This window comes from Rhodococcus sp. D-46, from assembly GCF_011290655.1.
GTDB classification, from domain to species: domain Bacteria; phylum Actinomycetota; class Actinomycetes; order Mycobacteriales; family Mycobacteriaceae; genus Rhodococcus_F; species Rhodococcus_F qingshengii.
Window position 1 is genome coordinate 57,672 of the sequence record NZ_JAANTF010000003.1, and the last position, 57,671, is coordinate 115,342.

A 57,671-nucleotide genomic window follows, 5' to 3' on the forward strand; every position below is an offset into this window, starting at 1 on the left:
GCGAACGTGGACGACACGAATGTTGCCGTGCGTGTCGCTTGCCTCGTCCAAGTACGACGGCACACTGTCTTCGGGGATTCGGCCGTCGAGTAAGAGCCCGAAAGCCATGGCGTTGAGTCGAGTTCGCTCGGCCCGTAGTCGAACCGGTTTCTCGAGTTCGAGAGTGAGCAGCGAGACCGCATGCCCGAGCAACACTCTGTCGATATTGCTCAGGGGCCCGGCGCCCGCCATGGCGAGGTAGCCGTGCCAACTGTCGGTGACGCCGACGGGGGACAGTGTCAGCGTCCGTTCGGGTGTGCTCTGCGAGATCGACGCCGGAGCGTTGGGATCGCGGGTGGTGGCCGCGACCGCGCGAACCTCGGTGATCAACGACTTCTGGTTTGCCGGATGCACCGCGGTGATCCGATCACCGACAAACGCCACCGAAGTTTTTGTGGCCGTGGCCAGTTCACGCACGATCGCCGACACGCCACCGCGCAGTGCAACGCGGGTGATGCGCGTCTGTACTTCTGCCGCGCGGAGTACCGATTCGTATTCCTGCTGGCTCAGACGGGTCATCACCGCGCGCGTGACCGCCGCGAACGGGGTCGTGAACGGCACTTCCAGCAGAGGGAGCCCGCGACTGCGGGCGGCGGCAATCAGGTCTGCGGGCACACTCTCGTGGGAAAGGCCGGTCCCGAAACCCAGAGCCGATACTTCTGCGGCGGCCAGACGGTCGATGTACTCGCTGTAGTCGGTGGCGTCCGCGCCCACCAGTGCCAGCCCGGTGGTGAGCACCAATTCGCCGCCGGAAAGCCACGGGGTGGGGTCCGTCAGCTCTGTGGCCTGCGCAAACGTGACGGGGTGGGTGGCAGCTGCTCGGTCGGTGAGCAGAGCCAGCGAGAGGTGTTTCTGGCGCAAGAGCCACGAGATCGGAACCGTCACCTGATCAAGGCTAGCTGTCGTTGCCGATATGGAGTAGCCCTGGAGCTCCGGGTATCCATTTCGGCAGTGCTTGCGATGCTTCGCGCGTCGCATACTCGAATGCAATACACAACCGAGAGGGTGGTCACATGAGTGCAATCGAATACCGGCTTCCGCAGGAGCGTCGCATCGTCACGGAGTTCCCGGGCCCGCGCTCGGCTGCGCTCGCCGAACGCCGTAAGAAGGTCGTCGGCGCCGGCGTCGCATCCACCCTCCCGGTCTACGTCGCCGACGCAGACGGCGGAGTCATCGTCGACGTCGACGGCAACTCGCTGATCGACCTCGGTGCCGGTATCGCGGTGACCAGCGTCGGCGCCTCCAACCCGGCCGTCGTGTCCGCGGTTCAGGATCAGGTCGCGCACTTCACCCACACCTGTTTCATGGTCGCTCCGTACGAGGGCTACGTCGAGGTCGCCGAGCGTCTCGCCGAACTCACCCCCGGTGACCACGAGAAGCGTTCCGTGCTGTTCAACTCCGGCGCAGAAGCTGTCGAGAACGCAGTCAAGATCGCCCGTCACGCGACCGGTCGCGACGCAGTCGTCGTCTTCGACCACGCGTACCACGGCCGCACCAACCTCACGATGGCACTGACCTCGAAGTCCATGCCGTACAAGAGCGGCTTCGGTCCGTTCGCCCCCGAGGTCTACCGCGTCCCGATGTCCTACCCGTACCGCGAGGGCCTCAATGTCGACGGCTCCAAGATCACCGGTGAGCAGGCCGCACAGCGCGCCATCACGATGATCGAGAAGCAGGTCGGCGCTGCCAACACGGCCGCCATCCTCATCGAGCCCATTCAGGGTGAGGGTGGATTCATCGTTCCCGCAGAAGGATTCCTCCCGACGCTCGTCGCGTGGGCCAAGGAGAACGGCGTCGTCTTCATCGCCGACGAGGTTCAGGCAGGCTTCGCTCGTACCGGCGCCTGGTTCGCCAGCGATCACGAGGGCATCGTGCCCGACCTGGTCACGCTCGCCAAGGGCATCGCAGGCGGCATGCCGCTCGCCGCTGTCACGGGCCGCGCCGAGCTCATCGACGCTGTCCACCCCGGCGGCCTCGGTGGCACCTACGGCGGTAACCCCGTCGCCTGCGCCGCTGCATTGGCGTCCATCGACCAGATGCGTGAGCTCGACCTCTGTGGCCGCGCACGCACCATCGAGTCGACCGTCGTCGGCCGAATGAACGCACTGGCAAAGGAACTCGACGTCATCGGCGACGTTCGCGGTCGCGGCGCCATGCTCGCCATCGAGCTGGTCAAGCCCGGTGGGCAGGAGCCGGACGCCGACATCACCAAGAAGATCGCCGCCGAATGCCTCGCTGCCGGCGTCGTGATCCTCACCTGCGGTACCTACGGCAACGTCATCCGTCTGCTCCCGCCGCTGGTCATCTCCGAAGAGCTGCTCGACGACGCGTTGACCGTCCTCGAGACCGCCATCCGCACTGCAGCACAGGGGAACTGACATGTCCAACGTCTCGGATCTTCTCGACTCGGTACCCAAGGGTCTCTGGCTCGGCGGCAAGCTCGTTCCGGCCGAGAAGACCTTCGCGGTCTACAACCCGGCAACGGGTGAGGAACTCGCCCAGGTAGCCGACGCCACCGCTGCCGACGGTATCCGTGCGCTCGACCTCGCCGCTGCGGCGCAGGAAGACTGGGCGGCCACTCCGGCACGTGTACGCGGCGAGATTCTGCGCACCGCCTTCGAATTGCTGCACGCCCGCGCCGAGGACTTCGCGCTGATGATGACCCTGGAAATGGGTAAGTCGTTGGCAGAGAGCCGCGGTGAGGTCAACTACGGCGGCGAATTCCTGCGCTGGTTCAGCGAGGAAGCAGTACGCATCGGCGGACGTTACACGCAGGCTCCGGCCGGCAACGGTCGCATCCTGGTCACCAAGGAAGCCGTCGGACCGGTCCTCGCGATCACCCCGTGGAACTTCCCGCTCGCCATGGGCACACGCAAGATCGGACCGGCGCTGGCTGCCGGTTGCACCATCATCGTCAAGCCCGCCGAGGACACGCCGCTGACCATGCAGCTCCTCGGTCAGGTGTTCGCCGATGCCGGTCTGCCCGACGGTGTGCTCTCGATCCTCCCGACGTCCGACGCGGCCTCCATCAGTGGACCGCTGATGGAAGATGCGCGTCTGCGCAAGGTCACCTTCACCGGCTCCACTGGCGTCGGAAAGTTGTTGGTGCGCAATGCTGCTGACAAGCTGCTCCGCACGTCGATGGAACTCGGTGGCAATGCGCCGTTCATCGTCTTCGACGACGCCGACATCGACGCAGCTGTCGACGGCGCAATGCTCGCGAAGATGCGCAACGGCGGCGAGGCCTGCACCGCGGCCAACCGCATCTACGTCGCCAACTCGGTGCGCGAGGAGTTCACCGACAAGTTCACCGCCAAGGTTGCGGCCTTGAAGGTGGGCGCCGGTGACGCCGAGGGCACCAACATCGGACCGCTGATCAACACCAAGCAGCTCGCAACCGTCACCGGACTCGTCGACGACGCCGTGTCCAAGGGTGCTCGCGTTCGCACCGGTGGATCGGCACCCGAAGGCCCCGGATTCTTCTTCACCCCGACGGTCCTCGACCAGGTGCCCGCCGACGCGCGCCTGCTGAAGGAAGAGATCTTCGGACCCGTTGCGGCAGTGGTCGGTTTCGACACCGAAGACGAAGCGATCGCGGCTGCGAACAACACCGAATACGGCCTCGTGGCGTACTTCTACACCCGCGACATCGACCGGGCGATGCGCGTCTCGGCCAAGCTGGACACCGGCATGGTCGGCGTCAATCGCGGCGCGATCTCCGATGCTGCCGCGCCGTTCGGTGGGGTGAAGGAATCGGGCTTCGGCCGTGAAGGCGGAACCGAGGGTATCGACGAGTATCTCGATACCAAGTACGTAGCGCTCTAACTTGCTGTGCGCCTTTATTAACCGCGGGCGGTTAATAAAGGCGCACAGTTGTCTATTGACCCAACGGAGTCGGGCGGTAGTACTTGCCCTCGTGGTAGAGCAGCGGTGCGGCAGCGGATTCGTCGTCTTCTTCGGCGTGAACCCGCGTGACGAGTCCGATGACCAGCGTGTGGTCGCCGACAGGGATCAACTGGTCGACCTTGACGCGCATCCAGCTGGGGGTGCCGTGCAGCACCGGTTCCCCGGTGTCGAGCACTGCCCACAGTGACTCGTCTGCAAAACGCTGATCGGCACTACGCGCAAAGCGCTGGGCCAGATGCTGCTGATGTTCGCCGAGAAGGTGGATCACCAAGGACTCGGCTGCCTTGAGTGCATTGATGCTCGACGACGTCTCCGCGATGTTGAACGAGACGAGCGGCGGCTCGAGGGAGACGGACGAGAACGAGGTGGCGGTGAAACCCACCGGGCCGGTACCCGAATCGAGGGTCACGACGGTGACACCGGCGGGGTGGCGGCGAAGCGCAGCGCGGTAGTCACCGGCGCAGATGCCGGTGGACAACTCGGGCGTCGCTGCTACTTCGGGGACGTCGGGGGTGGTGTGGCTGGAAACGGCATTCGGCTTGTCAGACAACGGGAACTCTCCGGCTGGAACTCGAGGTGTGCGGTGTGGTCGAGGTGACTGCGCTCGGCATACACAGACAGGCGTCGGTGCGGCACAGATCTACGTGCCGTCGACGCCAGTGGTTGCCGGCCGGGGTCCTGGTTGCATTGCACATGGTGCGTCCAACTATAGGTGGACGCACGTCTGAGTGGTTTCGGACCGGGTTGGCTGAAGTGCTTCAGTCCATGTCGACGGCGAGGCCGGCGGTGATTCGGAGGAGTTCGGAGTACGTCGTGCGAAAGACCGTGTTGGGGTGCCCGGCGGCTGCCCACAACTCGGGGTACTGCTCGAGGGCGGTATCGACGTACGTCGGCAGGTTGGTGGGATGCCCGAGCGGAGCGACCCCACCGATCGGCTGGCCCGTCGCGGACTTCGCCATCTCCAGCGGCGCCCGCGTGAGCTTGCCTTCGAGGCGTTCGCCGGTGGCCTTCAGATTCACCTGATGCGCGCCGGAGACCAGCAGCAGGACCGGATCGTCGTCGAGAAGGAACACCAGTGACTTGGTGATCGCGCCTACCTCCACCCCGACGGCCGCCGCTGCCTCGGCCGCGGTGTGCGTGGCGTCGGGCTGCGTGACGATGACGCCGTGGTGACCCCGCGAGATCAGTGTTTCGGCGACGTGCGAGGCGTTGGGGTGGAGGAGGCTCGTCATGAGTTCAGACTAGGACTAGTCGGCGTTCGCCACAGCTGGAGTCGGCGTCGTGTCGGTGGACTTTCGGTTGCGACGGATCGTAAAGCCGAACAGCATGACCGCACCGATCAGTGCGTACAGGAAAAGCGTCAGAGCAGGCTGGCCGACGCCGACGTTGTTGAAGTAGACGATGCTCCGCACGCCTTCGGTGCCGGCGCCAGGTGTGATCCATCGGCCGATGGCGGCATAGAACGAGGGAATCACGTTGGAGCCGAATGCGCCTCCCGCACTGGGATTGCCGAGAATCACGAAGACGGCGATAGCCAGCGGGACTGCCAGAACGCCGATGGCAGCGCGCAATCCGAGTGTGAACATGGCGGTGCCGAACACCACGGCTGTTCCCAGGATCCACAGCGGGAACCAGTGGCCCGCGAAAGTTCCGAGTACGTGTGAGGTAATGAGGGCGCCGAGAGCTCCCGAGATGATCGAGTAGATCGCGATCACGCCCGTGTGTGCGCTTGCCTGGCGGAGAGTCTTCGGCGCACCGATGAACAGTCCGATGGCTGCCGCGAGGAGATAGCCGCCGACGACCCAGCCGACCGAGAGGTAGAAGCCCGAGAGGCCGCGGTTGTCGTGGGCTCCGACGGGGATCTCGTCGCGGACGACGAACTGTCGGTCCTGTGTCGCCTCGACCTTCGTGAACACCGCTTCGAGTGACGTCGCGATGGAGCTGCCGCCCGCGCTCGCGGTGATCAGGGTGTCCGGTCCGGCCGGGTTGATGACAAACGCGCCCTGGATCTCGCGGTCGTTGATCATGCGGCGAGCGGTCGCCGTGCTGTCGACCACCTGAGCGTCGAGCGGGCTGCCGTCGATGGCGTTGAGTTTGTCGGCGATCTGCTGATCCATGCCGTCGGGTGTGCCCTGATCAGCGATGACCGCGATTTCGATGTCTCGCGGAGTCGGCTGATGGAAGGCGGCGACGTAGCTGAGGATGAAGCCCATCTGCAGCAGGAGCACGCCGACGAACAGCGCGGCCATCACCTTGGGTGCGCCGTATTTCACCAGCAGATTGTCGTGGTGGTGTTCGTCGTGGGTGGAGCTGTTGTCTGGTGCGGCGTGTGCCGGATGCGTAGTGGTCACGAAAGAGTCCTGATCTTGTCGAAAGTAAAGAGCTTGTCAATACCCGAAGTATTGAATACTCTAGGTATCGTGACTGAATCTCGTCAACCGGACTGGACGCCGGTAACCCGCCCCGGACGTGACGTGGTGCGGCAAAGACTGCTCGACGCTGCGGCGGAAGAGTTTGCGGAGCGCGGATTCAGTGCTGCACGTCTCACTGAAGTTGCCCGCCGCGCGGGCTTCACCAAGGGGGCTGTCTACTCCAACTTCGAGTCGAAACAAGATCTGTTCGCCGAACTGTTCGCGCAACGGTCTCTCGAACTGGCCGGCCGGGTGCTCGCCGAGATTGCCGGGATGAACCCGTCCGACGCGGCGGGCAAAGGTGGCGAGGCCATTGCCACGTGGATGGTCGACGACCCGGGGTGGTCGCTTCTCGTCCTCGAATTCGGAGTGCTCGCCGGGCGTGATCCGCAGATCGCTCAGGCGTACTTACGTGAGCGTCGCCACTTGCGCAGCCAACTCGTGGAGTTGATCGGCGAACGTGCCCGTGAATGGGGAGTGGACGATTCCTTTGACGTGCGGACAACCGCAATCTCGTTGATGGCGTTGATATCCGGGCTCGTTCTCGAACACTCCGTGGATCCGGAAGAGGTTGATCAGAGTGTCATGGGTGCCGCCGTGACGGCACTCTTCGCCGGCGCCGTCGCACGGGCAGGATTGTCCGCCGTCTGAGTTGCTCGGTTGACAGGCAACAGATTTGAGAACTACCCTCTGGGTGCAGTACCTCGTTAGGTGAGGCTTCTGCACGAACACAGGCCACTGATCTCACGACGTCGAGAGACGCCCAAGGTTAGGACAGATCTCCCCGGCTTAAGGGGTGATCCAAAGTGGCTTCCCGGTCTTGATCGGGACACGTCGTGCAGTGCCAAAACTCGGACGTGGAGGTGTTTTCGCAGCTTGATGCCGGTTTCTTCCGGCGAAGGCGAGAGTACGTCGATATTCGGTTCTCCTGGCGTGTGCTGTGCGCATGTACTTTGTGTGGCGTCATCGGACGCCCCGAACTTTCAGGAGGTGACTATCGTGGACGACCCGCCGAGTCGATATTCGACCCATCCTTCTGTTCTTGCCAACGATGCTCACCCCGGTCTTTTGCTCTTCAGTCACTGACTCTTTGCATCCTCGGCTTCATCTGCGCGGCTTTGCCGCGTCCGCTGACGACTTCCATTGTCGCTCAGCGCATTCTGCTGCCCTCATGCACTGGCATGGTCCGGCGTGTTCGGGCAGCCGAGGAGATTCGTCATGTCATTTTCCGTTCTCGCATTGCGGCCACGGCCCACGAGAAACATTGCACAACAAACACATTCAACAGTCCTGGCAAAGGAAAGCGCACAGGAATTGGTCGACTACTCGGCCTCGGACACGCGCACCGTCCTCGCCGATCTGACCACGACGGCCAACGGCCTTCGCGACGATCAGATCGACGATCTTCGTCGGCAATACGGGCGCAACGATGTCCGCCACGACCGCCCGGCGCCGGCAATCGTGCAGTTCGCGGGGGCCTTCAAGAACCCGTTCATCCTGATCCTGGTATTCCTCGCCCTGATCATGGTCGGGACCGACGTGGTCTGGGCGGACCCCGAGGACGGTCCTTCCTACGAGGGCATCATCACTCTCGGGTTGATGATCTTTGTCAGTGTCTCACTGAGGTTCTGGCAGGAATACCGTTCGAGCCGCGCCGCCGAGGCGCTCAAGGCGATGGTTACGACGACCGTCGCGGCCACCCGCAAGATCAACAACACCGTGGTCACGGCTGAGATTCCGATCGAGCAGTTACTGCCAGGTGATGTAGTCCAGCTTGCCGCCGGCGACATGATCCCGGCCGATGTCCGCATCATCCGGGCCAAGGATCTACAGGTCAATCAGTCCATGCTCAGCGGTGAATCGATGCCGGCCGAGAAGTCGGCGGACCCGTCGTCGGGGATCGACGTCGATCGCCTGCTCGAAGCCGAGAACATCGGGTTCATGGGTACTTCCGTCGTGTCGGGCAGCGGCACCGCCGTTGCGGTACACACCGGCAAGCGGACCTACTTCGGTGCCATGACAGCACAATTGGCGTCCAAGCGACCCGAAACCAGCTTCGACGTCGGGGTGCGCAGTGTCAGCTACCTGCTGATCAAGTTCATGCTGATCATGGTTCCCGCGGTGTTCATCATCAACGGACTGACCAAGGACTGGAGCCAAGCACTACTCTTCGGCGTCGCCACCGCGGTGGGGTTGACTCCGGAAATGTTGCCGCTCATCGTGACGGCGAACCTGGCCAAGGGTGCGCTCCACATGTCGCGCAAGAAGGTGATCGTCAAGCAGATCAACGCGATTCAGAACTTCGGTGCCATGGACGTTCTGTGCACGGACAAGACCGGAACTCTCACCGAGGACCGCATCGTTCTCGGTGAGCATCTCGATACTGCCGGACGTAAGTCCGAGGACGTATTGCGGCTAGCGGCGGTCAATTCCGTGAATCAGACCGGATTGCGCAGTCTTCTCGACGACGCGGTGATCGAGGCCGCCGGTCCCGAAGTGGTCGAGGAGATCTCGCGTCGCCACGGGTTGGTGGACGAGATTCCCTTCGACTTCAAGCGCCGTCGACTCTCCGTGGTGGTCGACCACGGAGACGCCGATCTGATCGTAACCAAAGGTGCAGTGGAAGAGCTCCTTTCGGTCTGTGAATCGGTGGAACTGGACGGGGTGACCCACCAATTGACACCGGGATGGCTGGCCCGAGTCGACCGTCTGGTCGCGGAGCTGAACGGTCAAGGTAAGCGAGTGCTTGCGGTGGCAACCAAGACAGTCGTCGAAGAGCAGCGCCGCGAGTACTCGACGGCCGACGAAGAGGGCATGACCCTGGTTGGACTGCTGGCCTTCCTCGACCCGCCGAAGGAATCTGCGGCCGGGGCGATCGAAGCCCTCGCGAGCCACGGAGTCGCGGTCAAGGTAGTGACGGGTGACAACGAACTGGTCGCCGAAACCGTCTGCGGCAAAGTCGGTATCGACGTGGGAGCTGTTGTATCCGGCGCCGAGATCGAAGCGTTGAGCGACGACGCCCTCGACGAGTTGGTGCAGCGGACAACCGTATTCGCGAAGACGGATCCGATGCAGAAGGCGCGCATTGTCGAATCGCTGCGCCGGGTCGGCCACACGGTTGGTTTCCTCGGTGACGGTGTCAACGACGCACCCGCACTGCGGGCTGCGGACGTCGGCATCTCCGTTGACACAGCGGCGGACATCGCCCGCGAATCCGCGGACATCATCTTGCTGGAGAAGGACCTCGGTGTACTCGAACAAGGAGTCATCGAAGGGCGTCGTACTTTCGGAAACATCCAGAAGTACATCAAGATGACTGCGTCGTCGAACTTCGGGAACGTCTTCTCGGTGCTCGTCGCCAGCGCCCTGCTGCCGTTCATCCCTATGATTCCCGTAGTTCTGTTGTTGCAGAACCTGATCTACGATCTCTCGATGCTCACGATCCCGTGGGACCGTGTCGACGACGACTTCCTCGCGAAGCCCCGCAAGTGGGAGACCAAGAGCCTTCGCCGGTTCATGGTGTTCATCGGCCCGATCAGTTCGATCTTCGATATCTCGACGTTCGCGCTGATGTGGTTCGTGTTCGCCGCCAACTCTCCCGAGCATGCAGCGCTGTTCCAATCGGGTTGGTTCATCGAGTCATTGATCTCGCAGACGCTGATCGTTCACATGATCCGCACCCGCAAGATCCCGTTCATCCAGTCGCGTGCATCGCTGCCGGTACTGCTCAGCACGGGCGCTGCCTGCGTCTTCGCGCTGGTGTTCCCGTTCACGTCCTGGGGTCATTCCCTCGGGTTGGTTTCACTGCCGTGGAACTACTTCCCGTGGCTGGTCCTCACCCTCGGGGCATACTGCGTCGTCACGCAGGTGGCCAAGGGAATGTTCATTCGTCGATTCGCGACCTGGCTCTAGGAGTTCACCGTGGAAATCCACGTCATCCTTGTGCGGATAGCGCTCGGGCTCGTCCTCGGCGCTGCAGTCGGGATCGAAAGGCAATGGCGCGCAAGGATGGCGGGTCTGCGAACCAACGCGTTGGTGAGCTTGGGTGCGACGCTCTTCGTCATCATGGGCGCGTACGGGTTTCAGGGCCCGGACGCCGATCCGACGCGCGTCGCAGCGCAGATCGTCTCGGGGATCGGTTTCCTCGGTGCTGGAGTGATCATGAAGCAGGGTGCGTCGGTCACCGGCCTGAACACTGCCGCCACTCTGTGGGCCACGGCCGCCGTCGGCGCACTGGCCGGAGGCGGAATGTACTGGGTCGCGGTGTTCGGGGCCGGCGCAATCATGTTGGCGAACACGCTGTTGAGGCCGTTGGGCCGGATGATGGATCACCAGCCTGCCCGAACCGGACGCGAAGAACCGCCCGCGGACTACACCTTCGAGGTGACCTGTCACGGCGACGCCGAAGCTCACATCAGAGGTCTTACCGTGCAGTCCATTTCGAGGCCCGAGTTTCAGCTCCGGTCAGTGCAGTCCTTCGACATCCCGGACAGCGACCGCGTGCGGGTGGTGGCCGAACTGGCTGCCGCGGAGCGTGACGACGGACTCCTGGAATCCGCCGTCAGCCGGCTTAGCCTTGAACCGTTGGTGACTCACGTTCGGTGGGAGGTGGAGCCGTCGAAGTAGATTCGGGGTCGCTGTCAGTCAGCGCGCATGTTCTTGCGGCGCAAGTGAGTTCCCCGGTGCAATGTTCGCGCAGTTGGACGGTGCAGGCTTGCCGTTCAAGCGGTCGTCGACCCAGGCGAGCGCACCGGGGAGCCAGAGCATGGCGCCGAGGAAGTGGCTGATGGTGTCGTACTGGTCGTACTGAATCGCCAGGCCGGCGTCGCAGTACCTGCGTGCGAGGGTGCGGACGTCGCCCGTGATCATCACGCCGTCTCCCGCTCCGACACCGGGGCCGCCGGGTTGGGTGCCCTCGATGGTGCCGTTGGCCGCCTGCGCGATGAACATCGGAGTGGTCGGTGTCGCCGCGGTGCCCATGTTGATCTTGTTCACGACATCGACGTACTCGGGAACCGTATTGGGATCGGCGTACTCGGGTTTGACCAGATCCTGCCAGGTCAGTCCGGGATACTGTGCCAGCACATTGCCGATGGACGCGTCTTCGAGTCGAGCCATGACGTCGCGTCCACGGTCACTGAGATACTTTCCGAAATCGATGTCGTACGAACGCGCAACGCCGACGATGGCCATGCCGACGACGCCGCCCCACCCGATGCTTCCGCTCGCGTAGCGAAGGTTGTTGGCCGGATTGACCAGCACGCCGCCTTGCGCGGCACCGATCAAGTTATCGTTGATCTCCGGTGCATATGCGGGAGCGAGTATCGAAGCCCAGTTGGTGGCGATCGCTCCGCCTGAGTAACCCATCAGCGCGATCTCTGCGTCGTCGGTGATTCCGGTTTCCGGGACATCGCGGGCGGCACGCAGAGCGTCGAGCGTCATCATCCCGTATTCGGGTCCGGCAGCGAAGTTTGCATCCGGGCCCTCGGTGTCCGGGACGACGATCGTGTAGCCCAATGCGAAGAGCGGCCCGAACAAGGCTGCCTCGATGGACGTGAAGGTACCGCCGATGTTGAAGTTGCGTCCGCTGGGAGTCCAGTCGCCGATCGGGGTGTTACCCGCGATGGCTCGCGACGGGCTGTCGTCGGGGTTCAGCGAATCGTAAAAGGACTGGTACGAAACAACTTTGTTCGGTTGGGCGTTGGCCGGGCGCAGGATCGAGGTGACGTTGGCGGACGGCTGTCCCAGGGCGTCGGTTGATCGGTAGAGAACCTGGACTGCCTGTATCGGGGTCGGGATGTTGAGCACGGTGTACGGCACGGTGCGAGTCTCGAGTACCGCACCCGGGGCGTACGACGAGAGGGGTGCCGCGCCGTCGTAGCTGTAGAAACCGTCATCGGGGGACTTGGCAAGGACTGGCTGCGCGAGCGCTACCGGTGCGCCGACGCCTGTCAGTGCAAGCGCGAGTACTCCGACAACTGCGCGAGATAAGACCCTTGACGACATACTCGTCCTCCACATTGGTGTGCCACGCCCCACCCTGAGATCGTGGTGTGACGACCACCATATATTACTCGTGGGTAATGTGGGGATCGGTCAGATCGGTCGTCGTATCGAGGTCTCGACGTAGGAAGATTTCGGAGGACTCGCCTGGGAGTAAAAGAACTCCCGCGTCGGTGTATCCCATTGCGCGATAGAAGTTCTGGGCTGATTCGTCGGCGAGTGTGGAGGTGAGGACCTGCGAGTGTCCCGCGCGGCTCATGCGTTTTTCCCAATCTGTGACCAAAGCGCGCCCGATGCCTTGGCCGCGGTTCGAAGACAGGACGGTCAGCATGTTCATGAACGGAATCTCGTCCCAGAACAAGCCCCAGCGCAGCCATCCGATTGGATTACCGTTGTCCTCGGCGATGAGTATCCGGCCGCGTTGGACCACTGACGCGAGTTCCTCGGCAGCGACGTGCGAGTCGTGCTCACGTAAGAACGGCAAGTCTGTCTGCGCTGCGACGCGAATGTTCACCACAGAAGTCAGTATCGCCGTTCAGTCGGAGTTGATGGCGTTCGGCTTGGACAGGTAGACGACTCCGGGGATGTGGCTGGGGTCCGGCGGCAATTGGGAGTAGCCCGCTCGGGTGTACAGGCGAATGTTCCGCAGGCTCCTGCTTCCGGTGAACAGCTCGAAACGTGTGATGTGCTCCGGAGCGTTCTGTTCCACGTGCTGCAAGAGGCGTCGGCCGAGGCCGTTGCCCGCCAAGTCCGGTGCCACCATGAGGCGACCGATCTGCCATGCGGTTCCGTCCGCGGTTCCTCGCACGGCCCCGACGAGCCGGCCGCCGCGTCGTGCGGTCCAGACAGTCGACTCCTGAACCCAGGCTCGGACCGTGGGTAGGTCCTCGTGGAGCGGGGGTATGTCCATGCTGTTGTTGGAGATTGCTTCCGAAACCCAGCAACAGCGTTGTAGAACAAGGATTTCCGCGGCGTCCTCGTCCGTTGCGCGCTCTATGACTATCTCGTTCATTGTCAGTCTTCGTTGTCGACTTGTTCTTCACGAGGGAGATCGGACGCCTTCGGGGCGGCGGGGACCCATTCACGGAGCGGTTGAACGACTTCGGAGTAGAAGATTTCGGCCGAACTGGTCACACTGTTGATGAAACTCGCAGCAGTACCCGAACGCTTGCTGCCGAGTGTGAAGGACTGTGTCAGTACGAATGAACTGAGTTGGCCGCCTTGACTGTCTGTCAACAGACGTGGCGTTGTGCGCGCGGATGCAACGGTCTCGCAAGTCGACGAGGCCGGGCCGGTGAACAACGCTTCGACCAACAGTTCGGCAGGAGCATTCTTCAACTGACGCAAAACCCAGGTGACTCGTTTTCCCGAAGTGCCTTCGTCTGGTGCAGAAACCGTTGTACTGCAGCTCACTTTGTTGGTTCTCAAATCAGCAGTAACCCGTAGCTCTCCGGCTGCGTCGGGGATTCGGAGGGTGGCGCTGAAGGTGCCGTCGTTCGCCAATTCGTTGACCGTCAGCGCGGTACGCGCATCCGCATCGTTGACCACCCGACGGGGCAACACGTGTTTGACGACGACACCGAGATCTGCGGTGAACCGCAGCGCAAGGTTCCGCGCGAGCGCGATCCACGACTGAGCGACCGCCGCTGCCTTCGGATCTCCAGGACGTAGAGTTCCGGCGCTCACGGAATCGCGTATCGATACCCAGTGCCGACCCATGTCGACGAACTCCGCGGCCCCGGACTTGGGATGTTCGATGTACCGGAGAAACTCGCTGAGAATCCAACCTTGCAGCGGATTGTCGATTCCGCCGTGCGAGAGCACCATCCGAGCCTCGTGGATGACTTCTGCCCAAGAGAGATGCCGCAGCGCAACTTTGGTGAGCTTGCGCTTGTCCACCTCGACGGGTAATTCGCCGGCGCCGGCAGGCAAGTCGTTGGACAGGCTGATCACGACGTCGTACTTGTTCTTCTTGGCGACGTCGAGATAGTTTTCGAGCTGCTCTCGGGTATGGGTGCCTGCTCCAGTCTTTGCCTCGAGCAAGCCGGTCCAGAGCCGGCTTCCGCGGGCGATGCGCCACACCGCATCCGGGATCACCCGAGATTCACCTTTGACGTAGGGAACTTCGACATAGCCCTCGAACGAGCCGGCCGGCGCGCCCACGCGGGACGAAACCGCCCGCGCAAACAATGGAACCGCTTGCATCGTGGAAACCAATGCCGACGTTGTGCGTCGTTCTTGTTCCTCACCGGTTCCGACGCCGATCACCGAGAAGAGTCGTGCAGGTTGCCAGGCCTCGGACTCTGCGTGCTTGAATTCGGGTAGTGGGGCTTTCTTGGGCACCGGCTTCGCTGTACGAACACCACGCTGTCGGACGGGCTTCGCGGGCGTTGAGGGCTCTGTGACTGACGGTTCCTGTTCCGATATCGGTTGGATTGCCTCGAGCTCAGGTGACCCAGGCTCCTCGGCGGGGGCATCCTCACTCACGTCGACTCCGAAGTCTTCGGCGAGCCCGGCGAGGCCTGAAGCCCAACCTTGGCCGATGGCGCGAAGTTTCCACTTCCCGCTACGTCGATAGACCTGGCCGAAGACGAATGCGGTTTCGGTGGACGCGTCGGCGGTGACGTATTCGGCGATAGGAGAGCCACCGGAATCAACCAGTTGGAGCGCAAGTTTGCCGAGGTCGCCGAAAGAGCCGGTGTCGACGCTGCCTATCAAAGCGATCGCGTCGACCTGATCGGGTACAGCAGCGAGGTGGACGAGGAGGCGCTCGTGTGGACCGGATTCGGCTTCGCGGCGGCCGAGATAGCGAACCGAGCCGTCAGCAGATTCCTGTTGGTTGTAGAAGACGAAGTCTGCGTCGGACCTGACTTTTCCGTCGGCACCCAGAAGCAATGCCGAGGCATCGACACCGAATTCCGTATTGTCCCAGGTGATCACGATGTCGATCTGATCGAGTTCGTCGGGGAGCTCGATGTTCTGGCCTTTGGACAGAAATTGGTCTTCCACGAATTTCCCCTCATCGCTGTGCACAGTCGGATTTCGCATCTTGATTGTCCAGGGGCAGATCGAATTTTGTGTGGTTTCGAATCCGCAGGGCAATTGTTCAGCCGCAGGCTGAATTTGGCGCGCGGCTGAACAATTGGCGCGCGGCTGGGAATGCAGAGAGTTTCAATTCAGGCATAACAAACAAAACGCCCGCAACCAATTGGTCGCGGGCGTTTCGAAAAAGAACGTCAGACAGTTGCCGGAGTGTTCTCGTCCAACTTCGGATCTGCATTCGCGATTCGCTTGTTGCGAATGAGGCTGCTGATGAAAGCAGCGCCGATCAAGAAGACACCGACCAGGCCGGTGATGATCTCGTTGATGTGAACGCCGATGGACACCATCAAGATCACGGCCAGAGCGCCGATGGCCCAGTGCGCACCGTGCTCGAGGTAGACGTAATCGGAGAGCGTGCCCTTGCGGACCAGGAAGACCGTGATGGAACGGACGAACATCGCGCCGACGAAGCCGAGGCCGAGGGCGATGATGATCGGGTCTGCTGTGATGGCGAATGCGCCGATGACGCCGTCGAAGGAGAAGGACGCGTCGAGGACCTCGAGGTAGAGGAACAGGAAGAAGCCGGCCTTACCGGTCGCTTTCGCGAGCTGCGTGGGGCCGCCGGACTTGGCGGTTTCTTCCTCTTCGCCTTCTTCCGGCAGATTGAACAGTTCACCCAATCCGTTGACCGCGATGTAGGTGATCATGCCCAGAACGCCCGAGATCATGACGGTGGAGACCTTGTCGTCAGCAGCGAGGAAAGAACCACTGAGAACCAGGACGATGCCGGCCACGACGACGGAGAGCTGATCGAGCTTGCCGATGCGAGCGAGCGGCTTCTCCAGCCAGGACAGCCAGGTGATCTCACGCTCTTCGAAGATGAATCCGAGGAAGAGCATCAGCAGGAACATGCCACCGAAGGCAGCGATCTGCGGGTGAGCGTCGGTGAGGATGGTTTCGTAGCTCGGCTCGCCGTTGGCGAAGTACGCGGCGTCGTCCGCAGGCGGGTTCAGTGCGAGGTCGAGTGCAGCTACGGGTCCGAGACCGGATGCAGCCCAGACGATCACGAGCGGGAACACCAGACGCATACCGAAGACGGCGATGATGACGCCGATGGTGAGGAAGATCTTCTGCCAGAATTCACTCATTCTTTGCAGAACAGTGGCGTTGATGACGGCGTTGTCGAAGGAAAGCGAGATTTCCAGAATCGACAGGATGATGACGAGGAACAGTGCCTCGGGTCCGCCGTAGATGAACGCAACGATCATCGCGAGGATCGAAATTGCGATGGATAAACCGAATATTCGCAGTACCACGGAGCGTGGCCCTTTCTAGTTGGTCAATGCAGAGTGGTTACTGCAAGCGGTCTCTCACCGCATCCGAACGTGAAAACGGGGAGGGTTCCACAGACTACTGCGGAACCTTCCCCGAGTCAGCTCGTCGAGAGCGAAGATCAGACGTTGACGCCGTAATCGCGCGCGATGCCCGCGAGGCCGGACGCGTAGCCCTGGCCGATTGCGCGGAACTTCCACTCTGCACCGTTGCGGTACAGCTCACCGAAGACCATGGCGGTCTCGGTGGAAGCGTCCTCGGAGAGGTCGTAGCGAGCGAGCTCGTTGCCGTTCGACTTGTCGACGACGCGGATGTACGCGTTGCGGACCTGGCCGAAGGACTGCGAGCGAGCTTCTGCGTCGTAGATCGAGACGGGGAAGACAACGCTCTCGACCTCGGCGGGAACCGCTGCGAGGTTCACGTCGATCTGCTCGTCGTCGCCTTCGCCTTCGCCGTCCGTGTTGTCACCCTTGTGCTCGATCGAGCCGTCGGGCGAACGGAGGTTGTTGAAGAAGATGAAGTGCTGGTCGGAGAGGACCTTCTTGTTCGAGCCTGCGCCGATTGCGCTGGCGTCGAGGTCGAAAGCAGCTCCGGTGGTGGAACGTGCGTCCCAGCCCAGGCCGACGACCACTGCAGTCAGGTTGGGGGCCTCCTTCGTGAGAGAGACATTGCCGCCTTTGGTCAAGCTGACGCCCATTCAGGGGTCCTTTCAAGAGGAGAGACAAGGCCCACTACGACGCGAAGTCGTCTTGGGAGTGTGTTTACCTCCACCACCCTAACCGCAGTTCCGGTGTGTTCGCCGTAACAGCAGAATTACGAACCGAGAAGCGAAGTGCTGGACCCGTAGGATTCAATCGTGGTGGGAAGATGGTCGGAGCGCTTCAATCGGGGGGCAAGAGTGGGGGAGTCGGTCAGTCGTGCGCGGGAGGCGCAGACGGCCATGGTTTCGGCGTTCCTCGACATGGACAAGCGGCAGACCATCGCGTCGGCAGCAGTCGACGCTTCCGCCGAGCTGTACCCCGAGCGAGGGCTGCGCGCTGCGTGGGAACCCGTTCGGGATCGGTGCTTCCAGGCTGCGTCGGATTACCTCGACACATCCGAGCGCTATGGCAACGATCAGGTACTCCACCAGAACCCGAACGGTGCTCGGGCGGCGTTCGAAAAGTCGGTAGCCGAACTCGTCGAGGCGGCAAAGGGCGTCGACGCCTTCTACAACGGGCATCGTGCGCACCTCGAGCAGGCGACGGTCACGATGTCCGCCATTCCCGTCCTCGGCCAACAGGCCCGAACCCTGGCGAACGCCGTCCGGGAAAAACTGGCTGCCACCGATCAGCGCTATCGCGAGTACCCGTCGGTGGTGACGGCCTCCGAACACCTCGACGACGCGGTTGCAGCGCTCGACAACGCGCGCTCATCCGGTCGCGCCGACGCAGTCCGCACGCGGGCCGAGAGTGTCCGCGAAGCGGTATCGGCGCTCGAGGAAGCATTGGCAGAAGCCCCGTCGACCCAGCACCGTGCCGAGATGACGATTTCCTCGGTCTCGACCAGGTTGTCGGCAGTGCGCACTCGAGTGGACCGCCTGGATCCGGCGTACTCCGCATTGCTGCGCGAGTTCAACGCCGCGAGTTCCGCTGACCTCGTCGACAACAGCAGTCGCAGTCGAGCGCATATCGATCAGGCCGACATCGATCTCAAGGAAGCGAAGCAGTCGCTGGCTGCGGGAAACCCCGAACACGCACTGGCTTTGATGGCCGAAGCCCGCGTGCACCTCGCCGACGCCGAAGCGTGTGCCGACGCCGTGACGGACCGTCTCGCTACTCTGCGTGCAGTCCGGGCAGATCCGAGCCAAAAGGAACGTGAGGTTCGTTTCCGGCTGAAAGACGCCCAGATGTTCGCTGTTAACCAAGGGTTGGTGGCGGAGTGGGGCTCCGTACTCGATGCTCAACTAGCAAGGATCGAGCGAGCGAGTGAGTCACTGTCGGGAACTCATCCGGACTACTGGTCGTATGTATTACAGCTGGACTCGGTATCGACGTTCATCACCGAAGTTGTCGAGAAGATGCGGGCGCGAGCCGGCAAAAACTGAATGGTCGGGCCGATCGGGGGATCGGAGTTGCCCGACGCGTTGTCACAGGGGGTCGTTTCATGGACTTGATTGCGGTTACAGAGAGAAGAGAAATGCAGCACTTTCAACATCTCGAGGATGACGTGCGGGAGCAACTGTTCCTGCATGCGCCTCGATCGTTCGCGGATTCCGACGAGAGGGATCTGCTCGCGATTGCTCTGGGTGCAACTCTCTACGTTCCTGCCACCCGGGCCGGGTTGGCCGACATCGTGTCCAAGCGTGCGTCCGAGGGCGTCAGCTCGATGGTGCTCGATCTCGAGGATGCCGTCGCCGATCACGAGGTCGAATCGGCGCGGGCGAACGCGGTCGAAGCTCTCGACAAGATCGCGTCCACCGACGCCGTCGGCATGCTGCTGTTCGTGCGGGTTCGTGAAGTCGCGGACATCCACAAGGTCGCCGCGTCGTTGACCGAGGGGCGCGCCGCGCTCACCGGGTTCGTAATCCCTAAGTTCGGCAGCGAGTCCGGCCCTGTGTTCCTCGACGCCGTCGCGGACGCATCCGAGTTGCTGGGCAAGCATCTCTACGCGATGCCGGTACTCGAATCACCCGCGCTTGTGCACCGCGATACTCGCGATCTCGAATTGCGCACCATCAGTGGGATTCTCGCGCAACACCGCGATCGAATCCTTGCCGTCCGCATCGGCGCCACCGACATGTGCAGCACCTTCGGCATCCGTCGTGACCGCGATCTGACCATCTACGACGTGCGCGTGGTGGTCGACGTCATCGCCGACATCGTCAACTATCTCGGGCGCGCGGACGGTTCGGGTTTTGTCATCACCGGGCCCGTGTGGGAGTACTTCGCCGATCACGAACGCATGTTCCGGCCGATGCTGCGCGCCACTCCGTTCGAGGAACACGACGCCGTCCGGTTCCGTCAGCATCTCGTCAGCCGCGACCTCGACGGTCTGCTCCGTGAGATCGCGCTGGACCGAGCCAACGGAATCCAGGGCAAGACGGTCATCCACCCGTCGCACGTCGCAGCGGTCAATGCACTGTCCGCTGTCACGCACGAGGAATATCACGATGCCCTCGACATTCTCGGTGCCGACGCCGGGGGAGTTCAGGCGTCCGGCTACCGGAACAAGATGAACGAGATGAAGCCGCACCGCAATTGGGCCCATCAGACTGCGCTCCGAGCTCACGTGTTCGGTGTGACCAACAAGGGAATCACGTTCGTCGAGTTGCTGACGGCGTTGGTCGATCGATGACAGAGCTTGTCCAGTCCAAGGACGTTCCCTGGGCTACAGCAGAATTCGGCTTGGACCTCGTTCACGGTGATTCGTCACTCGGGCATTCGGTGCCCGATCTGGTGATCCCGGGACTTCGGCGGAATCCGCGTCGCGCTCATCTGCTGGTGTCCACTGTGCTGGGAAAGCACGTGCCCACCGAGCCGTCCGTGGTCATCGGTGCTGCCGACGACCTCGGCGATCTGGTGCGGACAACGCTCGGTGAGGGTGTCGACGTCGTCGTGCTCGGGTTTGCCGAAACCGCAACAGGTTTGGGTCATTGCGTTGCGGCCCGTCTGCGCGCTCACTGCTACCTGCACTCGACTCGTCGCGACGTACCAGGTGCTACGACGCTCGCCGGGTTCGAGGAGGGGCACTCGCACGCCACGAGCCATCTGATGCAGCCGACGTCCGCCGAACTGTTCGAGAACGACCTGCCTCTGGTCCTCGTCGACGACGAGATCTCCACCGGCGCCACCGCGATCGATGCCATCCGGGCGCTGCACGGGCAATGCCCGCGAAGCCGCTACGTCGTGGCCTCGCTGGTGGACATGAGAACCGAGGAACACCGAGTCGCCGGCGAAGCCGCGGCGGCAGAGTTGAATGTACGAATCGACTACGTCTCTCTCGCTTCGGGTTCGACGGTCCTGCCCGACGGCCTGACCCAGCGCGTCACGGCGCTGGATGCTCCGGATCTGAATCCGATCGGTGATCGCCGCGGCACGCTGTCTCAGATGGATCTGCCGTGGCCGGCACATGTCCCCGACGGTGGCAGGCACGGCTTTCTCGACGGCGACACCGCGGCATTCGAGTCAGCCGTCGAGGCAGCGGTGTTCATTCTCAAATCGTCGATCGACGCGTCGCGTGCTGTGATCGTGATCGGTCACGAGGAGTTGATGTACCTGCCACTGCGCATCGCTGCGGGCTTGGAAAGCTCTGGGCGAGCAGTTCGTTACCAGACCACGACGCGTTCACCCGCCTACGTCGTTGACGTGCCGGGATACCCGCTGCGTCGCGGGTTCACCTTTCCGGCGCCCGAACTGGGCGAGAACGAACCCCGATACGTCTACAACGCGCAGTGGCCTGATGCGGCGGTCGACGCCCTTGCGTTGCTGGTCATCGACGAGCCCGCCGACACCGATCGGTTGACGGCGATGGACGGAGTGGTCGAGGTGTTGCGGAACTCCGGCACCGACGTCCTGATCGCCACCGTTCGCGGGGCCGATCCGTCGGCGCTGCGAGATTCCAGAGCAGGGAGCTCGTCATGAACGAACCATTGGTCGGGCCCGAATTCGGTTCGTACGCGCCGGGCGAAGTGAAGTGGCTGCTCAAGGATCTCTCGCACGTGGATCTCGAAGCGGATGTATCCGTGCGCGAGAAGCGTATTCAGTCGGGTGAGGCGCACTATGCCGAGTCTCTCCCCATCGAGTACCAACCCGATCAGGCATACCGGGATCTTTTCGAGACGGTGCTCGCCGAGAGCGCTCCACGGTTGGCGCGCGCTGTCGGGACCGTGATGGACCTGGTCTTGGCCGAGCGGGGGAGTGACATCACGCTGGTCTCACTCGCCCGGGCCGGAACACCGATCGGGATTCTGATGCGGCGCTGGGCCCAGCAGACCCGCGGGTTGACGTTGCCGCACTATGCGGTGTCCATCGTCCGTGGCAAAGGAATCGATTCCGTCGCACTCGATTATCTTGCGCACCATCACGACTCGGAGAACGTCGTCTTCGTCGACGGCTGGACGGGCAAGGGCGCCATCGCCCGCGAACTCGACGCAGCGTTGACGGAGTACCACGAGGCAGGCGGAGCGAAGTTCGACTCCGATCTGGCTGTTCTCGCCGACCCCGGACACTGCGTGCGAACGTACGGGACCCGTGACGACTTCCTGATCGCGTCGGCGTGCCTCAATTCGACGGTGTCCGGCTTGGTCTCACGAACTGTCCTCAACGACACCCTCATCGGGCCCGGCGATTTCCACGGCGCCAAGTTCTACGCCGACCTCGCCGACGTCGACGTTTCCAACAGGTTGCTCGACGTGGTCTCGGCCGAGTTCGATTCGGTTCGCGGCGACGCAGCGGATTCTCTTGCTGCAGTGCTCGATTCCGATCGGACGCCGACCTGGGCCGGTTGGGAGTCGGTGGAGAAGGTGCAGGCCGAGTACGGGATCTCGACGGTCAACTTCGTCAAACCCGGTGTCGGAGAAACAACCAGGGTGCTGCTGCGCCGGCTTCCCTGGAAGGTTCTGGTGCGCGAACTCGAAGCCCCGGAGCACGCACACATCCGGTTGTTGGCACAGGCCCGTGGGGTCCCGGTCGAGGTCGTCCCGGATCTCGCCTACTCGTGTGTCGGCCTGATCAAGGACATCACGTGAGCCGTGTGGACACCGCTGCGTCCCAGGTCCTGATCGCCACGGATCTGGACCGCACGATGATCTATTCGCAGGCCGCGATCGGCGGCGATCCCAGTGGCTCCGACCTGGATTCGGCACCGAGCCCGCTGTGCGTCGAGTACTACAACGGCGGTCCGCTCTCGCACATGAGCGTCGAATCGATCGAACTGCTGACCGCGCTCAGCTCGCGGGTTCCGGTGATTCCGACGACGACCAGGACCATTGCGCAGTTCCAGCGGATCGATCTTCCCGGCGGACCGTGGAAGTACGCGATCACGAGCAACGGCGGAAACATCCTGGTGGACGGCGAGGCCGATCGCGACTGGCGAAACGAGATCGACCGTTCGACCCGTAAGTCCGGCGCCGAGTTGCCGCAGGTTCAGGCGGAACTGGAATCGCGGATCGACTCGAGTTGGGTCAGCTCCATTCGTGTTGCCGACGACCTGTTTCCATACCTGGTCGTCGATCTGGCCGTGATGCCGAGTGATTTCGAAACCGAATGGAATGGGTGGTGCGTGACGCGGGGCTGGAATGTCTCGCGTCAAGGCCGCAAGATCTACACGATGCCCGACGCCGTGTCGAAGTCACGAGCGCTGGCAGAGGTGCGCCGCAGACTGGTCGAGTCGGGTGATCTGGATCAGTCCGCCGTCGTGATCTCGGCTGGTGACGGCGCATTGGATGCGGACATGCTCGAATACTCCGATTTCGCGATCCGGCCCAGGCACGGTGAGCTGGAAGAACTGAATTGGCAACGGCCGACCGTTACTGTGACAGAAAGGTCCGGTATCGCAGCGAGCGCGGAGATCTTGCGGTGGTTCTCTTCCGCGCTCGGGTAATACACGCTCTCTATGAAGGGGATTTAGTTGTCTGTATCGCTTGCCAAAGGGCAGAACGGCCCGCTGGACGTCTCGGATGTAGTTGTCTCGGTTCAGCTGGCTGCGGCCGCTGACCTGTCTGCACTCCTCGTGACGAGCAACGGAAAAGTTCGTTCCGACGCCGACTTCGTCTTCTTCAACCAGCCGACCGGACCCGGCGTGCAATTGGTACCCAACCCGGGTGGCATTGCCTCACTCCGAGTCTCACTCGCCGGCGTACCCGCCGATATCGAGCAGGTTCGCGCCGTCATCACGCTCGACGACGCTTCGTCGAACTTCGGGCGCACTGCTGCACCGACCGCTCGGGTCTCCGATGCGGCCGGGAACGTGTTGTACGAGTACGTGATCGACGGCCTCACCACCGAGTCCATCGTCATCGCGCTCGAGGTGTACCGACGCCAGGGTGCATGGAAGGTGCGCGCCGTCGGCCAGGGGTACGCGGGTGGATTTGCCGCGCTGGTCACCGATCATGGTGTGTCCGTCGACGATGCACCACCGCCGCCTCCCACTCCGGTCGCGGCTCCGGCGCCGATCACCCCGCCCTCGTCCGTCGCTCCTACACCGCCGGCGTACAACCAGCCGCCGCAGCAGCAGCCTTCGTACAACGCGCCGCCGGTTCCGCCGGCCCCGCCCGCGTACAACCAGCCGCCGGCCTACAACCAGGGACCGACGCCGCCGGCCTACCCGCCGGCGCAGCAGCCTGCCTACAACCAACAGCCTGCGTACAACCAGCAGCCGACGTACAACCAGGCGCCCCCGGCGCCTCCCGTGCAGAACCAGCCGCCGGCCCAGCAGCCCGAGGTGAGCCTGGTCAAGGGACGCCCCGTCAGCCTGACCAAGGGACAGAAGGTCACACTCCGCAAGGAGGGCGGCGTCGCGCTCACCATGATCCAGATGGGTCTGGGTTGGGATCCGATCAAGAAGAGCGGCCTGTTCGGAAGCCGTACCGCCGATGTCGACCTCGACGCTTCGGCACTCCTGTACGCCGACGGCAACCTCGTCGACGTCTGCTACTACGGTCAGTTGACGTCCAAGGACGGCTCGGTCCGTCACATGGGTGACAACCTGACCGGCGACGGAGACGGCGACGACGAGGTCATGCTCGTCGATCTTCAGCGGGTCCCGGCTCACGTGACCACCGTGATCTTCACCGTGACCTCGTACCGCGGACACACGTTCGAGCAGGTCTCCAACGCTTTCTGCCGTCTCGTGGACAGCACCACCAACTCCGAGCTCGCTCGATACACGCTCCAGGGCGGCATGGCTTTCACCGGAATGGTGATGGCAAAGGTGTACCGCGTGAACGGTGAATGGAAGCTGCAGGCCATCGGTGAAGGTATCCAGGCCAAGCACGCAGGAGAAGCTGCGCCGCAGCTGGGCCGTTTCCTCACTGCTTGAGTCGAGACTGCATACTCGAGATGAATCCGGTTCGGCGGTAGGTGATTTTGATCGCCGTCCGTCGAACCGGACATCGTTTCCCCCTCTGTGCGTTAACCTCATGCGGCATGTCGAGCCGTCAGTCGAGCGGCCGTGCGCGAGAGGACTTGGCACAGTAGATGATCATTCGAGGGAAACTTCTCGGTCGGGCGGCGGCCGTCGCAGGCGTTGTGCTGGCGCTCGTGAGCACCGGAATCGCGCAGGCTTCGGTGCCCCAGTCGGAAACTCGGTCAGGAGTATCCGGCACCGGGATCAAGTACGTCGCCCTCGGTGACTCCCGTGCCTCCGGTCCAAGGCTGGAACCGATGTACCCCGACGCCTGTTCGCGTTCGTACGAGAACTTCGCGGGCAAGATCTCTCGGGCACTCGAGGTCGCGGAGTTCACCGACGTCTCTTGCAGCGCGGCACGCGCCGAGAACATCATCGACACTCCACAGCTGATTCCGAACTACTGGCCTGTCCAACTCGATGCCGTTCACCCGGACACCGACCTGATCACCATCTCGATCGGCGGCAACGACTCCAACAGCATCTTCCTCGGCCCCCTGTGCGTCGCTCCGGGGCCAGGAACCGATCGTGGATGCCGGTACGACCCGCTCGCGAATTCCGTCGCCCAATCCGGAATCGACCGGGCTGCCGGAGAATTGGATCGCATCCTGACTGCGGTCACGCAGCGCGCGCCTAACGCTCGCATCTACCTGATCGGTGAGGGCGGCATGATCTCCTCTCGCGGATGCTGGCCGAACATTCCGTTCTCAGACGCCGACGCATCCTGGTTCATGGACTACTTCGCTCGCTACAACACGAAGTTCGACGAGGTGGCCCACGCCCACGGTGTGCGCACTGTCGACATTGCGGCGGCGAGCATCGCCGGCGGGCACGACGCATGTGCGAGTGCAGATCAGCGTTGGTTCGAAGGCCTGTTCTCGGAGTCGACGGCGCAGCGCTTGCACTTCACGGACGCTGGGATGACCGCGGTGGCCGATCTAGTGGTGGCGGACGTGCAAGGCTGACCGAGAGAGCCCGGTCATGGCATAGTTCGCTGCTGTGGGTATGACTTTTGTTCCCGGACAGAACGCGTCGCTGCAGGCGCCCGTGGTGACGTTTCGAGCCGAGAGCCAGACGCCGTTCGACGTGTCGGCGCTGGTAGCGGACGCGAACCTGCGGGCATTGACGTCCGCGGACTTCGTGTTCTACAACCAACCATCCACCGCTGGAGTGCAACTCGACCAGAGCGGCATCCGGGTGGAACTCGATCGACTTCACCCCGATGCCGCGGCCGTGTTGTGCATCGTCAGCGTGGATCCGGCAGCGACGGCCGCGGGCGCCTTTCGCACGGCCGGGCTCTCCGCCACCCTGAGCGATCAATCCGGTTCGGTCCTGGCCGAATTCGCGATCCCCACCGCAGGTACCGAGACAGCGGTCATCTGCTGGGAGCTGTACCGAAAGTCCAGTGCCTGGAAGATTCGGGCCGTAGGGCAGGGCTATGCGGGTGGTCTGGCGGAACTGATCTCGGTGCACGGCGTCGAGGTGGACGACGAGCCGGCACAACCAGGCCCGACAGCTGCGCCCGAGTGGGACTCCGCCGTGGAGCCGTTGGAGGTGGGCCGCGGCCTCGAGCGTGCGTGGATGATCTTCGAGGACGCCTCGCGTTCTGCCGCTTCCTTCGTCTCCAGCAGCGAGTACGCGCTTGCCCGTTTGGACGAGGATCTGACCGCAGCCGTCGCAGATCCGTCGTTGCGGAACTCGGCAGCGGGAGTGGCGGCGCGCGATGCCGCACAGAAGCGTCACGACGACCTCGTCTCACTCGCGCGGGACAATCACGCCCGCGACAGCGCTCAGCTTGCGCACGAACTCGGCGTGATCGACGGCGTGCTCCCACGGTCGATGGCGTCGTGGAAGTCGGTGTCGTGGGCGGGTACAACCGATCCGGCCCAGATCACGGCCGTCAGCGACGGAATGCGTCTTGGCGAGCTGTCGGCTCCGGACCGCGGCACACTCACCGTTCCCTACTGCGTCCCGTTGCCACTGCGCCGGCCGATCTGGGTGGACAGTACGTCGAGCAAAGCAGCGCTCGGTCTGATCAGTGCCGTCACCGTGCGCGTCATGGCCGCCGGCCCGATGCCGCTACTCGACGTCGTCGACCTGACCGGCTCGCTCACGCCACTGACCGACCGACTGGCACCGATGCTCGCGGGGCCGGTCATCACCGCTCACACCGAGATCTCGGCGCGCTTGCGGGCACTGGCCGAGGCCGTCGACATGGGCGAACTCGCGCGAATGAGTGGTGTCGCAGATGGCCCGAGTTCCCTGCGCCTGTTGATCCTCAGCGATTTCCCGCACGGATATTCCGCCGAAGACGCACAGACCATCATGTTCCTCGCCGAACGCGGACCGGCAATCGGTTTGTCCATACTGATTGTCGGAGAGGACGAGTCGAACTTCGCGGAAGAATCCGTCGCCGCGCTGTCCGAGGGGTGCCAACATCTTTCGGCAGCAGGGCAGACGGAGGTTCACGATCCGTGGACCCGCACGCAATGGCACTTCACCCCGGACGTGCTCGACCCGATCTCCGAGTCGCGAATTCTGGCAGTGTTCGACCGCACCTAGTGGCCGATGGCGGATTGCCGAGCGCACAGGCAGAGTGGTGGTACGACCACGCGCGGTGTGTGGCGGCAATACTCGAGGAGACTCATGGCATTCTGGGATCAGTTGAAGGCTAAGGCTCAGGAGATGAACGGCCAGCTCAAGACAAAGACCAGCCAGTTCCAGAACAAGGAATTCAAGAACGCGAGCATGGCAATGTGCGCGTTGATCGCCGCCGCAGACGGTTCGATCGATCCGTCGGAGCGTCAGAAGACCGCCGCGCTGATCATGAGCAACGAGTCGCTCGCGGTCTTCCCACCGGACGAGCTTCGTGAGCAGTTCGACTGGTACTGCAGCAAGCTGTCCTCGGACTACGAGTTCGGCAAGGTCGAGGCAACCGCGACCATCGCCAAGCTCAAGTCGAAGCAGGATCAGGCCCGCGCGGTCATCCAGATCGGCATCATCATCGGCGGCGCGGACGGCAACTTCGACGAGCACGAGCGCGGCGTCGTACGCGACATGTGTTTTGCAGTCGGAATTTCTCCGGCCGAGTTCGATCTCTGATCGATTCAGGGCATGAAAGCGGGTGCGGCGCGAAAGCGCTGCACCCGCTTTTCTTTTCAGTACTCGGGATAACCGTCCTCGGGCCCGAGCATCCGCTCGATCCTCGTCCGCGTGATCTTGGCGAGCTCGTCGACGCAGACCTTGCGCTCGACGGACCGTTCGTTGGACATGCGCTGGCCGATGTTCTCGAGCAGGTCGTCGGCGTCGTGGCCGTGCGAACACCACAGATACCGGAAGCCGAAGTTCCGCTCGTACTCCTCGCCGGCGCGATAGATGGTTGCCATGACGGCGTCGTCCGGAACCCAGATCGAGCATTGCTCGAGGTGGGACGGCACGCTGTTCCTACGGACGCCGACCGGTGGATGGCACTGCAGGGCGCGTTCGACGTCGACGTCCGAGAGGTTGAGAATCGCGTCCTCGGCGCGCGAGAGGATCTCCGCGTGGTCGGCGAACGGACGTCCGTCGCTGACCCACCCGGCCCACGTCAGCGAGCAGCAGCACTCGAACAATGCGTGAACCGCCTTCTGCCGCGGTAGTTCGTTGAAGCGCTCCAACCCGATCGATTGATGTAGCAGCATGTGACCTCCCGGCCCGTTGTGCTTTCAGGCGCGCTCGACATGCCGCGCGGTAACCAGATGCGCGACCATATCGATAATTCACTGCTTCACCTGGGAAAGGAAGTTTTGCTCCCCGAGTTTTCAGGTTCTTAACGCGGCGTAACGAGCTGACCGACACGGTCTCCACCCGACAAGGTTCGCTGACGAAGCCGACTCAACCGGGCGCCGATGACCACAGGAGATGGCGAGCAATCTGTCCCGAAAAGAGGCCAATCAACGTTGCGTCTGATGCAACTTCACGGAGATCGGTTGGCGATCCCGCCGTCTCCGAAAGGCGACCAGCGGCTTGACAGGGTCGGCTCTCGTTTGAGGCTCTCGGCGTCGGCCCCTGCAATGGGCCGGGAGTGTGTCTCGTTCGCTGGCAGTCGTGGAGGCTCCGCGCGAGTTCGCGGTTGGCTCGATTTTGTATCGGGCCGTAGATGTCATATCAAGAATCTATGAGGTCGAGGGTGGATACGGTGGGCGAGCGGAGGGGGATGTGGATCGTCGCCGCATTGTCGATACTTGCTCTGGCAGCACTCATCTGCGCGGTGGTGACGTTCAGCATTGCTGTGCAGTCGATCTCCGGTGGTATGGGTCCTGCTGTCGAAGCGAGGGTGCTGGACGTGGAGGACGGTGCCACGCTGGGCCGTTGTGTGCATCCGCGCACCTATACGGTGGGATGGGCGCAGGACGAGGTGGACCACATCGAATCGTTCGTCGAGTGCTCCAGCGCGCACGAATACGCTGTGGGGCAGACGGTCAGGTTGTGGCGGGGTTCGAGTGGTCACTTGGTCGGATCGAGTCCGACGCTGATCGTGGCTTTGAGCAGTTCGCTGTCATTGGCGACGGGAGCGTTGGCGGTTTTCTCCGGGCGGAAGGCAGTTCGGGCGTGGCCGGCTCGACGGAAGGGGCGTAGTGATGTGGGGACGTTGAACATGTGAGTCCGAATGGCGGTGGCAGGGAAACCGGAATTTCACGTAACCGTCCTCGCGGCTACGCCATTCGAACGCAAGTAGCTCGGCGATTCTTTTTGTGGGGCGACGCAAGCGCTCGCGGCCTCGGAAGTAGCTCGTAGACGTCACGATCTTCCACGGTTTATCTGCGCCGTTTGGTGTGTGAACGGCGAACTCTCCATGAGGTGCCGTGACTCACTCAGAGGTTTTCGTCCTGGACGACGGGTATTGATTGTTCGATGTAGTCGGCGTCGGGCGTCGCGTCGACGGCTGCGGGTACGCGGTCGTTTTCCATGGCGGTGGTCCTTACTGTGCGGTGTGTCCTTCTGGCTGTGCGGATTTCAGTGTTGTTTGCGCGTTGTCGCGGCGTAGTGCTGCGGTGCTGTCCTCGAGTTCGAGGACCCGCCTGATGCCGACGAGGTTGATGCCGTCGGCGATGGGGTGTTGCTCACCAGGCTCGCGGCGGGCACCCTCGAAGCTGCAGCGCCGGCCCCGCCGATCATGTTGCCTCGCTACTCGTAACGGGTTCCGGTGATGCGGCCTCGAGCCACTCAACGCTCCCCCCCGTTGCAATTGAAGTGAAGGAACACTGCGCGATTCGAATACTGCACGGCCCGTCGACCTCCCCGGTTGTCACTGATCCGGAGCAACAACGCATTCGAGGAGGCTTCAGATGATTGCTGGGGTGGGATTCGGTGGCTTCCATTGCCGTGGGAATGGCGGATAGCGCTCTCCTAGGTGACTCCATGCGAGCTCAAGCGGAACGCAGTTTTACTGACGCCCTGGTGAACACTTCGGCGGCCATGAAGCTCTTACGTCGACTGCTCAAAGGACTGGAGTTGTGCTGAGTGTGATGGTCACCGACAGACTGGCCAGCTACAGATTGGATGCCCGTATCTCTGTCCGCTGCTGAAACCGCAGGCGTCTATGTCACGCGAGCGATCCCTCGAGCAGATCGACGAGAGCATCGGTATGGGTTAGTTGCGGATGGTGCCCGGCACCCGGCAGCGAGATCAGCTTGATGTTCGGAAGTGACTCGAGCTGCGCAACCGCGGCCGGGTCGATTGGGTCTTTGCTTCCTGTGATGATGCGGACCTGGCCACTGAATCGCCTAAGCGCTTCTTGGAGTTCAGCACGCCACCGCTTCGATCCCGCACGGGCGAGATGCTCGGCCACGCTCTTGGAACTGCTTCGCTCGAGGTCACTGAGACTGGAAACGAGAGAATCCGCGCTCGCTTCTGATCCGGTCAGTTTGCGTGAGAGCCGTGCCGGGTCTGCGTGTCGCAAGTAGGCGCGTACGAGCGGCTTCAGTCTGGCCGAGGAACCCATCGGGGCCTGGAGGAAGAACGGTGCGATCAACGTGAGGGACTTCACCTGCGCCGGGAACCGGTCAGCCGCAACTACTGCAGCAGCCGCACCGATGGAGTGGCCGACGAGGTCAGCAGGTTCACCAGCTACTACCGCCGGCAGCCACTCATCCCAGTCCTGAACGCCGGCCCCGCTACTGAGGCCGAGGCCGGGCAAGTCGACGACCCGCCCCTCGATGCCGGCAGCTACCTCTGCCCACGTGTCCGCGTTCACGGGCATGCCGGGAAGAATCACCCGACTCGATCCTCGTACGCCGAGCTCAAATGTCCTCAGGCCGCCGACGTCGACGAATCGACGGTCGGCGGACATGACGGCACCAAACCGATGCGCTGCCAGGTAGTCGGCCCACCGTTCGAGGGACACCAGCACGTCGGGCATCAGGATCCCGTGTCTGTCGGCGAACTCGACGGCGGACTCTGTCGGATAGCGGTCGGCGGACATGAAGGTGAGGGTCTCGGGATCGGCCTTGGTGATCTGCTGCGGGAGCCGCTTGATGACGCCGATCGGAATCCTGACCCGCGGGACCTTCGCACCGAGATGCCGACCGACGTGTGTGAGCAGGTCCGCTAGCGGTGGGGTGTCGTCGTGGAGAACCCAGTAGGCCATGCCCTCAGCAGCGGGATCGACCGCAGCTGCCGTCATGAAGGCCGCCAGATAGTCGACCGTGACGATCGGGAGAAACGTCGATTCGTTTCCAGGCAACGCTGCTGCGGTGCCGTTCCAAATCTGCTCGACTGTGCTGGCCAGCCCGATGTGCTGGTCGGATTCCCCGGTGGCGCTGTCGCCGATCACGCTGGACGGATTGACAATGGTCCAGGGAACTCCGTGCTTGAGGGCTCGGGCCTGGAAGATTGCGTCGGATTCCACTTTTGACGCTTCATAGGCGCCAAGGTCCTTGTAAACCGCGGTGCGGTGATCGTCGGGCCATGGAACCGTTGTGGGGTCTTGTCCGCCGACGCGGTAGCCCGACACGTGGATCACGCGCTGCAGGTTGGGGAGGTCCTTGGCGAAGTCGATCAGCTTCTCGACGATGCCGACGTTCGCGCTGCGTGCCTCCTGGGCGGTCATTCCGAATCGGTAGGACCCGGCGCAGTTGTGGATCTCTGTGATGAAGGGGAACGCCGATGGGCCACCCGCGACGATTTCAGGAGCGTCGAAGTCGACGATCGTCGTGCTGATGCTCCGCGTCAGGCCATGCTCTCTGACCCATCGCTCGACACGGGCCCCGGACTCGGCGGTCCGAACTGCCGCCGTGACGTTCGTACCAGCCTCGGCGAGGGTCAGGACGAGGTGCCGACCGACCAGACCTGAAGCCCCGAAGACCAGGGCGTGACGGGAGACGTCGCGTGGAGTCATCGCGTTCCGCCAACGGTCTGGCAGCGCTGGTTGATGAGCTCCGCAACGATGTCAGCGGCCGAAATCAGGGGTTGCGTGTTTTGCGTAGCGCGAGAGACGATGACCGCCCCCTCGATCGTCGACACAACAACGGTCGCCAGGGATCGGGCCTCGTCGGGGACAACGCCGCTGGCCTCGAGAAACGCGGTTGTCAGGGCGATCCACGACTCAAAGGCAGCGGCGCACGCCTGCCGCAGACGCTCGTTCTCCGCGCCCATCTCCAGGGTGACGACAGAGACCGGGCAACCCCGCCGGAAGTTGCTCTCGCTGACGATGGTCGTCAGGGCCTCGATCGCGGCGCGTGCTGCCTCGGCCGCATCGACCCGGGAAATCGCGGCCTCTGCAATCAGCGTCCCGAATGCCTTCGTGGCGAGCTCAATCGCTGCGACGCCCAGGCCTTCCTTCCCGTCGGGGAAGTGGAAGTAGATCGACCCTTTCGGCGCTGCGGCGTGTTCGATCACGGCGTTCAGGCCCGTGCCGCTGTAGCCGCTGGTCTGGATGAGCTCGAGCATGGATTCTGCGAGCCGTGCCCTTGTCAGGTCTCCTTTGGATGCCATGAGCCAACAATAGACCGGTCTACATATTATTTTCAACCGAGAGAATGCGTCTACTAACCAGTCTCGTCGTGATCGACATGCGTGTGACCGCCGACGCCATCATCGGAGTGCCGGCGACCTAGGATCCGGCCAAGGCTTCGGGTCAGGTCCGCTTGCGGGTCGCGATCTCGTCGGAGAGCTGCTGAACGTGGGCGGCGTCCGCGTCCCGGGCAAGGGCGACGTAGTGGTCCATGACGGCCGGCCGGTAGCGCACGGGCAACGTCTGTCCTGGGGCGAGTCGTGTCAGCTCGGTGATCGTGAGGTCTTCGTCTGCGATACCGCGGAACAAGATGCCGTCGGAGGTCTCCACGTCGAACGTCAGGACCACGCGTGGATTGCTGTTGACCTCCCGCCAGTCGACGAGAACGCCGAGCGCAAGCACCCCCGTCCGCAGTTCCGCATTGCGCTTGCGTGCATCACTGCTCATGAGCGGGTTCGGGGCGACGCCCGGAAAGTCGGGTCCGACGCCGAGTGATTCCCGACTCAGGTCAGGCCTGAGCTTCGACATCACATCGTCGAGCGTCATCTTTGAATCGTTGCGCTTCTTTTTCCAACCGAACATCCTGACCCCTCCATCACAGCGGCGCCGGAATCTCGGCCTGGAGCTTCGCTCTGATCGCGATTGTATGTCGCGGTCATTCTCGATCTCCGTCGCATCGTCCCGTCCACCTGCGGGTCGAAAGGCCTTTCAATCTGCACTCGCGCGTGCGGACAGACTTTTCGCTCACCAGTTGCACGCCAGTCCCTCTTGCCGGTGCAATTTCCGTTGTCAGAAGGCGAAATCCATGAAGGGGACCGAGATTGGCCCCCAGGCACGAATGGAAGGTCGCCATGACGAACGACGCCCCTCACCATCGCGCCCGCATTGGTCGCCCGCCACCTCGGCCACCACAGCCCTGGATGCAGCGATGTTCGACAGCAATCGCGAGCGGGCTTGTGAGCGGTTAGTGGGAGTGGGCGTCAACCGACGTGGACGTGTGGCCGGCGGGACTGGTCGGGTTCGGCGCGGCGGAGGACCTCACGGGTCACGGGAGCGGTTTCGCCCTCACCGATGAACAGGAAGCGGAGCAGGTACATGATCGGGTTTCCCTCCGTCCACTCGAAGTAGACGTCGGGAATCACGCCGGTGATGTCTCTCGTCCGCAGGAGAATCGCCGCAATGGTGTTGGGGACGGCAGGGCTGTCGACCCAGAGAATCCGGTGCTCACCGCGCTGTCGGCCGTGGACGAGGAGGTCGGTGATGAATTCGGAGGAGTCTGTGACGTTGACTTCGATGAAGATGATCGACTCCGCCTCCGGGATGTTGCTTTCGGCGCGCTGCTGCGATTCCTTCTGCCGATACTCGTCCTCGTCGAGACGGTCGACGTCGTGCGCCACCATCGCGAGGTAACCCTTCTCGGCTGCCTCGGCGATGAATTGCAGCGCGGTCTCGTCGAATTCGACGGAGGTTGCCCGTAGTTCGAAGGCTCGCGAGATCCGGGAAAGGAAGGACACCACCATGATCGCGGCGATGAAGAACGACGCCACTTTCACACCGTCTGGACGTTCGAAGATGTTCGCGATCGTCGTGTAGACGAACAAAACTGCGACAAAACTGAACCCCACGAACAGTTTTCGCTGACCGTGCTTACGAGCGGACAGTGCAACGGCGACGGTCGCCGACGAGATGAGCACGAGGACACCGGTTGCGTACGCGGAACTCTGAGCGTCGACACCGGCGTCGAAGTAGATCGTGACAGTGATGGCGATGACGCTGAACACGAGGACCAGCGGACGCACGGCGCGGGCCCACGATGGCGCCATGCCGTAGCGGGGGAGATACCTCGGAACAAGATTGAGCAACCCTGCCATTGCCGATGCACCGGCAAACCAGAGGATCAGGATCGTGCTGAGATCGTAGACGGTTCCGAAGATCTCACCCAGATAGTCGTGCGCGAGGAAGGCAAGCGCGCGACCGTTGGCAGCGCCTCCGGGCTGGAACTCGTTTTCTGGGATCAGGATGGTGGTGACCAGGCTCGACGTCAGCAGGAATCCGCTCATGATCAGCGCCGCCGTGGTGAGCAGGCGCCGCGCACCTTTGATGCGGCCACGTGGATTCTGTTCGGTGTCGTGCGGATCGCCCTTGATCTGCGGCATGACCGCGACGCCGGTTTCGAAGCCGGACAGACCGAGAGCCAACTTCGGGAAGACGATCAGCGCGATCAGGATCATCATCGCCGGGTTTCCGTGCTCGGTGGTCATGGCGCGCGTCCAGTCGGTGACCAACGACGGCGCGGTCGCGATGTGCCACAGACCTACGGAGATGACCACCACGTTCAAGGCGAGATAGACGGCGACCAATCCGACCGCGATACCGATCGCTTCGGTGAATCCGCGGAGGAAGACCGCAGCGAGGAGCGCGAGCAGAACCAGGGTGACGGCGACGGTGTGCCCGGAGAGAAAGGTTGGAGCAAAAGGGTTCTCGACGAGGTGCGCCGTGGCATCGGCAGCCGAGAGCGTCATAGTGATGAGGAAATCGGTGGCCGCGAAGCCGAGAAGCACGAGAACGAAGATCTTGCCGCGCCACTTGGGCAGCAGCTTCTCGAGCATGGCGATCGAACCCTCGCCGTGCGGACTCTCGCGAGCCACTCGCCGGTAGACCGGTAGAGCGCCGAAGAGTGTCAGCAGGATCAATACGACTGTCGCGATGGGAGCCAACGTGCCGGCCGCCAGTGCCGCGATACCGGGTTGGTAACCGAGAGTGGAGAAGTAATCGACACCCGTCAGGCACATCACCTTCCACCACGGGTGGCGCTTCTCCTTCTTCGGCGCCATCCGGTGGGGCCCCAGATGTCCGGCGGGTTCCTCGGTGATGTCCGCGAGCAGCCAGGCCTCGGTGCGTTGTTTCACGGACGGAGCCGTGTTTTCGGCCGGGACCTCGTTGTCGGCTGCGGTCACCACGGCGTCACGGCTTCAGATAAACATCGTTGAGCGTGACAGTCCGCAGGTTTCGGCTCCGGATGATGTCCACCAGTTGCGGATACACGTGGGTCACGGGCAGATAGTTGAGGTGCCCGATCACGATGGCCCCCGGATTGAAGTACTGGTTCGCCATTTGGAGGATGTACTCCTCGGTGATCAACGAAGAATCCGACAGTGATCCGTACCAGAGGGTGGGCACGGTGTAGCCGACGCTCGCGGCCACGGAATCGACTGTCGCGTTGTGCCTTCCGTACGGCGGCCGAAAGTACGGCGCCGCGTCCACGCCGTAGGTGTTGCGCAGGAACGTGCCGTTCTTCGTCAGCTCGTCTGCGATCTGCTGCTTCGACACGGACGTCAGATCCGGGTGCGAGTAGGTGTGATTGCCGAGCTGAATTTGTCCGCTCTCGACCAGCGGTCTGAGAAGTCCGGCGTTTTCGGTCCACGAGTTGTATTGCCCGTTGACGAAGTACGTCAAACGGATGCCGGTGTCTTTTGCGAACTGTGTGTAGAGGCGCACGACTTCGGAGCTGGCTCCGTCGTCAACCGTCAGGGCAAACAGATCCCCACCGCCGGGTAACGCGGTCAACGATCCGCCGGCGGGCAGCGGCACCCGGGCAGACGGCGGTGGAGGCGGCAACAAGGCAGGCGGGAGATCCGGGACAAGGACGGGGTCGGTTGGTTCGTCGGCTGCGGCGATTGCCGTCCCGACCGAACGTGACGAACAAGCGGTTCCCATGGTCACCGCGGCGGTTCCGGTCAGAGTTGCTGCTGCGAGGGCACTGAGGAAGCGTCGGCGGTCCACAGGGCGGAGCCTAGAGCAGATTTGCCCTATTCGGACTTCATTCTCAGCGTTTTTTCAGCCAATGACCAGCCGTGTCCGGTATCGACAGGTTCTACTCAGGAACGCTGGATAGCGTGTCGGCCGTGGAACCGCGACCTCGACACTCGGCAACCAGACACAGGCGTAGGCGTCAACCGCAGCGGTCGACGCTCTCGGTAGGGCGCAAGCTGGCGGCGGCATCCCTGTCGACGACGATTCTGGTGGGCGTCGGAATCGGCTGGTACGTGCAGTCGGATTTGACGTCGGGGCTGTACCGGTCGGATGCGCTCTCCGCCCTCGGTGACGACGCCGGCAGTTCGCTCGACGGGGATACCAACATCTTGTTGATCGGGCTCGACAGTCGCAAGGCGATGGACGGCAGCGACCTGCCGGCTGAGTTCGTCACCGACAAGCTGCATGCGGGGGACAGCGATGTGGGTGGATACAACACGAACACGCTTATCCTGCTCCATGTTCCGGGCGATGGCGGCAAGGCCAGTGCAGTGGCGATCCCACGCGACGACTACGTCGCGGTACCCGGCTACGGAATGGCCAAGATCAAGGAAGCCTACGGAATGGCGAAGGCTGATGCGGACGCCAAACTCATAGCGGACGGTGTGACGGATCCTGCTGCACGAGAACAACAAGCGCGTGAAGTCGGAAGACGGTCGACACTGACCACCGTGCAGAATCTGCTCAAGGTTCCGATCGATCACTTTGCCGAAGTGAACCTGATGGGCTTCTACGACGTCGTCTCGGCTATCGGCCCCGTTCAGGTGTGCCTTAACAATCCGGTGCAGGATGACTTCTCGGGCGCCAACTTCCCGGCCGGAGTTCAGACTCTCGATGCGTCACAGGCACTTTCGTTTGTCCGTCAACGCCACGGCCTGGACAACGGGGACTTGGATCGCACCCACCGGCAGCAGGCTTTCATCAGCGCGGTGATCGCCAACTTGAAGGGCTCCGGCGTCATCGGAAACATTCCGAAGATGACGGCACTGGCCGACGTGGTGAAGAAGGACGTGGTGATCGATTCTGCCATGGATCCCGTCCGATTCGCTTCTCAGGCAAGCGCTCTCGCAGGTGGGAACATTGACTTCTACACCCTGCCCATCGAGGGATACGAGACCGTCGACGGCCAGGACGTCAACATGGTCGATCCGGCGCGTCTGCGTAGTGAAGTGTCGCGGATCTTCGCGGGAGGTGACTCGGCATCTGCACCTGCGATGGACACTGCTGTCTCGACCGGGAACGAAGTTGTGGACATCCGCAACGGAACCGCGACGGACGGGTTGGGTGCCGCGTTGGCAGCGGCGATGAAAGCGTCGGGAGTCGAAGTCGGAGAGGTGAGCACCGCAGCTGCGACGGCAAAGTCGGTGGTCAGCTATGGAGTCGGCGCCAAAGCCGTCGCAGAGGCGCTGGCCGAGCAGTTGGGCGTGGCCGCAGTGCCTAACGAGCAGGCAGCGGCCGAATCAGTGTCTGTACTGATCGGTGAGGACAATGCGCAGACCGTGTTCTCGGCCGCTCCGGCGCAGTCGGACTCGTCGGTATCCGCCGGCACCGTCCCCGATACGGGAGCGCAGGGATCACCCATCCGGGCCGACGCGAATGGCGGCATTCCCTGTGTGGACTGACTCTCAGGTAATTCGCACCAAACTCACGCTGACTTCTTCGATCTGCGGGTCTACATTGGAGAAGTCGAACTCAGTCGGGTACTTCACCTTTGGGGTACCTGACTGAGATTGCGTAGTTGAAAGGATCACCGACATGGCTACAACAGCAGCGGTACAGAATCCGACACGCTCACGTGCCAGGACCATGTCCTTGTCCGAGTACGTGGCCGAGCATCCGGCGCAGCGCGTTTTCCCACCGACCAGTGAGCGGGCGGCCAGGATGGCGATGCTCATCATGTTCGCCCTGATGGCCGTCACCCTCGTCGTACTGGTACTTGACGAGGCAGGAATCTTCGGATGAAGGCAGCGGTCTTCGGCTGAGCCCGACCTTTAGTTACTCTTGAGTAATGACTGAACAGAAGAGCTGGAATGCGTTCACCGTCGAGCGCGAAGACAACATCGCCCAGGTGACGCTGATCGGGCCGAGCAAGGGCAACGCGATGGGGCCGGATTTCTGGAGTGAACTCCCCGAAATCTTCGCCGACCTCGACGCCGACCCCGAGGTGCGTGCAATCGTCATCGCCGGTTCCGGCAAGCACTTCTCGTTCGGACTGGACCTGCCGGCGATGAGCGGTGAATTCGGTGCCGTCCTCGCGGACAAGGCTCAGGCAGGCCCGCGCACCAAGTTCCACGACATGATCAAGCGCATGCAGTCGGGCATCAATGCCGTCGCAGATTGCCGCAAGCCCGTCGTCGCAGCTGTGCAGGGCTGGTGCATCGGCGGCGGCGTCGACCTGATCACGGCGGCGGACATCCGCTACGCAAGTGCCGATGCCAAGTTCAGCATCCGCGAGGTCAAGGTCGCGATCGTCGCAGACATGGGCAGCCTCGCGCGTCTGCCCGCGATCATCGGCGACGGACACCTGCGTGAGTTGGCTCTGACCGGCAAGGACATCGACGCAGCGCGCGCCGAGAAGATCGGCCTCGTCAACGACGTTTTCGACGATGCCGACGCGGTACTGGCAGCGGCGCGCGCGACCGCCAAGGAGATTGCGCTCAACCCGCCGCTCGTCGTCCACGGGATCAAGGACGTGCTCGATCACACCCGCAGCGCGAGCGTGAACGACAGCCTTCGCTACGTCGCAGCCTGGAACGCGGCGTTCCTGCCTTCGCAGGATCTGACCGAGGCCATCACCGCCGTCTTCCAGAAGCGCCCGCCAGTCTTCCAGGGTGAGTAGGAACTGCAAGGGTGAGTGGGAACTGCAAGGGCGAGTAAAAACAGCACAAAAATCCCCGCACATCTTCCGATGTGCGGGGATTTTCGTTAGGCCTGAGAACTCGAGCTCAGTGACCGCCGTTGGCAGCGAGACGCTTGATCGAAGCCTCGATCTCGGCCTCTGCCTCGGCGCGGCCGACCCAGTTGGCTGCCTCGACGTGCTTGTTCGGCTCGAGGTCCTTGTAGTGGACGAAGAAGTGCTTGATCGCATCGAGCTCGAACTGTGAGATGTCACCCAGATCCTGGATGTGATCCCAGCGGGGGTCGCCGGCCGGAACGCAGAGGACCTTGTCGTCTCCGCCGGCCTCGTCGACCATCTTGAACATCGCGACTGCGCGAGCCTCGACGATGACGCCGGGGAAGACCGACTCGGGGAGCAGGACCATGGCGTCGAGCGGATCGCCGTCCTCACCCAGGGTGTTTTCGATGAAGCCGTAGTCGGCCGGGTAGCCGAAAGCTGTGTAGAGGTAGCGATCGAGTTTGACGCGACCGGTTACGTGGTCGACCTCGTACTTGTTGCGCTGACCCTTGGGGATCTCGATGGTGACGTCGAACTCCACGCCGATTCCTCGCTGTCGTGTCGGTAATGATTCGTCGGAAGGATATCGGGTCAAGGATAAGGTTGCCTGACCACCCAGTAGGCAGAGCACAGACGGAGGGGCGTTGGCGGGCCAAGGAAAGAAGAAGATCGGCTCGTTGGAAGAGAGTCGACGGCGTAACTTCCGCATCCTTCTGGCGGTCGGTGCAGTGGTTGTACTGGCCGTCGCCGGAGTTGTCGTCGTGAAACTCGGTACGTCGAACGACACCGCGGGCAGCGCGACCGTGACTACGTCGCCTCAGCCTGCGCTCGTGACGCCGTCACCTCAGGTGGTGCCCGTCCCGACGGACGCACCGATCCCGAGCGCGTCGGGAATCGCAGCGGCGATCGGCCCGGCCGTGGCCAACCCGGATCTGGGGAAGTTCACCGGAGTTGTCGCTGATGCGCTCACCGGAAACATTCTCTGGAGCACGGACCCGTCGACGCCGATGACGCCCGCGTCCACGACGAAGGTGCTCACCGCATCGGCGGCACTACTGAAGTTGCCGCTCGACCACCGGCTGTCCACGACGGTGGTTCCCGGAACGAGCCCCGGGCAGGTCGTTCTGGTCGGCGGTGGTGACCCGACGCTGACCGCGACGCCGAAGGGGCAGAGCGGGTATTACGCCAATGCTGCTCACATCGCGGATCTCGTCGACCAGATCAAGGCTGCCGGTACGCCGGTGACCAGCGTCGTGGTCGACTCGAGCTTGTTCAAGGGCGACAACATGGCCACCGGATGGTTCCCCGCTGACATCGCGGCCGGCTACATCACCCCGATCGAATCGGTGATGATCGAAGGTGGTCGGTACGACGGCACTCAAGACGAGTCGCCGCGTTCGGAAACGCCCGCGTTGGACGCGGGCAAGGTCCTCGCTCAGGCCCTCGGTGTCGATCCCGCCAACGTGAGTCTCGGCGCGGCGCCTGCCGGTGCCAAGCCGATCGCCACCGTGCAGTCGGCGCCGCTGAGCGACCGGCTGCTGCAGATGATGGAACATTCCGACAACGTGCTCGCAGAGACCATCGGGCGTGAGGTCGCGATTGCCTCCGGAATCGAAGCCTCGTTCACCGGAGCAGTCGACGCGACCGGCAAGACCCTGCAGGCGGCCGGGTTCGACTACACCGGTGTATCGCTGCACGATTCCAGCGGACTGTCCGTCGACGATCTCATTCCCGCTCAGGTACTCGATCGCGTCATGACGGCTGCGGCCGGTGACGGTGATCCGAAACTGCGTCCGCTGCTGGACTACCTTCCGGTGGCCGGCGGAACAGGAAGTTTGTCCGACCGCTACGCGTCCGGAAACCGAACCGGTGCGGGTTGGGTGCGAGCCAAGACGGGAACTCTCTCGACGGCCAGCGCGTTGTCAGGGTTCGTGGTCGATCAGAACGGGCGAGTGCTCACCTTCGCACTGATGTCCAATGACCGGCCGCCAGAAGTGAGCCGTCCTGCCCTGGACGCGATTGCCGGAGCATTGAGGAATTGCGGGTGCCAATAGTGGCCGAAAAGACTCCACAAGATGATGAAGCCTCGGCTCCGCTCGGTGGTGCCGTCGACTGGAGTCTTGCCGCCAAAGCCGGGATAAAACTGGCGCGCGGCGGCCCCGCGATGTCTCGCTACACGGCCGAGACGGCAACCGCAGAACTCGCCGAAGCGTCCGAGCGCGCAGAACTGCCGGTTCGTGAAGTGACCGGTTTGGCCGACGGTCTACCGGTCCCGGCCGCTGACGTGCTGGACCGGGCCGGGTGGATCACGGCGGCCTCGCGGTCGATGGCGCATCTCACCGGCGCCGACCCTGACGGCAGTGGCAATCTCATCGTCGGAAAGCCGGCGGGCTTGCAGGCCGGCGCCATGCTGGCGTACCTGTCTTCGGCGATCCTCGGGCAGTACGACCCGTTCACCGGCGAGCACGGCACCCTGCTTCTGGTCACACCGAACATCGTCTCCGTCGAACGGTCCCTTCGGCTGAATCCGAGTGACTTCCGGTTGTGGGTCTGCCTGCACGAGGTCACTCACCGGGTTCAGTTCTCGTCCTCGCCGTGGCTAGCGGAGTACATGAAGGAATCCGTCGAAACGCTTGGTGCGACGGTGGACGAGTCGATGACCGACGTTGTCGGGCGCCTTGCTGCAGAGCTGCGCTCGCGGAAGGAACCCGACTCCAGTGACGGTGCGACGGCGGGCGGGATCATCGGCCTGCTGCGTGCTTCGCAGGCGGAGCCTCAGCGTGACGCGCTGGATCGGATGCTTGTACTCGGCACCCTCCTCGAAGGGCATGCAGACCATGTGATGGACGCCGTCGGCCCCGCCGTGGTGCCGTCGGTGGCAACTATCCGCGCGGCCTTCGACAAGCGTCGGCAGCGCAAGTCCAACCCCGTGCAGCGGATCATCAAGATGCTTCTCGGCATGGACGCCAAGATGGCGCAGTACGTGCGCGGCAAGGCCTTCGTCGACGCGGTGGTTCTCAAGGTCGGCATGGAGCAGTTCAACACCATCTGGACCGGGCCCGAGACCTTGCCGTTGCTCGACGAGATCGACAATCCCGACGCGTGGGTAAAGCGCGTTCTCGGCTAGATGCTGCTGCCTGAGACGCCTGCCCTACTGGCGCTGCGACAGGCCGTGCGGGCGTGGACGCTCGCATTCGAGCCACGACGCCGTGTGGTCGTCGCCCTGTCCGGGGGAGCCGATTCGTTGGCCCTGACAGCAGCAGCGGTGGCGGAAACCGATTCGGTCGACGCGTTGATCGTGGACCATCGCCTACAAGATGGTTCGGATGCCGTCGCGCGCTCGGCCGCAGACCAGGCGCTGGCGCTGGGTTGCCGGACCGCGACGGTGCTGACAGTCGACGTAGCCGATGGTGGGAGTCTCGAAGCCGCTGCGCGTGAGGCTCGGTATAACGCCCTACGCGACGCGAGGGCTGACCTCCCGGTTCTGCTCGGACACACGCTCGACGATCAGGCCGAGACCGTGCTTCTCGGACTCTCGCGCGGGTCCGGTGGGCGATCGATTCAAGGTATGGCTGCATTCGACGCTCCCTGGGGACGGCCGCTACTCGGCATCCGGCGATCGGTGACCAGGGCGGCCTGCGTCGACCTGGGAATCACGCCGTGGGAGGACCCGCACAACAACAATCCCGAGTTCACTCGCGTACGTCTGCGGCACGAGGCGTTGCCGCTGCTCGAAGAAATTCTCGGCGGGGGAGTTCCCGAAGCATTGGCCCGAACCGCGACGCAGTTGCGTGAGGACGGTGAGGCGCTCGACGAGTACGCCGAGGCCCTACTCCTACGGGTTGTCGTCGACGGGGAAGTGGAAGTGGACACACTTGCCGAAGCGCCCACCGCAATCCGTCGACGCGCTCTGCGCGCCTGGCTGCTGCAGGGCGGCGCAAAAGCATTGACGGACAAACAGTTACGCGCAGTCGACGCCCTGGTGACCGACTGGCGGGGGCAAGGCGGCGTCGCGATCGGCGGCGGAACACCGGAGGCGAGGTTGGTGGCGGCCCGGCGACGTGGCAGGCTGATCCTCGGATTCGAAGACCGACGAAGGGTTTGACGCGTGTACGAGGGCGACATCGCATCGGTACTGATCTCCGAAGAACAGATCCGTGCACGAACGGCGGAACTGGCTGAGGACATCGCCAAGCGTTACCCGGCAGGCGCCCCCGAAGGGGATCTCCTGCTGATCGGCGTCCTCAAGGGAGCGGTCTTCTTCATGACCGACTTCGCCCGCGCCCTGCCGATCCCGTCGCAGATGGAATTCATGGCCGTGAGCTCCTACGGATCCTCGACCTCGTCTTCGGGTGTCGTCCGCATCCTCAAGGACCTCGACAAGGACATTGCCGGTCGCCACGTGCTGATCGTCGAGGACATCATCGACTCCGGTCTCACGCTGTCGTGGCTGATGCGCAACCTCAAGACACGTAATCCCGCTTCGCTCGAGGTCGTCACCCTGCTCCGTAAGCCGGATGCGGTCAAGATCGACGTCGACGTCCGCGACGTGGGCTTCGACATCCCCAACGAGTTCGTCGTAGGTTACGGCCTCGACTACGCCGAGCGGTACCGCGATCTGCCGTACATCGGCACCCTGGACCCCGAGGTCTACGGCGGCTGAGCCTGCTCGCCGGTAACACCACTGACTCGTCCACCGATAGCGTCGCTGTCGCCTTCGACCGTGGAGGCAACTTGGACGAGCACGGAGGTATCGGGCCTGATGGGTCTCATGGACGGGTTGATCGGTAACGCTGGAAAGATCGATCCCGCTGCGGCGCACCACGAATACGCGCGTCTGCTCGGACACGGGGAGCAGGTTCATGCGGCGTATCAGTTGGTTCGCGACGCATTTCTGTTCACGAATCGGCGACTCTTGATGGTCGACAAGCAGGGGCTGACGGGTCGCAAGATCGAGTACCACAGTGTGCCGTACCGGTCGATCACCCACTTCGCGGTCGAGACAGCCGGAACCTTCGATCTCGACGCCGAGCTGAAGATATGGATCTCGGGGAACGCGACACCGATCCAGAAACAGTTCACCAAGCAGGTCGACATCTACGAAGTCCAGGCGATCCTGTCGCATTTTGTCGTGTCCTGATGTGCAGCTGAGCTCCCTCGCCAAGACGTGCTGTCGGTCCCATATGAAACCGTTGGGTCGGTTGGGATCGACGAGGCGAGGGAGTTTTGGTGACAACTGCCAACAGAGATGCAGAAAGATCGCTCGACGAGGTTGTCTGGGACGCGATCGACGAAGACACGAATCTGCCTGATGCGGCGAAGTATCTCGTTCTTGCAGCACTCGAGGGTGATGATGCGCTCAGCAAGCAGATTGGCGGTACGGAGCAGCTGAGAACCCGACCCGAAACCGCCAGCGGCCCAGCAGAAGAACCAGTTGGAGCATTCCTTACATCTATCTCGGTCGCCGGCTTCCGCGGCATCGGACCGAAAGCCGTTCTCGATCTGCATCCTGCGCCTGGCATCACGATCGTCAGTGGACGCAACGGGTCGGGTAAGTCGAGTTTTGCGGAAGCTCTTGAATTTGCAGTTACCAGCTCGAGCTACCGGTGGAAAAACAAGGCGAAATTATGGGCTGACAGCTGGCGAAACCTGCACAGCCCGGATCCATGCGAGGTGCGCGTTGGGCTGACCGTCGAGGGTTCCGAACCGACCGTCGTCGCCGTCAACTGGCCGATCGGTGCCACGTTGCATGACAACGAAGCGTGGACCCAGACGGGCAAACAGAAGCGCACTGTCGGTACCGACGAACTCGGATGGAAGTCCGCCGTCGAGCTGCATCGGCCGATCTTGTCTTACGACGAGATCGGAGGGCTGGTCGAGGACAGCCCGTCCACGCTGTACGACGCACTTGCAAAGCTATTGGGACTGGACGAGATCGCGGACGCCGAGAAACGGCTTACCGCCGCGCTGAAGTCTGCCAAGACTGCGCGTCAGTGCGCGAATGAGGAGCTGCGTCAACTCAAGGAAATTGTCGCCGAATCAGCAGACGAGCGTGCACAAACCGCCGTCACTCAGTTGAAGAAGCGGACTCACGATCTCGACGAGGTGCTTGCGCTCGCCACAGGCTCTGGTTCGGCTGTTGCGTCCACCCTGTCTGGTCTGCGCAGGTGCGCGAATCTGGCGGTCCCACAGAAGCCGGCGATCGACATGGTTGTCGCCGATCTTCGGGTTGCAGTCGCCGACACCGTCGAGCACGCTGGCGATGCTTTGTCGGTAGTGGAACAGCGCAGCGATATCCTCGATAGAGCCATTCAATTGCACAGTGAGACAGGCACAATCGAGTGCCCGGTATGTGCGGCGGGGGTGCTCGACGACGCCTGGGCTACGCAATCCCGAACGCGCCTCGCGGAACAGAACAGCAAGCTGGGGAAGTATCGGAAGTCTCGACGCGATCTTGACAACGCATGTCGGGCAGCAAAGGAATTGCTGAACGAGCTGGTGCGTCTGGAAACGGTCGAGGGTCCGGAATTGGAGTCGTTGATCCGGTACCGAGACTCAGTGGCCGCTGCCCAAGGTGCGCCGACCGGGGTAACCGAGCTCGCCGAGCACATCGAGAAGACCTTGCCTGCGGTGATCGACGCTGCGAACGCCGTGCGCGAAGAGGCGGCGGTCGCAATCGCCGAGCAGGAAGACACATGGGCTCCGATCGCGGGTCGTTTGATGACGTGGGTCAACCTCGAGCGTGACGCACGATTGAGTGATGACACCGTCAAAGCCCTGGATGCGGCGAAGAAGTGGGTAGCCGCCCATGCGGCAGAACTGCGGAATCAGAGACTCGAGCCGATCGCGGAGCAGGCGCGCGAGATTTGGTCGGAGCTCAGGCAGGAAAGCAACGTCGACATCGGGTCGATCAGCCTGGAAGGCAGCAATACTCGACGCAGGGCGGTGCTGAAAGGGTCGGTGGACGGAGTGCCGACCGAAGCATTGGCGGTGATGAGTCAGGGGGAGTTGCACGCTCTGGCGCTTGCACTGTTCATTCCGCGTGCGACCACACCGAACAGTCCGTTCCGCTTCATCGTTCTCGATGATCCGATTCAGGCGATGGACCCGGCCAAGATCGACGGGTTCATCCGAGTTTTGTCGAAGCTGTCGGAGACACGGCAGGTCATCGTGTTCTCCCACGACGACCGATTGGCCACTGCGATACGGCAACTTGCGGTGAATGCGCGACTGGTCGAGGTTGCACGTGAGACCGGATCGCAGGTCTGTGTCGCAGAGACACTGAACCAGGCGACCCGCTATGTGGACGACGTCCGCGCGCTGGTGCTCGACGAGAACGTTCCCGACGAGGTCAAGCGCCGAGTGGCACCAGGTTTGTTCCGGTTGGCCTTGGAATCCGCGGCGCAGCAGGTGTATTACTCGAAGCAACACAAGGCGGGCGAGGGTCGGGTCGACACCGAGAACCGGTGGACGTCGGTGAAAAAGACGCGGGCCAAGATCGCGCTCGCGGTGTACGGCGATGCCGAGAAGCCTTTGTCGCAGTGGCAAATTCTGCGAGAAGGGCGCAAAGCGACGCTCAATATTGCCAACGCCGGCTCGCATGTCGGGGCCGACATGTCGATCACGAGGAGCGAAGTGAATGACCTCAGGAAGACGGTCGACGGGATCCTCGCGGAATGACAACACAGATGCCGCCGGCTGTCGTGCTGCGAAATGCGGAGCTACTGCTCGATGGAAGTGTCGGTGCTGCTGGAAGTTCGGCACGGTTGGCTGCTTTTCTGGCCAGACAGGCATTGGAGGAACTGGTAGCCGAACGGTGTATCGCGCTGAATGCCGAAGCGCCGCAAGCAAGCATGCGCTCGCGATTGGTGATACTGCGTTCCCTCGACACAACGAAACGCGCCGACGCCGCAGCAGTGGCATGGAACAGATTGAGCAATGTCTGTCATCACCATGCGTATGAACTTGCGCCGACCGTCGCCGAGGTGCGGCATTTGTGTGGAGTTGTTGCCGTCCTGTTGGAGAGCGGCTGACTCGAAGCTGATGACGGGAACCGAGACAGGGGCAAACATATTTGTGCGTGCTCGGATAGCGTGAGCGCGACGTAACCGAGGAAGGCTCGATGTGGTCGACAATGACAATGTAATTCCGGTGTGGACGCTTGCTACAAAGCAGGCGGAGGTGCCCGCTATTCCGGACGAGGGAACCATGACGCCCGACCGACTGGCGGAGTTGCGGACAGTCCTGGCGGTGTTGGCCGAGACCCCGATCGCAACACTCGAGGCGCATCCGCTTCCGAAGTCGATCGACCTCGATCGAGGGATCTCCCTGGATAGTGCGAGTCCACTGGCTACCCATCTGTCGCAGCTGATCAGCCAGACATCCAAAGCTTCGTCGAGTTCAGCGGTCGCGAGTGGCGAGACGTTGTACCGCATGGTTGTCCCGGCAAAAGTCGCCGCGCAAGTTGGCAGTGGGCTGGTGAAACCGATGACGTCCAAGGCGGCGGCGGGTGGCGTGCACAGTGCGCTTATCGGATCTTCGGGGATTGCTGCGCAGGCCTCGTTCGTGCCTGTTGCAGGACAGGCAGCCGCGGTTGGTGCCGTTGGCGGGTCCGCCGCGACGGCAGGTCTTGCAGCAGCCAGTGCGGGTGCACTGACAGTCGCGGCTCCCCTGGTGTTGATGGCAGTCGCGGTTGGTGTCAGCGCCCACGCCGACCACAAGCGTGAACTCGCAATCGAGAACATCACCAAGTTACTCGAGAAGCTCCACGATGACGCGTTGCAAAAGGAACGTAACTCCCTGAACGGATGTCGGGGCGCGATCGACACTGCGACTGCGATTCTGCTCGATCAGGGACGCATCGGCGCGTCAGTTGGACTGGACTCCGCCGTACACGCGATCAGTGTCGGTATGGCGGATGCCGAAGGGCGACTGAAGAAATGGCAGCAGGGACTCGACGCATTGAAGACCGGTCGCGTCGAGCTCGATACTCTGCGAAAAGCGTTCACCGGAATCGACGAGGACGGTGGCGAGTTCCGCGCCCACCTCGAGCTTGCCGCACTCGCTATCGCGCTCAAGAAGCGTGTGATCGTCCTTCAAGCTGTGGAGCACGCTCAGATGGACGAAGCCAACCCTTTCGAGAGCTTCACTCGCGCGTTGAAGAGCGATCAGCAGCGTGTCGCGAAGTTGGAGTCGGGCATCGCGTCACTGCTCATGGGACTTTCCGAGCTGAGGCTTGACCGATCCCACGGTGTTCGTGATTTTGTGTTCAAGTCGAGTGAAGTCGACAAGATGCTGCGGACCGCATACCTGTTGCGGGAGTTGGGAGATGGGGTCGCAATGTCGGACAACGAATCCGACGTGGCGATCGAGATCGCAAGACGGCGTGATGGATCGGTTGTCGTCTTTCCCGCCCTGGCCGCCTAGTCCGAGCTGACTCGCACCGCAAATGAGCACGTAGCAGCCACTGGGTTCGTCGGTGGCTGCTACAGGTCCAGCCTCAGAGCGTCAGCAGCTTCTTCTGGACTTTGCCCATAGCGTTGCGGGGCAAGCTGTCCACCAGACAAACCTGGCGTGGGCGCTTGTGGATCGACAGTGATTCGGCGACGAAGTCCGAAACCACAGCGCAGTCGGCTACATCTCCGACGATGAAGGCGACTATGCGCTGGCCGAGATCGTCGTCCGGCACACCGACGACGGCGGCCTCGCGAACACCGGGGTATGCCAGAAGTGCCTGTTCCACCTCGCCTGCACCGATGCGGTATCCACCGGACTTGATCATGTCGACCGACTCGCGACCTACGATGCGGTGGAATCCGCTGTCGTCGATCACCGCGACGTCGCCGGTGCGGAACCAGCCGTCTTCGGTCATGGATTCCGCTGTCTTCGAGGGGTTCCCGAGGTACTCGTCGAAGAGAACGGCGCCCGCAACTTCCAGTTGCCCAAGCTGCTCTCCGTCGTGCGCCGACAATTCGCCGTTCTCGCCGCGCAACCTCGTCCTGACTCCCGGAACGGCGTGCCCGACCCAACCCGGGCGACGTTCGCCGTCGTGCGTCGTGCTGACGGTGATGAGGGTTTCACTCATTCCGTAGCGCTCGACGGGAGCCAACCCGGTCAGCGATTTCATCCGCTCGAACAATGGAACCGGAAGTGGTGCACTTCCGGACACGAGCAAGCGCGCGGATCGCAATGCTGCTGCCGCCGAGGGATCACCGCACACGCGTGACCAGACGGTCGGAACACCGAAGTACAACGAGCCACCCGCTGCGGCATACGAATCCGGAGTTGGTCTGAAGGTATGAATCAGCGGCGAACCCACGCGCAAGGCGCCCAACACGCCGAGAATCAACCCGTGGACGTGGAAGAGGGGCAGTCCGTGGACGAGTGTGTCCTCTGGCGTCCAATTCCACACATGAGCGAGCGCGTCGAGATCCGCTGCGATCGATGCTCGCGAGAGGACAACGCCTTTCGGAGCTCCGGTGGTTCCCGAGGTGTACATGATCAGTGCGGTAGCTGCCGCGCTCGGTTCGGGATAGGACGTCGCAGATCGCGCGTGAATATCGATGGGAATCAACGGGATACTCGAATCCGACGGTCCGTCTCCGAGTATCAGTTCGGCCTGGGAATCGGCGATGATGTGCTGACGTTCGAGCGGGCCGGAGTCCGGCGGGATCGGGACCACGGCAACACCGGCGATCAGCGCGCCGGCGACGGCGACCACTGTCTCGAGGCCGGCGGCGGCTTGTACTGCCACTCGCTGTGCACCATGGATTCGATCGGCGACCGCGGTGGCGGCGGCAAACAAGTCGGCGCGAGAGAGGGTCGCGCCTTCGCCGAAACTGACCGCCGCTCCGTGATCGTCGAAGATGCGGGGGTCGAGGGAGCGCAGAAGTGTGGATTCGCTGTTCATCGCGAGTTCCCTTTCTTTGAGCGAAGATTCAGACGGACCAGGGAACAACGAACAGCAACCAGGCGAGAATCGGCGTCACCACCATGATGGTCATGCCCCACCGCATCGTCAGCCCGAACACCACGTCGCGTTCTTCCGGAGCGGCGTTCGCGACCACCAGCGCGCCGTTGGTCGAGAACGGACTGCAATCGACCAGAGACGAGGAGATTGCCAGCGCGATGACCAGACCGGTTGCATTGACCTGACCGGTCATGAGGAATGGAATTGCCAAAGGGATGAGTGCGCCGAGGATTCCCGTGGTGGATGCAAACGCCGACACGATCGCGCCGATCAGACAGATCAAGAACGCCGCGAGAAGTGGAATCCCCACGTGTGCAACAGAATCCCCGAGCCACTGGACGGTGTTCTGGTTCTGCAGAAGAGCGACGTACGTGACGATTCCGCCGATGAGGAGCACGGTGCCCCAGCTGATCTTGTCGACGGCGCCGCGGGCGGAGGCAGGGAAGATCAGGGTGAGAAGTACCGCGACGGTCAGTGCGGTGAATCCGACGTCGAGGTCGAACACCAAGGCACCGAGTGCAAGCGACGCCAGTCCGAGCAAGGTGAGTCGGCGCTCGAGATTGAGCGCTCCCTCGTGCGGAGCGGTCCCACCCGAGGACTTGCCGCCACCCTTCGAGCTGTCGCCGGAACCCGAACCGGTGATGGTGTCGCTCCCGCCAGACGCATTGCCGACTGCGTTGACGAGCACGCGTTCGGAGGCGCCGCGCGCAATCAACGCGCGTCCGCCGAACGAGACGTACGCGATTGCGGCAACAACGGCCGCGGCCGCGAAGGTCGAGACGAACAGCAAGGCCGGGCTGGACGGGAGGCCGTTCTGGCGCATGACGTCGTTGGTGATCACACCGAAGATTCCGATAGGGGAGAAGCTGCCCGCCGTTGCGCCCTGGACGACCATGAAGCCCATCAGCATGGGGTGGATCCGGTAGCGGGTGGCGAAGCCCATCGCCACGGGCGCGATGATGGCGACGGCAGCGGGACTGACCGCGCCCATGGCGGTGACGGCCGCGCACACCGCGAACATCGCCCACGGCACGAGGGCCACTCGTCCTCTGACCGCGCGGACTGCCGCGTGAATGATCCAGTCGACCGTGCCGTTGTTTCTGGCCAGCGCGAACAGGTAGGTGACGCCGACCAGGATGACGAAGAGGCTGGCCGGGAAGCCGTCGAGGATCTCGCTGGTATCGACGGTGAAGACCAGTGTTCCGACGACGAAGGCAGCCACCAGGGCGAGCGCACCCATGTTCACCGACCTCACGGTGGATATGACGAACACCAGGACAAGTACTGACAGGGCTATGACATTTGCCATCGAACTCTCAATCCGTTCGCGACCAGCTTGTGGTCTGCATCACTTGGAATTGGCCTAGCCTCTCTGCCACTGCTCCATTTGTCAAGTACACTCCGAGGCATGAATTCGACGTCATCGCCCGGCTCGCGCTCGGGCCTGCCCGGACGATTGAAGCGTCCGCGCCTGTACGAGCAGTTGGCCGAGCACATTTCGAATTTCATCGAGGCTCAAGGCCTTTCGCCCGGCGATCGGCTTCCTCCCGAACGCAGCCTGGCTGCCGAACTCGGCGTGAGTCGCGCGTCGCTGGCTCAAGCGCTCGTGGCCCTCGAGATTCGGGGCAGAGTCGAAATTCAGCACGGTAACGGTGCAGTGATTCGTGAAGCTCCGACGCCCGACGCGGGTAGGTCTGCGGATTCGGGAGTGCGGTTGCAAGACCGAACCGTCGACGAACTGACTGCCGCCAGGGAAGCGATCATGGCCGGCCTGGCTCGGGCGGCGGCGTCGAATCCCAACGCTGCGCTTCGGGTCGCGATGTTGACCGACGACGGGACCGCGAGAAACTTCGCCGAGACGTGGCGCTGCGTCAGGCACCTGGCCGGAGGTGGCTTACTGGCTGACCTCGACGAGACCATCGCCCAGCAGGCGGACGTGCCCGAATCCTCGGCTCGACTGTCTGCGCGACTCGATCATCTCGCTCACCGCATCATCGACGGTGACCAATCGGGCGCCGCTGACGCTGTTGCGGGAATCCTCTCCGACACGGCCTGACGAATAACGGCGGACAAGCGTCGGAAAAACGCACGATAACCACTATGAGCATGTTCGCTCACAGGAAACTGTGCTGCGACGTAGCCCGGGAACCTGATCGGCAATGCGCACGTTGAACACAGTGACGACCGTTCCAACCAAGCGGCACGGCCGCTGGCGGGCATCGATGGGGCCGATCGCGGTAACCTGCAGGTGTCCGGTTGGCAGCCGGAAGGCGACCTGGCAGACCCGCACTCTCGAAAGGACCGGCCACATCGGCCGACCTGTATGAACCGTAAGACTGTGTTCCGTAACGTGCTACTCGTAGCCGTCGTGCTGTTGGTGATCTATGCCTTCAGCTACTTCAGCAACGACACCCGCGACTTCAAGACCGTCGACACCTCGGTCGCGATCTCCCAACTCGACGCCAAGAACGTTGAGTCGGCGCAGATCGACGACCGTGAGCAGCAGGTTCGTCTGTGGCTCAAGAACGGCAACGACGCCACCGACGGTAAGACGCAGATCCTGGCGAAGTACCCCGCGAGTGCGTCGGAGCAGATCTTCGACAAGGTCGAAGGCGCCGGTGCGGACAAGTTCAACACGACGGTCACTCAGGAGAGCTGGCTGACGTCGATCCTTCTGTTCGTGCTGCCGATGATCATTCTGTTCGGCATCTTCTTCTTCGTCATGAACCGGATGCAGGGCGGCGGTGGTCGCGGCGGAGTCATGGGATTCGGTAAGTCGAAGGCCAAGCAGCTCACCAAGGACATGCCGAAAACCACGTTCGCCGACGTCGCCGGTGCGGACGAGGCTGTCGAAGAGCTGTACGAGATCAAGGACTTCCTGCAGAACCCGGCTCGCTACCAGGCGCTCGGCGCCAAGATTCCGCGCGGTGTGCTGCTGTACGGCCCTCCCGGAACCGGTAAGACGCTGCTCGCACGCGCTGTCGCAGGCGAGGCCGGCGTCCCGTTCTTCACCATCTCCGGTTCTGACTTCGTCGAGATGTTCGTCGGTGTCGGTGCTTCGCGTGTTCGCGACATGTTCGAGCAGGCCAAGCAGAACAGCCCCTGCATCATCTTCGTCGACGAGATCGACGCCGTCGGTCGTCAGCGCGGCGCAGGCCTGGGCGGCGGACACGACGAGCGCGAGCAGACACTCAACCAGTTGCTCGTCGAGATGGACGGCTTCGGTGATCGCACCGGCATCATCTTGATCGCCGCAACCAACCGCCCCGACATCCTCGACCCCGCACTGCTGCGTCCGGGACGCTTCGATCGCCAGATTCCGGTCGGCGCCCCCGACCTCGCCGGTCGCCGCGCGATCCTGCGCGTGCACTCGCAGGGCAAGCCGATCGATCCCAACGCCGACCTCGAAGGTCTCGCCAAGCGGACCGTCGGAATGTCGGGTGCTGATCTCGCCAACGTCATCAACGAGGCTGCACTGCTCACCGCACGCGAAAACGGGACCGTCATCACCGAAGCCTCGCTCGAGGAATCGGTGGACCGTGTTGTCGGTGGACCGCGGCGTAAGAGTCGCATCATCAGCGAGCACGAGAAGAAGATCACGGCGTACCACGAGGGCGGTCACACGCTGGCTGCTTGGGCAATGCCTGACATCGAGCCGGTCTACAAGGTCACGATCCTCGCTCGCGGACGCACCGGCGGCCACGCGATGACCGTGCCCGAGGACGACAAGGGTTTGATGACGCGTTCGGAGATGATCGCTCGTCTCGTCATGGCAATGGGTGGACGCGCCGCAGAGGAGTTGGTGTTCCACGAGCCCACCACCGGAGCGTCGTCCGATATCGACATGGCGACCAAGATCGCCCGCGCGATGGTCACCGAATACGGCATGAGTGCCAAGCTCGGCGCGGTTCGCTACGGACAGGAGGGCGGGGATCCGTTCCTCGGCCGTTCGATGGGCGTTCAGTCCGACTACTCACACGAGATCGCCCGTGAAATCGACGAAGAGGTGCGCAACCTCATCGAGGCAGCGCACACCGAAGCGTGGGCAATCCTCAACGAGTACCGCGATGCGCTCGACCTCATCGCTACCGAACTGCTCGAGCGTGAGACGTTGACTCGCAAGGACCTCGAGAAGATCCTTGCCGGCGTCGAAAAGCGTCCGCGCATCACGGCTTTCAACGATTTCGGTGGGCGTACGCCTTCGGATCGTCCGCCGGTGAAGACTCCTCGCGAACTCGCGATCGAGCGCGGCGAAACCTGGCCGGAGCCCGCTGCCGCACCTGTTCTCGTCAAGGCAGGTGCACCCAACAGCGGTGCCCCCAACGGTGGTCTCCCCAACAACGGTGGTCTCCCCAACAACGGTGGTCTCCCCAACAACGGCAACCAGGGACCCTCGAACGGCTACGCACAGCCTTCGTACCCGCAGCCGAGTGCTCCGCAGCAGACTCCGCAACCGGGAACACCCGACTACGGAGCGCCCGCCGGATGGTCGGCACCGGGTTGGCCTCCGCGTGAGAACCCGTCGCCGACGTACCCCGGACAGCAGTCGGGTGGGTACACCGGTGGACAGAATCCGACCCCGCCGAACCAGTCGCAGGGCCAGTACGGTCAGCCCCAACACGGTCAGCCCCAGCCCGATCAGGGGCAGTACGGCCAGCCGCACCCGGGACAGCAGGCGTACCCGGAGCAGCCGCATCCCGGCCGCCGTTACCCCGCGCAGCCCGATTACCCGGTGCAGTACCCGGACAGTGGACCCATCGCCGATCCGAACCGGGGAAACCCGTCGGGTGAAAACCAGTGGCAGAGCCCCGCACCGGAACAGCCGCAAACTCCTCCGCCGCATCATTCGGCTGAGGACGAGGGACCGAGCACCGTTCGCTGGGACGGACCGGACGGATCTCGCTGACCTTGCGCCACTAGGCTCTGCGGCGGGGGACCTGTGAACAATTCTCGAGGAGAGTTCGGTTGTCGGTGAATGATGTGGCCAGTGAACTGGTGTCGCTCGGAACGGGCCGCCCGTTCGATCAGGCGCGGGCAGAGGCTGCCGTACGGGAATTGTTGATCGCGGTCGGTGAAGATCCGGAGCGCCCAGGCCTGCTCGATACGCCGGCCCGGGTTGCGCGCTCGTACAAGGAGATCTTCGCGGGTCTGTACTCCGAGCCCGACGACGCGTTGAACACAACTTTCGACGAGGGGCACCAGGAGTTGGTGCTCGTGCGAGACATTCCGATGTTCTCGACGTGCGAGCACCACCTGGTGTCCTTCCACGGTGTTGCTCACGTTGGCTACATCCCGGGAAAGTCGGGCAAGGTCACCGGTTTGTCGAAGCTCGCGCGCGTCGTCGACCTGTACGCCAAGCGTCCGCAGGTTCAAGAACGCCTGACCAGTCAGATCGCGGATGCTTTGATGCGCAAGCTCGACCCGCGTGGAGCCATCGTCGTCATCGAAGCCGAGCATCTGTGCATGGCGATGCGCGGTATCCGCAAGCCCGGAGCCAGCACGACCACGTCTGCGGTTCGTGGGCTCCTGCAATCCAGCGCGGCCTCGCGGTCCGAAGCGCTGGACCTCATCCTGCGTAAGTGAGCAAGATGTCCGCGGCTCCCGTTGCAGGCAGCGATCCGGCCCGGATGGTCGTGATGGGGATTCTGAACGTCACCGCCGATTCGTTTTCCGACGGTGGTCAATTTCTCGATCGTGACGCGGCGATCGCTCGCGGACTCGAACTGCAACGCATCGGCGTCGACATCGTCGACGTCGGCGGCGAGTCGACGCGTCCCGGAGCCACCCGTGTCGATCCGAAACTCGAGGCGGACCGAATTGCCCCGGTGATCGAAGAACTCGTGGCAGCCGGAATTCGCGTCAGCGTCGACACGATGCGTGCTTCCGTCGCCGCCGCCGCGATCGAAGCGGGCGCAGGCATCGTCAACGACGTATCGGGCGGTCGCGCAGACCCCGACATGGCGTCCGTTGTGGCCGACGCCGGAGTGCCCTGGATCCTCATGCATTGGCGCTCGGCCGGCGACTACGTCCATCGTGGCAGCGCCGATCACTACGACGACGTGGTCCGCGACGTCCGTGACGAACTGCTGTCGCAGGTCGATCTGGCGTTGAAGGCAGGGGTCGATTCGTCGTCGATCATCCTCGACCCCGGCCTCGGGTTCGCGAAGAACGCCGACCACAACTGGGCACTGTTGCGTGCACTACCCGAGTTCAACGCGACCGGATTCCCGGTACTGGTCGGTGCTTCCCGCAAGCGGTTCCTGGGGTCTCTGCTCAGCGATCCCGACGGCAATCCGCGTCCACCTGGTGGCCGCGAGACTGCGACGGCCGTGGTCTCCGCCCTTGCAGCGCGCGAAGGCGCCTGGGGAGTTCGGGTGCACGACGCACAAGCTTCGCTCGACGCCATTGCCGTGGTCGACGCCTGGAACCGTGGACGAGAAAGGGCCTGACATGGGGGACCGAATCGAATTGCGCGGACTGAAGGTTCGCGGCAATCACGGAGTGTTCGACCACGAGAAGCGTGACGGTCAGGACTTCTTCATCGACATCACCGTATGGATGGACTTGGCTCCCGCCGCGGCGTCGGACGACCTGACGCAGACCCTGCACTACGGCGAGTTGGCGGAAGCCGCCGCAGCGATAGTCGCCGGCCCGTCGCGCGATCTCATCGAGACCGTCGCCGCGGAGATCGCCGACGACGTCATGAAAGATTCGCGAGTCGAGAGCGTCGAGGTTGTTGTCCACAAACCGTCGGCACCGATTCCGCTGGTTTTTGCGGACGTCGCCGTCGTCGCACATCGGACCAGATCGGCATGACGCGCGCTGTTCTGTCGATCGGTTCCAACATCGGCGACAGCGTGGCTCACCTGCAGTCCGTTGTCGACGGGTTGGGCAGCGCCGTCGTTGCTGTCTCACCGGTCTACTCGACCGCGCCGTGGGGTGGCGTCGAGCAGCAGGATTTCTACAACGCGGTGGTGGTGGTCGACGATCCCGAAGCCGATGCCGCTGAATGGCTTCGCCGCTCGCAAGCTCTCGAGGAAGCCGCAGACCGGGTGCGCGAACAGCGGTGGGGGCCACGGAGCCTGGACGTGGACGTAGTCGACTGCGAAGGCGTCGTCAGTTCCGATCCCGTGCTCACACTTCCGCATCCGCGCGCGCATC

General features: G+C 63.0%; 51 protein-coding genes and 1 riboswitch (2 of these 52 cut by a window edge). Of the genes, 32 read left to right on the forward strand and 19 right to left on the reverse strand.

Translation table 11 applies throughout. The features are described 5' to 3' along the window. A protein-coding gene (locus tag G9U53_RS08280; protein WP_007727079.1) for a PucR family transcriptional regulator crosses the window boundary here: on the reverse strand, positions 1–924 show its 5' portion. 594 nt of this gene lie to the left of the window's left edge; 924 of the gene's 1,518 nt are visible here — the first part of the coding sequence; the start codon lies at positions 922–924; its stop codon lies beyond the left edge, outside the window. Positions 925–1,052: 128 nt separating this feature from the next. On the opposite strand from G9U53_RS08280, the gene gabT reads away from it, so the two are divergent. Both gabT and G9U53_RS08290 read left to right on the forward strand, forming a co-directional pair. Further along, entirely contained in the window at positions 1,053–2,417 is a 1,365-nt protein-coding gene (gene gabT / locus G9U53_RS08285) for a 4-aminobutyrate--2-oxoglutarate transaminase (RefSeq protein ID WP_007727077.1), read from the forward strand. Between the two features lies 1 nt (position 2,418). After that, positions 2,419–3,864: an NAD-dependent succinate-semialdehyde dehydrogenase gene (locus G9U53_RS08290; RefSeq protein WP_058227969.1), complete on the forward strand. Its 1,446-nt coding sequence runs from the start codon at positions 2,419–2,421 to the stop codon at positions 3,862–3,864. A 52-nt stretch (positions 3,865–3,916) separates the two neighbouring features. On the opposite strand, the gene dszD is transcribed toward G9U53_RS08290, so the two are convergent. The 3 genes from dszD to G9U53_RS08305 form a co-directional block, all read right to left on the reverse strand. After that, entirely contained in the window at positions 3,917–4,495 is a 579-nt protein-coding gene (dszD, locus tag G9U53_RS08295; protein ID WP_003941189.1) for an NADH:FMN oxidoreductase DszD, read from the reverse strand. Between the two features lie 208 nt (positions 4,496–4,703). Beyond that, complete coding sequence (locus tag G9U53_RS08300) at positions 4,704–5,177, reverse strand: YbaK/EbsC family protein (RefSeq protein WP_047269684.1); 474 nt, start codon at positions 5,175–5,177, stop codon at positions 4,704–4,706. A gap of 15 nt (positions 5,178–5,192) precedes the next feature. After that, entirely contained in the window at positions 5,193–6,296 is a 1,104-nt protein-coding gene (locus G9U53_RS08305; protein WP_003941129.1) for a membrane protein, read from the reverse strand. A gap of 126 nt (positions 6,297–6,422) precedes the next feature. On the opposite strand from G9U53_RS08305, the gene G9U53_RS08310 reads away from it, so the two are divergent. The 3 genes from G9U53_RS08310 to G9U53_RS08320 all read left to right on the forward strand — a co-directional run bounded on the left by G9U53_RS08310 (position 6,423) and on the right by G9U53_RS08320 (position 10,982). Beyond that, the gene (locus G9U53_RS08310) at positions 6,423–7,007 is read left to right on the forward strand and encodes a TetR/AcrR family transcriptional regulator (protein ID WP_037129354.1); all 585 of its coding nucleotides are present in this window, start codon (positions 6,423–6,425) and stop codon (positions 7,005–7,007) included. A gap of 45 nt (positions 7,008–7,052) precedes the next feature. Next, positions 7,053–7,226, forward strand: a riboswitch (M-box (ykoK) riboswitch). A gap of 348 nt (positions 7,227–7,574) precedes the next feature. Continuing rightward, positions 7,575–10,268, forward strand: coding sequence for a magnesium-translocating P-type ATPase (mgtA, locus tag G9U53_RS08315; protein WP_165638575.1), 2,694 nt, complete (start codon positions 7,575–7,577; stop codon positions 10,266–10,268). Between the two features lie 9 nt (positions 10,269–10,277). Then, entirely contained in the window at positions 10,278–10,982 is a 705-nt protein-coding gene (locus tag G9U53_RS08320) for an MgtC/SapB family protein (protein WP_003941187.1), read from the forward strand. An 18-nt stretch (positions 10,983–11,000) separates the two neighbouring features. On the opposite strand, the gene G9U53_RS08325 is transcribed toward G9U53_RS08320, so the two are convergent. The 6 genes from G9U53_RS08325 to G9U53_RS08350 all read right to left on the reverse strand — a co-directional run bounded on the left by G9U53_RS08325 (position 11,001) and on the right by G9U53_RS08350 (position 17,430). Next, on the reverse strand, positions 11,001–12,362 hold the full coding sequence (locus tag G9U53_RS08325) for a lipase family protein (RefSeq protein ID WP_165638576.1): 1,362 nt from the start codon (positions 12,360–12,362) through the stop codon (positions 11,001–11,003). Between the two features lie 64 nt (positions 12,363–12,426). Continuing rightward, positions 12,427–12,876 carry a GNAT family N-acetyltransferase gene (locus G9U53_RS08330; RefSeq protein ID WP_007727049.1) on the reverse strand — a complete coding sequence of 150 codons (450 nt, stop codon included), beginning with the start codon at positions 12,874–12,876 and terminating at the stop codon, positions 12,427–12,429. Between the two features lie 18 nt (positions 12,877–12,894). Continuing rightward, the gene (locus G9U53_RS08335; RefSeq protein ID WP_042922718.1) at positions 12,895–13,371 is read right to left on the reverse strand and encodes a GNAT family N-acetyltransferase; all 477 of its coding nucleotides are present in this window, start codon (positions 13,369–13,371) and stop codon (positions 12,895–12,897) included. A 2-nt stretch (positions 13,372–13,373) separates the two neighbouring features. Continuing rightward, positions 13,374–15,368 (reverse strand): TerD family protein, encoded by a 1,995-nt coding sequence (locus G9U53_RS08340; RefSeq protein ID WP_064688709.1) that lies wholly within the window; start codon positions 15,366–15,368, stop codon positions 13,374–13,376. Between the two features lie 227 nt (positions 15,369–15,595). After that, positions 15,596–16,717, reverse strand: a complete 1,122-nt coding sequence (locus G9U53_RS08345) for a DUF475 domain-containing protein (protein ID WP_003941145.1) — start codon at positions 16,715–16,717, stop codon at positions 15,596–15,598. Positions 16,718–16,854: 137 nt separating this feature from the next. Next, positions 16,855–17,430 (reverse strand): TerD family protein, encoded by a 576-nt coding sequence (locus G9U53_RS08350; protein ID WP_003941199.1) that lies wholly within the window; start codon positions 17,428–17,430, stop codon positions 16,855–16,857. Between the two features lie 243 nt (positions 17,431–17,673). Between G9U53_RS08350 and G9U53_RS08355 the strand changes: the two genes are divergently transcribed. From G9U53_RS08355 to G9U53_RS08395, 9 genes are all read left to right on the forward strand, one after another. Further along, positions 17,674–18,819 carry a hypothetical protein gene (locus tag G9U53_RS08355; RefSeq protein WP_165638577.1) on the forward strand — a complete coding sequence of 382 codons (1,146 nt, stop codon included), beginning with the start codon at positions 17,674–17,676 and terminating at the stop codon, positions 18,817–18,819. Between the two features lie 92 nt (positions 18,820–18,911). Continuing rightward, positions 18,912–20,069, forward strand: coding sequence for an HpcH/HpaI aldolase/citrate lyase family protein (locus tag G9U53_RS08360; RefSeq protein WP_037129307.1), 1,158 nt, complete (start codon positions 18,912–18,914; stop codon positions 20,067–20,069). Beyond that, positions 20,066–21,355, forward strand: coding sequence for a phosphoribosyltransferase family protein (locus G9U53_RS08365; RefSeq protein WP_081557300.1), 1,290 nt, complete (start codon positions 20,066–20,068; stop codon positions 21,353–21,355). Before G9U53_RS08360 ends, G9U53_RS08365 begins: the two co-directional genes overlap by 4 nt. Continuing rightward, the gene (locus G9U53_RS08370; protein ID WP_003941082.1) at positions 21,352–22,461 is read left to right on the forward strand and encodes a cysteine protease StiP family protein; all 1,110 of its coding nucleotides are present in this window, start codon (positions 21,352–21,354) and stop codon (positions 22,459–22,461) included. The genes G9U53_RS08365 and G9U53_RS08370 overlap by 4 nt, the downstream gene beginning before the upstream one ends. Continuing rightward, a complete protein-coding gene (locus tag G9U53_RS08375; protein WP_007727039.1) occupies positions 22,458–23,315 on the forward strand; it encodes a hypothetical protein in 858 nt (285 codons plus the stop codon). Before G9U53_RS08370 ends, G9U53_RS08375 begins: the two co-directional genes overlap by 4 nt. A gap of 27 nt (positions 23,316–23,342) precedes the next feature. Further along, complete coding sequence (locus tag G9U53_RS08380; protein ID WP_054187881.1) at positions 23,343–24,752, forward strand: TerD family protein; 1,410 nt, start codon at positions 23,343–23,345, stop codon at positions 24,750–24,752. A 158-nt stretch (positions 24,753–24,910) separates the two neighbouring features. After that, complete coding sequence (locus tag G9U53_RS08385; protein ID WP_042922710.1) at positions 24,911–25,804, forward strand: SGNH/GDSL hydrolase family protein; 894 nt, start codon at positions 24,911–24,913, stop codon at positions 25,802–25,804. Positions 25,805–25,844: 40 nt separating this feature from the next. Then, positions 25,845–27,401, forward strand: a complete 1,557-nt coding sequence (locus tag G9U53_RS08390; RefSeq protein ID WP_081557301.1) for a TerD family protein — start codon at positions 25,845–25,847, stop codon at positions 27,399–27,401. Between the two features lie 84 nt (positions 27,402–27,485). Continuing rightward, positions 27,486–27,941 carry a TerB family tellurite resistance protein gene (locus G9U53_RS08395; RefSeq protein WP_003941110.1) on the forward strand — a complete coding sequence of 152 codons (456 nt, stop codon included), beginning with the start codon at positions 27,486–27,488 and terminating at the stop codon, positions 27,939–27,941. 56 nt (positions 27,942–27,997) lie between these two features. Here G9U53_RS08395 and G9U53_RS08400 read toward each other — a convergent pair whose 3' ends face one another. After that, a complete protein-coding gene (locus G9U53_RS08400) occupies positions 27,998–28,519 on the reverse strand; it encodes a 2-oxo-4-hydroxy-4-carboxy-5-ureidoimidazoline decarboxylase (protein ID WP_003941084.1) in 522 nt (173 codons plus the stop codon). Between the two features lie 476 nt (positions 28,520–28,995). On the opposite strand from G9U53_RS08400, the gene G9U53_RS08405 reads away from it, so the two are divergent. After that, the gene (locus tag G9U53_RS08405; RefSeq protein WP_147343843.1) at positions 28,996–29,481 is read left to right on the forward strand and encodes a hypothetical protein; all 486 of its coding nucleotides are present in this window, start codon (positions 28,996–28,998) and stop codon (positions 29,479–29,481) included. A gap of 942 nt (positions 29,482–30,423) precedes the next feature. Here G9U53_RS08405 and G9U53_RS08410 read toward each other — a convergent pair. From G9U53_RS08410 to G9U53_RS08430, 5 genes are all read right to left on the reverse strand, one after another. Continuing rightward, a complete protein-coding gene (locus G9U53_RS08410) occupies positions 30,424–32,217 on the reverse strand; it encodes an alpha/beta fold hydrolase (RefSeq protein ID WP_083055957.1) in 1,794 nt (597 codons plus the stop codon). Further along, entirely contained in the window at positions 32,214–32,768 is a 555-nt protein-coding gene (locus tag G9U53_RS08415) for a TetR/AcrR family transcriptional regulator (protein ID WP_007727029.1), read from the reverse strand. The genes G9U53_RS08410 and G9U53_RS08415 overlap by 4 nt, the downstream gene beginning before the upstream one ends. 187 nt (positions 32,769–32,955) lie before the next feature. Beyond that, positions 32,956–33,378 (reverse strand): hypothetical protein, encoded by a 423-nt coding sequence (locus G9U53_RS08420; protein ID WP_242430633.1) that lies wholly within the window; start codon positions 33,376–33,378, stop codon positions 32,956–32,958. A 434-nt stretch (positions 33,379–33,812) separates the two neighbouring features. Then, positions 33,813–35,792 (reverse strand): amino acid permease, encoded by a 1,980-nt coding sequence (locus G9U53_RS08425; RefSeq protein WP_083055961.1) that lies wholly within the window; start codon positions 35,790–35,792, stop codon positions 33,813–33,815. A gap of 4 nt (positions 35,793–35,796) precedes the next feature. Then, complete coding sequence (locus G9U53_RS08430; protein WP_083055963.1) at positions 35,797–36,615, reverse strand: polysaccharide deacetylase family protein; 819 nt, start codon at positions 36,613–36,615, stop codon at positions 35,797–35,799. Positions 36,616–36,737: 122 nt separating this feature from the next. Here G9U53_RS08430 and G9U53_RS08435 point away from each other — a divergent pair, with 122 nt between their 5' ends. The 3 genes from G9U53_RS08435 to G9U53_RS08445 all read left to right on the forward strand — a co-directional run bounded on the left by G9U53_RS08435 (position 36,738) and on the right by G9U53_RS08445 (position 39,484). Further along, complete coding sequence (locus tag G9U53_RS08435) at positions 36,738–38,267, forward strand: LCP family protein (RefSeq protein ID WP_307850468.1); 1,530 nt, start codon at positions 36,738–36,740, stop codon at positions 38,265–38,267. Positions 38,268–38,400: 133 nt separating this feature from the next. After that, positions 38,401–38,607 (forward strand): hypothetical protein, encoded by a 207-nt coding sequence (locus G9U53_RS08440; RefSeq protein WP_124568973.1) that lies wholly within the window; start codon positions 38,401–38,403, stop codon positions 38,605–38,607. 46 nt (positions 38,608–38,653) lie between these two features. Beyond that, positions 38,654–39,484, forward strand: coding sequence for a crotonase/enoyl-CoA hydratase family protein (locus G9U53_RS08445; protein ID WP_003941098.1), 831 nt, complete (start codon positions 38,654–38,656; stop codon positions 39,482–39,484). A gap of 106 nt (positions 39,485–39,590) precedes the next feature. Here the strand turns inward: G9U53_RS08445 and G9U53_RS08450 are convergent, their stop codons facing one another. After that, positions 39,591–40,082 (reverse strand): inorganic diphosphatase, encoded by a 492-nt coding sequence (locus G9U53_RS08450; protein WP_003941181.1) that lies wholly within the window; start codon positions 40,080–40,082, stop codon positions 39,591–39,593. Between the two features lie 103 nt (positions 40,083–40,185). On the opposite strand from G9U53_RS08450, the gene dacB reads away from it, so the two are divergent. The 8 genes from dacB (at position 40,186) to G9U53_RS08490 (ending at position 48,967) form a co-directional block, all read left to right on the forward strand. Continuing rightward, positions 40,186–41,595 carry a D-alanyl-D-alanine carboxypeptidase/D-alanyl-D-alanine-endopeptidase gene (gene dacB, locus G9U53_RS08455; protein ID WP_165638579.1) on the forward strand — a complete coding sequence of 470 codons (1,410 nt, stop codon included), beginning with the start codon at positions 40,186–40,188 and terminating at the stop codon, positions 41,593–41,595. Further along, positions 41,595–42,668: a zinc-dependent metalloprotease gene (locus G9U53_RS08460; protein ID WP_047269664.1), complete on the forward strand. Its 1,074-nt coding sequence runs from the start codon at positions 41,595–41,597 to the stop codon at positions 42,666–42,668. Before dacB ends, G9U53_RS08460 begins: the two co-directional genes overlap by 1 nt. After that, positions 42,669–43,646 (forward strand): tRNA lysidine(34) synthetase TilS, encoded by a 978-nt coding sequence (gene tilS / locus G9U53_RS08465; protein WP_047269663.1) that lies wholly within the window; start codon positions 42,669–42,671, stop codon positions 43,644–43,646. A 3-nt stretch (positions 43,647–43,649) separates the two neighbouring features. Next, positions 43,650–44,204, forward strand: a complete 555-nt coding sequence (gene hpt, locus G9U53_RS08470; protein WP_003941159.1) for a hypoxanthine phosphoribosyltransferase — start codon at positions 43,650–43,652, stop codon at positions 44,202–44,204. Positions 44,205–44,303: 99 nt separating this feature from the next. Further along, a complete protein-coding gene (locus G9U53_RS08475; protein WP_030534814.1) occupies positions 44,304–44,681 on the forward strand; it encodes a PH domain-containing protein in 378 nt (125 codons plus the stop codon). A gap of 89 nt (positions 44,682–44,770) precedes the next feature. Then, on the forward strand, positions 44,771–47,221 hold the full coding sequence (locus G9U53_RS08480) for an AAA family ATPase (protein ID WP_165638580.1): 2,451 nt from the start codon (positions 44,771–44,773) through the stop codon (positions 47,219–47,221). Then, a complete protein-coding gene (locus G9U53_RS08485; RefSeq protein ID WP_230359472.1) occupies positions 47,218–47,574 on the forward strand; it encodes a hypothetical protein in 357 nt (118 codons plus the stop codon). The genes G9U53_RS08480 and G9U53_RS08485 overlap by 4 nt, the downstream gene beginning before the upstream one ends. Before the next feature lie 91 nt (positions 47,575–47,665). Then, entirely contained in the window at positions 47,666–48,967 is a 1,302-nt protein-coding gene (locus G9U53_RS08490) for a hypothetical protein (protein ID WP_165638581.1), read from the forward strand. A 73-nt stretch (positions 48,968–49,040) separates the two neighbouring features. Here G9U53_RS08490 and G9U53_RS08495 read toward each other — a convergent pair whose 3' ends face one another. Beyond that, positions 49,041–50,450, reverse strand: a complete 1,410-nt coding sequence (locus tag G9U53_RS08495) for an acyl-CoA synthetase (RefSeq protein WP_165638582.1) — start codon at positions 50,448–50,450, stop codon at positions 49,041–49,043. 28 nt (positions 50,451–50,478) lie between these two features. Beyond that, positions 50,479–51,819 (reverse strand): SLC13 family permease, encoded by a 1,341-nt coding sequence (locus G9U53_RS08500; RefSeq protein WP_064688651.1) that lies wholly within the window; start codon positions 51,817–51,819, stop codon positions 50,479–50,481. A 99-nt stretch (positions 51,820–51,918) separates the two neighbouring features. Between G9U53_RS08500 and G9U53_RS08505 the strand changes: the two genes are divergently transcribed. The 6 genes from G9U53_RS08505 to folK form a co-directional block, all read left to right on the forward strand. Further along, a complete protein-coding gene (locus G9U53_RS08505) occupies positions 51,919–52,566 on the forward strand; it encodes a GntR family transcriptional regulator (protein WP_070161950.1) in 648 nt (215 codons plus the stop codon). A 267-nt stretch (positions 52,567–52,833) separates the two neighbouring features. Next, complete coding sequence (gene ftsH, locus G9U53_RS08510) at positions 52,834–55,416, forward strand: ATP-dependent zinc metalloprotease FtsH (RefSeq protein WP_165638583.1); 2,583 nt, start codon at positions 52,834–52,836, stop codon at positions 55,414–55,416. Between the two features lie 59 nt (positions 55,417–55,475). Then, positions 55,476–56,093 carry a GTP cyclohydrolase I FolE gene (gene folE / locus G9U53_RS08515; RefSeq protein ID WP_019746783.1) on the forward strand — a complete coding sequence of 206 codons (618 nt, stop codon included), beginning with the start codon at positions 55,476–55,478 and terminating at the stop codon, positions 56,091–56,093. A 5-nt stretch (positions 56,094–56,098) separates the two neighbouring features. Next, positions 56,099–56,959 (forward strand): dihydropteroate synthase, encoded by an 861-nt coding sequence (gene folP / locus G9U53_RS08520; RefSeq protein WP_020968349.1) that lies wholly within the window; start codon positions 56,099–56,101, stop codon positions 56,957–56,959. A 1-nt stretch (position 56,960) separates the two neighbouring features. Continuing rightward, complete coding sequence (folB, locus tag G9U53_RS08525; RefSeq protein WP_003945780.1) at positions 56,961–57,326, forward strand: dihydroneopterin aldolase; 366 nt, start codon at positions 56,961–56,963, stop codon at positions 57,324–57,326. Further along, positions 57,323–57,671: the 5' portion of a 2-amino-4-hydroxy-6-hydroxymethyldihydropteridine diphosphokinase gene (gene folK / locus G9U53_RS08530; protein ID WP_042923562.1), read on the forward strand. It continues 155 nt past the right edge of the window; the window shows 349 of its 504 coding nt (coding positions 1–349); it begins with the start codon at positions 57,323–57,325; its stop codon lies off the right edge, out of view. The genes folB and folK overlap by 4 nt, the downstream gene beginning before the upstream one ends.

Excerpts from the sequence above, each read along its gene's own strand:
- gabT (WP_007727077.1), top strand. The coding sequence starts at position 1,053 with ATGAGTGCAATCGAATACCGGCTTCCGCAGGAGCGTCGCATCGTCACG.
- G9U53_RS08290 (WP_058227969.1), top strand. The coding sequence starts at position 2,419 with ATGTCCAACGTCTCGGATCTTCTCGACTCGGTACCCAAGGGTCTCTGG.
- G9U53_RS08300 (WP_047269684.1), bottom strand. The coding sequence starts at position 5,177 with ATGACGAGCCTCCTCCACCCCAACGCCTCGCACGTCGCCGAAACACTG.
- mgtA (WP_165638575.1), top strand. The coding sequence starts at position 7,575 with ATGTCATTTTCCGTTCTCGCATTGCGGCCACGGCCCACGAGAAACATT.
- G9U53_RS08325 (WP_165638576.1), bottom strand. The coding sequence starts at position 12,362 with ATGTCGTCAAGGGTCTTATCTCGCGCAGTTGTCGGAGTACTCGCGCTT.
- G9U53_RS08335 (WP_042922718.1), bottom strand. The coding sequence starts at position 13,371 with ATGAACGAGATAGTCATAGAGCGCGCAACGGACGAGGACGCCGCGGAA.
- G9U53_RS08350 (WP_003941199.1), bottom strand. The coding sequence starts at position 17,430 with ATGGGCGTCAGCTTGACCAAAGGCGGCAATGTCTCTCTCACGAAGGAG.
- G9U53_RS08355 (WP_165638577.1), top strand. The coding sequence starts at position 17,674 with ATGGTTTCGGCGTTCCTCGACATGGACAAGCGGCAGACCATCGCGTCG.
- G9U53_RS08360 (WP_037129307.1), top strand. The coding sequence starts at position 18,912 with ATGCAGCACTTTCAACATCTCGAGGATGACGTGCGGGAGCAACTGTTC.
- G9U53_RS08365 (WP_081557300.1), top strand. The coding sequence starts at position 20,066 with ATGACAGAGCTTGTCCAGTCCAAGGACGTTCCCTGGGCTACAGCAGAA.
- G9U53_RS08370 (WP_003941082.1), top strand. The coding sequence starts at position 21,352 with ATGAACGAACCATTGGTCGGGCCCGAATTCGGTTCGTACGCGCCGGGC.
- G9U53_RS08385 (WP_042922710.1), top strand. The coding sequence starts at position 24,911 with ATGATCATTCGAGGGAAACTTCTCGGTCGGGCGGCGGCCGTCGCAGGC.
- G9U53_RS08390 (WP_081557301.1), top strand. The coding sequence starts at position 25,845 with ATGACTTTTGTTCCCGGACAGAACGCGTCGCTGCAGGCGCCCGTGGTG.
- G9U53_RS08395 (WP_003941110.1), top strand. The coding sequence starts at position 27,486 with ATGGCATTCTGGGATCAGTTGAAGGCTAAGGCTCAGGAGATGAACGGC.
- G9U53_RS08400 (WP_003941084.1), bottom strand. The coding sequence starts at position 28,519 with ATGCTGCTACATCAATCGATCGGGTTGGAGCGCTTCAACGAACTACCG.
- G9U53_RS08405 (WP_147343843.1), top strand. The coding sequence starts at position 28,996 with ATGAGGTCGAGGGTGGATACGGTGGGCGAGCGGAGGGGGATGTGGATC.
- G9U53_RS08410 (WP_083055957.1), bottom strand. The coding sequence starts at position 32,217 with ATGACTCCACGCGACGTCTCCCGTCACGCCCTGGTCTTCGGGGCTTCA.
- G9U53_RS08415 (WP_007727029.1), bottom strand. The coding sequence starts at position 32,768 with ATGCTCGAGCTCATCCAGACCAGCGGCTACAGCGGCACGGGCCTGAAC.
- G9U53_RS08420 (WP_242430633.1), bottom strand. The coding sequence starts at position 33,378 with ATGACGCTCGACGATGTGATGTCGAAGCTCAGGCCTGACCTGAGTCGG.
- G9U53_RS08440 (WP_124568973.1), top strand. The coding sequence starts at position 38,401 with ATGGCTACAACAGCAGCGGTACAGAATCCGACACGCTCACGTGCCAGG.
- G9U53_RS08445 (WP_003941098.1), top strand. The coding sequence starts at position 38,654 with ATGACTGAACAGAAGAGCTGGAATGCGTTCACCGTCGAGCGCGAAGAC.
- tilS (WP_047269663.1), top strand. The coding sequence starts at position 42,669 with ATGCTGCTGCCTGAGACGCCTGCCCTACTGGCGCTGCGACAGGCCGTG.
- G9U53_RS08475 (WP_030534814.1), top strand. The coding sequence starts at position 44,304 with ATGGGTCTCATGGACGGGTTGATCGGTAACGCTGGAAAGATCGATCCC.
- G9U53_RS08485 (WP_230359472.1), top strand. The coding sequence starts at position 47,218 with ATGACAACACAGATGCCGCCGGCTGTCGTGCTGCGAAATGCGGAGCTA.
- G9U53_RS08495 (WP_165638582.1), bottom strand. The coding sequence starts at position 50,450 with ATGAACAGCGAATCCACACTTCTGCGCTCCCTCGACCCCCGCATCTTC.
- G9U53_RS08500 (WP_064688651.1), bottom strand. The coding sequence starts at position 51,819 with ATGGCAAATGTCATAGCCCTGTCAGTACTTGTCCTGGTGTTCGTCATA.
- G9U53_RS08505 (WP_070161950.1), top strand. The coding sequence starts at position 51,919 with ATGAATTCGACGTCATCGCCCGGCTCGCGCTCGGGCCTGCCCGGACGA.
- ftsH (WP_165638583.1), top strand. The coding sequence starts at position 52,834 with ATGAACCGTAAGACTGTGTTCCGTAACGTGCTACTCGTAGCCGTCGTG.
- folP (WP_020968349.1), top strand. The coding sequence starts at position 56,099 with ATGTCCGCGGCTCCCGTTGCAGGCAGCGATCCGGCCCGGATGGTCGTG.
- folB (WP_003945780.1), top strand. The coding sequence starts at position 56,961 with ATGGGGGACCGAATCGAATTGCGCGGACTGAAGGTTCGCGGCAATCAC.